Raw genomic sequence first — 56,868 nt, 5'->3', positions numbered from 1 at the left:
GTGGATGGTCGGGATCCTCGCCGGCGGCCGGCCGGTCGTTCGGGGCGCGGTCGCTGAGCACACTGACCTCCGCCCCCTGGCTGCGGCCGAATTCGAAGGCGAGCGCGTTGCCGCCGTTGGTGCGCCCCGAGACCGACACCGCGATGCCGGCGTCGGGCGAGAGCACCGGCAACACGAACCAGGGGCTGGTCATGGCTGCCGTGGCTGCGACACCGGCCGCGCGGCTACCCCACAGGAAAGTCGACGTGCCTCGCCCCGGGGGGTCGGGCGGCGGGGCGCCGGGCACGAAGCCGCCGTGGGCGGTGAATCCGGCGATCGCGCCGCCGGGGTCGGGCGCGGTGTCCAGGATCGCGCCGTCGGGCAACACTTCGATGTCATCGGCCAACCCGCACGACCGGCTGCCGCCGATCCAGTGCGTGTTCATCAGGGCCAGTGAACCGGCCGGACGGCGGATGGGCGCCGCGACAAACGAGCCAACCAGCAGGGCGAGCGCCATACCGACAGCGGTCACGGCGATCATGGCGGGACCCGCGACCACCACCCGCAGGGCACCCGGCCGTCGAGCGGCGATCCCCGCTGCAGCCGACAGCGCCGCGACCAGCCCAAGCCACAACACCGGATGAGCCAGCGGCAGGCCGAGCGGTCGGGGCGCCGTGTCGGCCCACGGGACGTCATAGACCGCAGGCAGCCACCAAGCGTTCGGCCCGGCGAAGGCCAGCGCCGCCGCTCCGGCGGCCAGCGCCGATCCCACAACCCCGGCAAGAACGCCGTAACGATCGGCCGCAGCGACTCGCTGGACGAGCATCACGACGCCCACAGTGAGCAGCGCGGCGAGTAGTCCCGCCGCTGACCCCAGGTGGTAGGACCACTTCGACGGTGACAGCGCCAGCAACGCAAGCGCCGTCGCCACCACCCCCGCCAGCCGAGCACCGGGCCGGCCGATCCGATCGCCGCGGCGCAGCCCCGCCCACAAGGTGATCGGCACCATCGCGACGGACAACAAGACGGGCAGCCGCTTGGCGAAGCTGCCCTGCTGGTCGGACCCCAACAGGTACCGATAGCGCAGTGGCTCCTCGTGCCACCGCAGCGACGGCCCGAAAAAGTTGTGCCAGTCGGTGGCCACCACCACGCCATCCCAGGTTTGATCGGCGAAGACGACGGTAAGAGCCACAGCCGCGACGCAGCACAGCATCGCGACAACCGCCGACAGGTGCATGCGAGCGGATGCCGCGCGCACTGCCGCGATCAGCCGCGGGGCGAACACCATCATCGGGGCCACGACCAGAAGGCCGTTGGCACTGATCGGCACCGTGACTGCGACGACCAGCAGCAGCCAGCCCACACCGGCCGGACTGCGAGCGCGTATTGCCAGCGCAAGAACCGCCGTAACACCCAGCGCCACATACGGTTCCGGACGGGTACCGAGGTTGAACGGCAGCCAGGTCGCCAGCAGGAACAACGCCGCCAAACTGCGGACCCGCATGCTCGCCGCGACCCCGGGCAAAGCCGCGCGTAGTACCCCCCGCGTCAACACAAACCAGGTCGCGATCGCCAATGCGGTGCTGGGGCCCCGCAGCCAAAACGGCGCCACGCTGACCCCAGTCAGCGGTGCCAGCAGCTGCTGGCTCAACGCGAACGGCGCCTCGGCGGCGTTCCACCATCGATAGTAATTACCCGGGTTGCCCGTCTCGGCCTGGTTGCGCGCGATCATGGCGGCCCAGCCGTCGTCGACGGCCAGCGGACCGATCACCGCCCACCCGGCCAGCACCGCCACCACCGCGACGTCGACCCACCACAGTCGATCCCGCTGCCGCAGCCACCGTCGACGCGGCGCGGTGGGTCGCGGCAACAACCACAGCGCCGCGGCAGCCGCGATCAGCTGCACCCCGATCAGGGCGTTCTTCAGTGGACCGGGAGACGTGGTGAAGGAATCACCGACCTCGAGGCGCACCTGCATCCCGGTCGCATCGGCCGCGTCGAGGTCCGTACGGAACCCGAACACCTCAGGAACCGGGTGGCCGGGCAGCTCGATCGTGCGCCCGGAGTCGGCGTCGCGCACCGACATCCCGGCCGGTCCGGCTGCGACGTGCACGTCACATGCGACGTCGTGGCGCGCGACCGGCAAATGCACGCTGCGCCCGTCGGCGGCAACACTGATCCCGGTGCGATCACCGCCGACGGTCAGGCCTGCAGGCCCGGTACCGGTGCTCAGCGCAATGACACGTACGGCAGATGCGGTCGCGGCGCGCAGGGCCGCGCAGGGGATCGTCGCCTGCAGGTGCAGCGGTCGGTAGGGCACCACGATCGCGCTGCTGGAGACGACCGGCTGGCCGGGCACCGGCCAGGTCAGCGTCGTCGTTTGGGCCCGCACCGGACAGAATGGCAGCGCGAGGCCGGCAACGATGCCCACGAGGCCGACAAGCAGAGCCAGCCAGCCGGGAGTCGCCTCGCGTGCACGCTGTGACTCCAAGTCTGCAGTCCCTTCGGGATCGGGCCGACAGGGTTTACACACAAGGGTGTCGGTCCGTCGTGGTGGCTCGCTCGCACACCGCTTCGACGTCACGGTGCGGTCACCATTGAGCATCACGCCCGCCATCGGTCCCCCACCACAACGCCTGCACCCCGGCGCGGCAGCTGATGCAAACCCCTGATGACCTTCTGGCCATCGGCGAGGCAGGACCGCGGCAGTGAATGTTCTGCCGGCCAACAGCAAGACTCGATGAGCGAGCCGCGCGTCGGCCACAGCGGCGCGATACGTTCACCCGGTGATCGGCTCTGGACCTGCCGAAAATCGGTCGGCTAGCCGGCAGGCAGCCGGTCGGGCGACACGATCTGCAAGTTGTCCTGGCCGACGGGGTGGCTGCCGGTGATCAGCACGGTGCCTGAAGATGGATCCACTGCAACAGAATTGGGCTGTTGGACGGTGGGGACGTCAGCGATGATGCGCGGCGTCGCGGCGTCGGTCGTGTCGATCACGCGCATCAGGTTCGATGCGGTCAGGGTGACATAAAGGCGGGCACGGCGCGCATCGTAGGCCAGCCCGTACGGGTTGCCGGGACCCTCGATCCTGGAGACCTGCGAGATCTGCGGCTCGATTCGCTCGATCAGTACCGCACCACCGTCGGTGTCGGCGAGTGCAACCAGATCGGTGGACAACCCCACCACGTGGGTCAGTTTCACACCGGCCGGGCCGTGCGCGGCCAGCCGCTGCGCGGCGCCGTCGTAGACCCATAATCCGTTTCCCCGCACATCGGCGACGGCCGCGTACTTGCCCACGCCCGCAACGCCTCCCGGCTGCACCGGGCCGCCAGGAGCCGAACCGATGACCTGGCCGTCGCGGACGAAAACGACACCGCCGCCGAGTTCGTTGGTGACCACGATGGTTCCATCCGCGGTCTGAGCGGCGTCGTGCGGCTGGTGGCCGACTCCGGTCGTCCTGGCAACAACCGCGCCCTGCGAAAGCGACACCTGCAGCAGCTCGTTGGACCCCTCCATCGGCACCAGGACCGGCCCGTCCGGTCCGGCCAGACTTAGGTGCCGCGCCGCTGCGGTGGTCGAGATCCGTCGACGCACCACACCTGTCGCAGCGGTGAACAACACCACGCCATCGGGATTGCGCACCGCCACGGCCCCGACTCCGGACCGCCCGACCACGATTCCTTCCGGCGCAGCTCCGATCGACACCACCCGGCCCGCGGGCGGAGTGCGCAACTGACCCGCGGTCGCGGGCTCAGCCGGCCGCGCCGCGCCCGATGTCGGAGGCGGACTCGACGTGGACACCGGCGAGCCGGCATCGCGGCCACACCCGACCGTCACACCGACGGCCAGGCCGACGGTCAATGCGATAGATGCTATGTCCAGCGAAACCCGCATTCGTCGAGCCCGCGGCCTCAGTCGGGGTCTGCCACCGCGGTGTGCCGGACCGAGTGCTCGACACCACCGACGATCGCGGGCCTGCCGTCCGGCGGCTGTGTCGAGTCGGCGGCCCCCGCCCGCGGGTGTCGCCGCCGGCACCGCAGCGTGAGCACCGCGACGGCCAGCACGACCAGCACCACGACGGTGTCGGGAACGTGAGCGGCCAGAGCCGCGGCGGCCGTCTCGCCCCGCAGTGCGATCCTGGGATCGACGGCGGGGATGCCGGTGCTGCCACCGAAGAAGACGAATACCGCCCCGGTCGCGACAAACAGCAGCCCACCGATGGCAGACGTGGTGTGCAGGTGCAGCCGACCGACCTGAAATGCCCTCCCACGCAACCATTTCCGATGCCCGAGGTCGAACCGCTGCCACGCCGCAGTCAATAGGAACAGCGGCGCGGTCATACCGGCGGCGTAGACGGCCAGCAGCACGCCACCGCGCACTGGGGCCGCGCCGGCGGCCGCCACCGTGAGTACCGCACCCAGGATTGGGCCGGAACAGAAGCCGGCCAGGCCGTATGCCGCTCCCAGGCCGGCGGTCGATATCCAGGTGCTGCGCTGGGCCATTCGCGCCTGAAGGCGAACCACCGGCGCCAGAGTCCACCCGCCGCCGAGGATCTGAACCAGGCCGAAAACGATGACCACCGTCCCGGCAGCAACGATCAACACCCTCCGATGCTCGGTGAGGATGGCCGCCAGTCCGCCTGTGCCCGCACCCAACGGGACCAGGACCGCGGCCAGGCCGAGATAGAAGACACCGGTGCGCGCCACCATCATCGTCGGACTAGAAAAGGCGTACGCGAAGAACGACGGCAACAGCAGCGCGTTGCACGGGTTGAGCAGCGCCAGCACCCCACCCAGAAACGCAGCCAGGTAGCCGATGTCGAGCACGTCAAGGCGCCTTCACCGCGGCGGCATCGATGACCCGACGAAGCGTGTCCAAGGATTGCGCACCGATGAGCAGCTCGTCGTTGACCAGGAAGGAGGGCACGTGGGTGATGCCGAGCTGCCGTGCGTCGCTGCGGTCGCGCTCGACCGCGTCGGCGATGGCGGGGTCAGCCAAGTCGGCGACGAACCTGTCAACGTCGAGTCCCGCGTTGCGCGCCATCGCCATCAGCGATTGCTCGGTCACCGCCCCGCTGTTTTCCGGGGCCTGGTCGCGGTAAAACGCGTCGTGAAACGCCCAGAACGCCCCTTGGCGCGCTGCTGCGCGCGCGCCGCGCGCGGCCAGCACCGACTCCGGACCCAACTTGGCCAGGTCATGCCATTCGAAGCGCACCTTGCCGGTCTGCACGTAATCGCCGATCAGCACCGGCTGGCTGTCCAGATCGAACGCCCGGCAAAACGGACACTGGAAATCACCCCACTCCGCCACCACGACCGGCGCCGACACCGATCCCCTCGCGAGGGCATCGCCCTCGGACGGCTGATGCGCGCCGCGCCACGTCTGAATCGCCGAGGACGCGGCGGTGGATCGTGACGCACCGTGCTGCGTCTGTGGTTCGGACGAATGGTGGATACCGGCCACAGCAAGCACCACCACAACCGCGACCACACTCAACGCACCCAGCCACCACCGTGCACGCCCGGCCAGCCGGCGCCCAAGGGTGCCCGAGGCTCGCGGGCGTCGCGCAGCGGAAGCGCCCGACGAGTCGTTCATCATCAGATCATCCATGGTTCACCGATCGGTCAAAGTTGGATGTCGGCTGAGGCAGAACGTCTTTCGGGCATCGCGAGCACACTCGTCTTGGAGCAAGCGATGCTGACGCGAGGGTATGCATGTCCGTAACTCCTTGCAGCCGAAGGAATCTGATCAACTCACTGATTCGAAAATCGTGCTGTCTTGAATCGAACCCTACGCGCTCACCACCGGTCGAGACTTGGCGGTCACCGTTCCGTCACAATTGGCGTGATCCAATTGCTTTGCCGCGGTGCGACAATCAGGGCTGCTGCCGAAGGCGCCGGCCCCAGCGCATGCCAACCAACCAACGCATGCCAACCAAGGAGGTTCCCTCATGAATCGAATCGCATTCTCCATCGTCGGCGCCAGCCTGCTGGCCGTGGCCGGTGTTGCCACAGCCGGACCCGCGGGGGCGACGGCCGACGACACCGTCAACTCGTTGAAATCCGAGGGCTACAACGTGCAAATCAACGGGACACCAAGCGCCAACCTCTCGGCGTGCACCGTCACCGGCGTCAAGAAGGACGCTGGGGGCGCCAACCCGACCGCCTACGTCGACATTTCTTGCCCGACCGGCTGCTGACGAGGCCGCCAACCGCACCGGACGCTACGGTGCGACGGTATGCAGCGCCCGGTAGTGTACTGTCCAGTACAGGGTAGGCTGAGATGAACGGATCCACAGGATAATGTCGCTTGCCGTCGAGCAATTATTGGCCGGGTACCGGGCATCGGGCAGAGAGTTCACCGCCGCCGGGGTGCGCTCCTTTGCCCTCGATGCCGGTGCGCCGGACGCCGAGCCGGTGGTGTGCGTGCACGGGGTTCCCGCGTCGAGCTATCTCTACCGCAAGGTCGTAGCGGCCGTGGCGCACCGGGGTCTGCGCGGTATTGCCGTCGACCTGCCCGGGCTGGGTTACGCCGAACGTCCGGCGGACTTCGACTACACCTGGACCGGCCTTGGCCGCTGGTTGCTCGCGGCCGTCGACGCGTTGGAGCTCGAACGTTTCCACCTGGTGGTGCACGACATCGGAGGGCCGATCGGGTTCGAAGTCGCCGCAGCACAGCCTGACCGGATCCGGTCGTTGACCATGCTCAACACCACTGTGGCCGTTGAGAGCTTTCAGCGCCCGTGGATGATGGAGCCGTTTGCACACACGGGCGTGGGCGAGGCGTGGCTGGCGTCGCTGCAGTTGCCCGGTGTGTTCCTGTCGTTGATGCGCTACACGGGTGTCAGCCGCAAGGTTCCGGCGGCCGAAATCGCCGCGTATGTCCCGCTGTTGCTCGGCGACGACGGCGGGCGGGCGTTCCTGAAGATCATGCGAGGCTTCGAGCCGACCGCCGACAAGCAACGGCGCTACGTGTCCGCCGTACGGAACACCCCGTATCCGGTGCAGATCGTCTGGGGCGCCCGAGACCACGCCCTGACATTGCGCCACGACGGCATTCACGCGCAACTGGCATCAGGCATCGACGACCCGATCCTGTTGCCCGCCAAACATTTCCTCCAAGAGGACTACCCAGAACAGATCGCCGACGCCGTCTGCCGTCTCGCTTCGGCCGTTGACGGACAGCGTCGGTAAACCCGACACCGTTGCGAACCTGACAGTCGCCACGAACAGCCGTTACGGCGCCCGCGTCCACTCCTTGTCAAACACACAGGCAGCGACCACGCGGACAGGCGCCTCGCGCCTGAGTCGTAGTTGACCATTCGGTCAACTTGGAGCCGAAACCCTGTTCTGTGTAACGGAAGCCGGGTTGGCCGACACCACACCAACGACAGCAGACTCCCGTTTGGAGGTTAAACTCGTGGCTACCAACAATGTCCTGACCAATCCGGGCATCCACGCGAGGCTCGAAGGCCTCGCGTCTTTCGTCGCCCGCTACGGCCTGGTCGTCGTGATCGCCTGGATCGGTGCGCTGAAGTTCACCGCCTACGAGGCCGAGGGCATCCAGCCACTGGTCGCCAACAGCCCACTGTTGAGCTGGCTCTACAACCTGTTCTCGGTGCAGACCTTCTCCAATCTGCTGGGGGTTTTCGAGATCCTCACCGCGATCCTGCTGGCCGCCAAACCCATCGCGCCCAAACTCTCGGTGCTCGGCAGCGTCCTGGCGACGCTGTTGTTCCTGACGACGATCAGCTTCCTGTTCAGCACCCCCGGCGTCGCCGAAGCGGCCGGCGGCGGATTCCCCGCATTGTCGTCGACCGGTCAGTTCCTGCTCAAGGACGTCGTCCTACTCGGGGTGTCGCTGTGGACCCTGGCCGACACCCTACGTGGGTGACCCCCACGCGATCGACGATGGGCGCCATGGTCGACGCCGACTCGGCACGCCACCACCGAAGTGCGATTCGGCCCTGGGCGGCAAGCATTGTCGTACACCGTCAGGTCATGGTGACGAAACGCCGACAGCCGCGAAATCGCCCATTACCCACCGCAGCCTCGACTGTACTGTTTAGTACACTATCTTTGTCACTTGCGGGCCCGCCACGAACTTTCTGAAAGGCAGTACTTCTCATGAGAAAAGCCAACGTCGTCGGCCCGGGCACTGTGGTGGCACCCCGGGAACTGGTCACCGTATCCGGAGAGACGGTGCGCATCCCGGATCCCGACCGCCTTGTCCATCTGCAGTTGCGTCGCTTCGCGGGCTGCCCGATCTGCAACGTGCACCTTCAGTCGATGGCGCGGCGTTACGACGAGATCGCCGCGGCCGGCATCCGTGAGGTGGTGGTGTTCCACTCCAGCGATGACGAACTGCGCCGCCACGGGGTCGAGCTGCCGTTCGCGGTCATCGGCGATCCGGCCAAGCTGCTCTACGACGAGTTCGGTGTGGGTTCCTCGCGGCGGGCCATCCTCGACCCCCGCGCCCTCGCCCCGGTCGTGGCCCAGCGGATTCGCCAACTCCTCAAGCGGGGCGACCCGACCCCGACACCGGTCTACAACAACGACCCGATCGGAGGCACCCTGGGGCTGCCGGGAGACTTCCTGATCGGCTCGGACGGCAAAGTGGTCGCCGCCAAACGCGGAATCCACGCCTACGACCAGTGGTCGGTCGACGAACTGCTGGCCCACGTGCGGTGACACCGGCCGCGGTCGCGCCGTGCCGGTCGGCCAGGGTTGCTTCTATATCCTTTTCGGGATGTCCGCATTGCGACCGACCGGCACGGCGCGCCCGCTCCCAGCGACCGCGCGCGGTCAGCGTGCGCGCGCACAGATCGTGGACGCCGCGGCCACGTTGATGTATCACAACGGCGTGAGCACCACCAGCCTCGACGACGTGCTGACCGCCGCGGGCGCCGGCAAGGGCCAGATGTATCACTATTTCGACGGCAAGGCCGACCTGGTGGCCGCGGTGATCGAGCGGCAACTGGAGTTGGTGCTCGCCGCGCAGCAACCCGAACTCGACCACACCGACTCCTGGCAGGGCATCGACGCGTGGATGGCCCGCATCGTGCGCGAGCAATCCCGAAGGGGCGGCCCGTTCGGGTGTCCGTTGGGAACGATCGCGGCCGAGTTGAAAAACGATGACACGTTTGGCCCCAGCCTGGATGCCGCGTTCGCTCGGTGGGAAGCCCCCCTGGCGCGCGGGCTGAAGGCGATGAAGGATCGCGGCGACCTGGTGCACACGGCGAAACCGGCGCGCCTGGCCGCCATGGTCATCGCCGCCCTGCAGGGCGGGATGTTGCTCGCCCGTGTGCGCGGAAACGTCACCGTGCTACGCGACACCCTCGACGGCGCGGTCACCGAACTTCACCGCTGGGCGGCTACTTCAGCACCCGCCAAACCCGGATCGGCCCGCCGCAAGCGCCAAACCCGTTGAGCCGTCAGAACTCTCGCTGGCCTGCGCTGAGGTAATCCTCAAGACTTTGACGGATCGCTGCGCGTCCGCGGTGCAGCAGCACCCGTTGATTGCCCGCGGTGATGTCGAGCACCTCGCAGACCTCCGCGGCGTCGAACCCGAGAAGGTCGCGCAGGGTCACCACGGCGCGTTGTCCCTCGGGTAACTTGTCCAGCTCACGCCGGGCAACCTCCAACAACTCGCGATGCAGAACCGAGCCCTCCGGGCTGTCCGGGAACGGCGCCGGCGGCTGTTTCCACGAGCCGGCGCCGGGCTCGCCGGGACGGTGAAAGCGCGCTGGATCCACGGTGGCCGCACCGAAGTCGGTGAGGGTCTCGTTGCGCCGATGATCGCGAACCCCGCGCTGCTTGGCGATGTTTGTCAACACCGCAAAGAGCCACGTCTTGAGCGAGGATCGGCCCTCAAAACCCCTAATGCCCTTCACCACGGCGATCCAAGTCTCTTGCACCACGTCCTCGGCTGTCGGGTGATCGGAGACGTAGGCGCGTGCGACACGCAACAGGGCGGGCGTGTGCTCGTCGACCAGTTGAGCAAAGGCACGCTGATCACCCGCGCGAAGCCCCGTGACCAACGCCTGCTCACCGGCGATCCGGGTTACCATGAGCCCGCCGTCTCGGCGAAGGCGGCCAGCAGCCGGGCGCGGTAGACCGGATCGAGGTGCTCCTCACGGATGCCGCCCAGAGTGCCGACCGTGGCGTGCAACTGGTCCAAATAAGCGGCGCAGCCCTCACATCCGTGCAGATGCGTCTCAAAGCGCGCGCGATCGTCGGCATCGAGCGCGTCCTCCAGATACGCCGTGACCAGCTCGACCATCTCCTCGCACCGCAGCGGGCGCGACCGCATCACCCCGCGCCGCCGCCACCACCACCGCATCCGGCCAGCCTTAGACGTCATTTCTCGCCCTCGACAATCATCGGGTCCCCAGATCCCCGGTCGGCGCGGCGGAATGCCGGGCCGATGAATTCAGCGTGACACGGCCAACGGGTCGTTGCCACCAGCCGTCACACTTTCGTCACGGCGCCACCTTGAGCACCTCGTGGGCGAGGAGCTCGCCGCGATCCTCCTGCAGGAAGTGCGATGCGCCTTCGATGCGCACCTGATCGATGGCGCCGGGGATGAGGTCACAGAACACCTGACCAGCTCGGGGGAAGGGGAAGATGGGGTCCTGGTCGGAGAACGCCACCAGGGCCGGCTTCTGCCACCGCGACAGCTGGTCGATGACCGCCCGCATCTCGTTGGCCCCGACGTCGTCGCCCGTGATGGGGACAAGCAGCGGGAAGCGGGCCGCCCCGGCTTTGGACTCGGGCGTGGGGAAGGGCGCGTCGTAGGCGGCGACGACGTCGTCGGCCAGGTCGGTGGCCGTCGCACCCTGGATCACCATTCCGACCGGGAGGTCGGGGTTCTTCTCGGCGAACTCGCGCCAGGACAGGAACCCTTTGGACACCCGCCCCGTGAACAGCCCGGTGTTGAAGATCGCCAGTGCAGCCACGCGATCGGAGTGCTCGACGGCCCAGCGCAGGCCGATCGGGCCGCCCCAGTCCTGCACCACGGCCGTCGCCTGCTGCACGTCGAGGCGATCGAGCACCGCGCTGACGATCTGCACGTGCCGGTCGAAGGTGTACCAGTTCGGGTCAGTCGGCTTGTCCGAGCGCCCGAAGCCGGCGTAGTCCGGCGCAATGACACGGTGGCCCGCGGCCACCAGCGGGCCGATCATCTTGCGGTACAGGTAAACCCAACTCGGCTCGCCGTGAAAACACACGATCGGCGTGCCCTCGCGCGGGCCCTCGTCGAGGTAATGGATCCGCAGACCGTCAACGTCGACATAGTGCGGCGTGAAGTCATAGCCAGGCAGGTGGGCGAATCGGCCCTCCGGGGTCCGAAAAACTTCAGGCAGGCCAACGCTCATCGGGCAGCTCCAGGTGTGAGGCAGGTGATCGTGATGTAGTGTACCGAACGGTAAAGTCAGACTTTCGGCGGTCGGAGCGGCGATGACACGGACGGATCGGGCCATTCTCATCACGGGCGCGAATTCCGGGATCGGCAAGGAGATCGCACGGCAACTGGCACTGCGCGGCGCATTTTCGACAATCTTCCTCGCGTGTCGCAACCTCACGCGAGCCGCGTCGGCACGATCCGACCTCGAGCGCGCCACGAACACCGCGCTGTTCGAAATCCTGCACATGGACGTCGCCGATCCCGGATCTGTGCAATCGGCCCTCGACACGATCACCAAACCGCTGCACACCGTCGTCTTGAACGCTGGCGGCCTCGGCGGGCCAAAACCATTGGCGCTCAACGACCATGGTGTCACCGAGGTCTTCGCCGCAAACGTGCTGGGGCACGTGATGCTGCTGGAGGCGCTGATCCAGCGTGAAATGTTAACCGCCGCCGCCGTGCTGACCGGCAGCGAGGCTGCCCGTGGTGTTGTTCAATTGCGCATCCCACCCCCAACCTTCGCCCACCATTCCGCCGACGAGTTCGCCGGCGTCATCGACGGATCCTTCTACACCGGCAGGCGCGCCACCGCGATGCTGGCTTACGCCCACGCGAAATATCTTGGTGCACTGTGGATATCGGCCCTGGCACGCCGCCATCCCGACCTTCGTCTGCTCACCGTGAGCCCGGGCAACACCGCAGGCACCAACGCGTTCGAGCACACCAACCCGATAGTGAGGACCGTCATGAGCCGCGTCGTGATGCCCTACATCGCACCGCTGTTCGGCCTTGCGCACAAGCTCGACGTCGGCGCGCGACGTCTGGTTGACGCAATCGTCGATGACTCGTACCGCAGCGGAGTGTTCTACGCCAGTGGCGCCGGGAAGCTCACCGGGCCCGTCGTCGACCAGGCGACGATCCTGGCAGACTTCGCCGACACCACGATCCAAGATCGCGCCGACGAAGCCATCCACCGATTTGTCGCCGCCGCTCGCTGACTACCGATCATCGGTGACAAGCGCCGACGGGTCGGCTGCCACGATCGCCTCCACCTCGATGCGCAGCGCGTCGAGGTGGTCGCGGGCGGCCCCGTCATAGTCGCGTGCGTGGTCATCAAGAACACACACCGTCCCCACCACGTGCCCGCCGGCGTCTCGGACCGGCATCCCGAGGTAATTACTCAAGCCGAACTCGGTCTCATCCTCGTTGCCCGCGAAGGTGTCATCGAGGCGGGAGTCACGCACGAAGATCGCCTCCCCGCCGTCGACCACCCGTTCGCAATACAGCGGCACCCGATCCGGTGCGGCGCCGGCCTTGGAGCCTGCGGCGCCCACCCGATAGAAGGCGGTGCCCGGGCCCGCCGTCGCCGCGACGACCATGGAATCGGGGTCCGAGCGCATGACCAGAACGGACTTGACACCGAGTTCGTCGGCCAGTTCTTCCAGGCGGGGCGCCACCGGGGCAAGAGAAGGTGTGGTCGCCGCTGACGTGGCCGCGCGGCCAAGAACACGGTCGACCGCCGCCAAGATGTCTTCAGGCTCGGTGCGCGTGGCGTAATTAGGATGCACGTCGATCCACCGCAACACCGACTCGGCATCGACGATCGCCACCGTGGGCATCGGCAGCGCAACGGTGCCGTCGGCGTTCACCGCCGCAAGATCAAGCCCCAGCTGCTTCTGCGCGGCCTGCGCTTCGTCGCTGGGCGCGATAACGATGCCCAACGCGGCGGCGATGCGGTTGCCCGGATCGGAGAGCACCGCGAAGCTCAGCTCATTGGCCTGCTGCATCGACACCGAACCATCCGGGCTCTGCGGGCTGATGGCCACCAGACGAACGCCGCGGGCCTCCAGCGCCGGCACCAAATCCTGTTCGTAAACGCGCAGCGCGATGTTGCAATACGGGCACCACGCCCCCCGATAGAAGACCACGACCGTGGGTGCTCCGGCCAGCACGTCGGCCGACGAGACTGACGTCCCGTCCGCCCCAATGAGCTCAGCGATCGGGAATCGCGTCCCAGGCACGGCCACCGACGCCGGCACCCCGGCCGCCTGGAGCTCGCGCTGGTCGGCGGCGAAGACCTCGAGCACCTCAGGCGGAGCCACGCCGGCCAACTGCTCCGCCAATTCTGCGACCTTCTCGCTGAAAGTGGTGAACTTAGAGCTTGTCATAGCACGCCTTCCCCGTCGGTGGTGTCATCGAGCCTGTCGACAGCGATCTCGCCTAGTGTACCAAACAGTACAGACGATGAACTCGCTTGAGCACCAAGCCCTGTCGGGTCCGAACGCACAACTGGCGGGGACTCGAGTTTCGTTGTCCCCCGCGCAGCCATGGGCCATCATCGGCGGCATGCGACGTTCGGGGGCATCGAGTTCGGCGTGGATTTGCACACGATGGCCCTAGCTACGGCCCCGCCGTCGCAGCTCGGCGACCAGAGCGTCGAAGTTCGCCGGGCGCACCTGCACCGCGTCGTCGCGCGCGGCGGCAGTGATCTTGACGGTGCGGCGAATCTGGTCGATGAAGACTCGGCAGGCTTCGCAGCCGCGTCGGTGTTGTTCGAACCGGCGCAGGTCTGTGTTACTCAGTGCGTCATCGAGATACGTCGTGACCAGCTCGATCACGTCGCTGCACGCCAGTTGCAGTTCGTTGGTGATGAATTCGTCAGTCATCGAGATACTCCTCCAGCGCAGCCCGCAGGGCGGCGCGCCCACGATGCAGCAGCACGCGTTGATTGACCGCCGAGATCCCCAACGCGTCGCAGATTTCCTCGCTCGTCCAGCCCTCGACGTCGCGCATCGAGACCACCTCGCGTTGCGCGTCTGGCAGTTTGGCCAAGGCGTGCGAGATCAAGGTGCGCACTTCGCGAGAAAGCAGTCGTTGCTCTGGCAACAGGTCCCACCTTGCGGGCACGTCAGACCAGTGGTGGGCACCCAGTTCGGCGTGAACCATCCGGTTGGGATCTACCGACGGGTACGGATCCGCCTCCGGACCTGCGACGGCAAATGGCACGGTGCGCCCCTGTGTTCGGGCCAGCGTCCGTATTCGGTTGAGCATGATGCGGAACACCCACGTCTTGACCGTCGAACGACCTTCGAAGCTCCCGATCGTGCGAACCACCGACGTCCACGTGTCTTGCACGGCATCTTCTGCAATGGACGCCGACAGGTAGATCCGCGCCATGCGGACCAGGGGTGCATGCATCGTGTCGACCAGTAGGCGGAATGCTTCGGTGTCCCCGGCCCGCAACGCGTCGACGAACTCGTCCTCGCTAGCCCACCGGTCGTCGACGACCGTGCGGATGTGTTCGCCCATTACCCAGCACCGCTCCCCAGCCGAAATTGCGGCCCGTGTAACAGATCAGCTGCACGGGCGTCTAACCAGTGGCCTCATCGATCTGGCATGCGGTGTAAGGCCATCAACCCGAACAATACTGGAGGAGAACCAATGAGCACGCTGTCCCTTGTCACCGACGCCGACGCGACCAACGACCAGGCCGAGGCGTTGGCCTCCGTGCAGCAGGCATTGGGCACGATTCCCAACCTCACCCGCGCGATGGTGCACAGTCCGGCGCTGCTGCGCGGATATCTCGGTTTGGCCGGCGCTCTCGACCGCGGAACGCTGCCGGGCTCCACCCGCGAACGCCTCGCCATCGCCATCGCACAGGCCAATGGGTGCTCGTATTGCCTGTCCGCACACAGCTACCTGGGTGAAAAGGCGGCGGGACTCAGCGCCGATCAAATCGGGTCGGCGCGCAAAGCAGATGCGGACGACCCCAAAACCGCCGCGATCCTTGCATTCGCGGTGGCCGTCAACGAACACCGCGGCCACATCGATGACGCCGATCTGGAAAACGCGCGCCGCGCAGGTCTGACCGACGCCGAGATCGCCGAAGTCATTGGCCACGTGGGCCTTAACGTGCTGACGAACTACTTCAACAACGTCGCGCACACCGAAATCGACTTCCCAATCGTGCAGCCGTGAACCGCACGGCCTGGCGGGTCACGCGACCGCGGCCCGCCAGGCCAGCCGTCACACGACACGTGCGGTGCCGGGGTCATCCTCGAAGACCGCGGCAGGGCGGCCTCTCCGATGTGAAACGGAGAGGCGCCAGAATCCGAGCCCGATACTTGACGGCGACGGCTATCACGCCCACGTCGTCACCCGTCCATCGTGTCGCGGCGAGTGGGCCTGAATACCCGCTCCATGACGGAAGCGACTGCAGCTGAGGCGATTTCCGGTCAACCTGGCGGGCGCCGCTGTGGTCAGCGAGGCCAACACCTTGTCCTGACAGTCGATCACCAGCCGCCGGGGATCACCTTCGGCTGTAGGCTGTTCACCTTCGGTTCGAAGGGCAGCTGCGGGAACAGCGTCTCAGCGACCCGGTAGCACTCCTCGAGGTGCGGATACCCGGAGAGGATGAACGTGTCGATGCCGATGTCGTGGTACTCCATGATCCGGTCACGGACCTCCTCGACACTGCCCACCAGCGCGGTGCCGGCCCCGCCGGTGACCAGACCGACGCCTGCCCAGAGGTTGGGGCTCACCTCGAGGTGCTCCCTCGAGCCACGGTGCAGGGCCACCATGCGGCGTTGGCCTTCCGACTCAGAGCGGGCCAGCGCCGCCTGGGAGGCGGCGACGTCCTCGTCGCGCACGTAGCGGATCAAGTCATCGGCGGCCGCCCACGCTTCTCTGCTCGTTTCCCGCACAATGGTGTGTAGCCGGATGCCGAAGGTGACTCGTCGCCCGGCAGCGTGTGCCTTGGCCCGCATCTCGTCGAGTTTCGGCTGCACCTGCTCCGGTGGTTCGCCCCACGTCAGCACGGTGTCGATCCATTTCGCGGCGAACGCTTGCCCAGCGCCAGAGGAGGCGCCGCACATCAGCGGAGGGTGCGGCTCCTGCAGGGGAAGGTAGTGAAGCTGCCCCCCTTCGATGCGGACATATCGGCCGTTCATGTCCACGGTCTTGCCCTGCAGCAGGTCGGTCCACGCCTGGATGTACTCGTCGGCCTGCTCATAGCGTTGGCCATGCGACAGGAAGACACCGTCGCCGGCCAGTTCGACCGGATCGCCTCCACAGACCACGTTGACGGTGAGCCGACCCCTGCTGTAGCGGTCGAAGGCCGAGGCCATTCGAGCCGTCATCGACGGGGTCGACTGCCCGGGCCTGACAGCGACGATGAATCGCAGGCTCGTGGTCTCGGGTGCCAGAAACGACGCGGTGATCCATGCGTCTTCACACACCGAGCCCGTCGGGACCAGCACTCCGACATAGCCCAGATCGTCTGCGGCCTGCGCGATTTGGGTGATGTAACGCAGGTTAGCCGCCCGCGCCCGGTGCATCGTCGACAGGTGTGGGCCGTCGGTGTGGGTGGGGATGTACCAGTAGATGTCCATTCCTGCCTCCTTGATGCAAAACAGTGAGGATCTGGGCGCGGAGGGCCTGAAGTGCTGGGTCCGCCACGTCCCGCGGGCGGGGCTGGGGGTGCGCCATGTCGGCGATGATCCGTCCGGGTGGACCAGCCATCACAATCACCCGGTCTGCCAGTAGCACGGCCTCGTCGACGTCGTGGGTCACCAGGATCGCGGTGAGCGCCTCGTCGAGGATGATCCGCTCGAGTTCGGTTTGCATTTGACTGCGCAGCAGGCTGTCCAGCGCGCCCAGCGGCTCGTCGAGCAGCAGGATCTCGGGAGTGGTGACCAAGGCGCGGGCCAAGGAGGCTCGCTGCGCCATGCCGCCGGAAAGCTGATTCGGCCACGCCTTGCCGAAACCGGCCAGCCCGACCAGGTCGAGCGCATGGACGACTTGCTTTTCGATTTGGGCGGCCGGTCTCCGGAACGGCAGCGCGTAGGCGACGTTGTCAGACAACGACATCCACGGCATCAGTCGGTGCTCCTGGAAGACCAGGCCCCGGTCCCGGCCGGGTCCCCGAACGAGTCGACCGAAGGCCCGGATTTCGCCAACGAACGTGGTGTCAAGGCCCGCGATCGCGCGCAGCAGCGACGTCTTGCCAGCTCCGCTGCCACCCACGATGCCGACAACCTCTTGACGGCGGACGTCGAAGTTGACCTCGCTCAGCACATCCAGGGGACGCTTGCCGACCGTGACCCGTTTCTCGCGAATTCGTACTTGCAGGGCCGGCACCTCCGCGCCATTCACGTCAGCCACGGTAGGAGCGGTCCCAGCGGGTGAGGTAGCGGCCGAAGCGGGCGAGAAGCCCATCGGTGGCCTTTCCGAGAATGCCGATTGCGAGCATTCCGGCGATCATGGCAGCGGGCCGTGCGAAGTTGCGCGAATCCCAGATGAGCCATCCCAACCCGTTAGCCGACGCGATGACCTCCGCCGCGACCAACAGTGTCCACGACAGCGCCATCGCAACGCGCGCCGATGCGACAATCGACGGAGCCGCCGACGGCAGCAACACCGTCCGCAGCACTGTCCAGCGCGACTTCTCGTAGAGCTGCGCGACCTCCACGAGATCTTGCGAGGCAGAACGAATCCCCGCAGCGGTCGCCAGGATCAGCGTGGTGGCGGACCCGATCGCCACCAAGGTCACCTTTGAGAGCTCTCCGATGCCAAACACGATGACCAGCACCGGAATCCACGCCACCGCCGGGACCGGAATCAACGTCAAGGCGGTGGGCTCCAGGATTTTGGCTGCCAACGGGCTGGTGCCGATCACCGCCCCTGCCAGAATGCCGACCGTGCTGCCGATGGCAAAGCCAATCGCTATGCGGCGCACACTGACCCACGCGTGCTCGATCAGCGTTCCATCCATCGCCAGCCTGACGAACGCTTCGAGTGAGTCGAGCGGTCCAGCAACGAGCGTGTGCGGCAGGACGCCGCTGACCACCGCGACGTGCCATGCCACGACCAGTCCGATCGGTACGGCCAGCGCAAGTACGCAGCTTGTCAGACGATCGAAGAACCGCCGGCGTCGACGGGGCGCATTTGTCGCCACGGGCGCAGTCACCATCATCGTCATCGCGGAGGTCCGACCAGGTCCTTGACATCGACCTTCTGCTGAATGAAGCCAGCATCGGCCAGGAAATCGGCCTTCGCCTGGATGTCGGCAATGACCTCCTGAGTCAGCGTGGCGGTGAAGTCGTGGCGCGGCCAGGCCAATTCGACCACCTCCGGATCGACCCGAACTTCAGTGGCCACAATCGATTTCGCTTCTGCCGGTGATGCGCGGATGAACTCCTTTGCTTTGCCGATGGCAGCGACCAAAGCGGAGTAAACGGCCAGTGCATCTTCGGCCAGCCCGGGCCGTGCAACCGCGATGGACTGGATCGCAGCATCGCCTGCCGGTAGCAGCCTGGCGGTCTTCTGGACAAGCTGCTGCTGCACGAACGGCGGCCACACCGCCCACGCATCCAGGTGACCTGATTCGAACGCCGCCTTCGCGTCCGGCGGGGCCATATCGATCACTTGAATTAACTTGGGATCGACGCCGGCATCCTTGGCGATCTTGATCAAGGCGTAATGCGACGACGTACCCGCTAACACACCGACGCGCGCTCCGCCCAAATCGGCAGCGCTCGCGATCTTGCTGTCGATCGGTACGAGGATGTCCTGGACCAGGCTCGCGCCCAGAGCCACAATCCTGCAATGAACTCCCGCCGCCGCGGCGATTAGAGCCGGCGGCTCGGCCATGAAGACCATGTCGACCCGGTTTGTCGCCAACGCTTCTGTGACGGCTGGCGCCGAGTCGAATTCCACGTAGTCGACTTTCGTGCCGGCGCCGACGGCGGATTCGAACAACCGTTGCTTGCGCGCGATATAGAACGGTGCGTAATCGACTGCGCTGGCGAAAGTCCCAATCCGGACTGTATCCGGGGCACCACCGCCCCCGCCACAGCCACCTACGAAGAGCACGAGTGCCACAACAAATCCAATGCGGCCGACCAACCGGGCTAGCCGGCCGCCGCGAACTCGGAGCGTCGACATTCTGCAGACTCCCTTGCTACCAATCTGTCGCACGATAGATATTCCTGGTTATGGATCCATTACGTAGCTGTAGCGCACTCGTATCGCTGAACCGGATCAACAAGCCCGGCTCCAAGGACTTCAACCCTCCGAGGCAGACGGGTCTGCGCAATCGGGTCTGCGCAATGAACTGCGCCTGCTGGCACCGCATTCCCGTCCCGCACAGCGCTCGATGACCTGATAGACGATCCGGCCACGCGGACGTCGCAGTGCGGTGGGTATCGATGTTCTCCTGCATCGTCAGAGTCCATGCGCCCACCCGACAACAAACCGTGGCGCCCGCACAATAAGTTTGCAGTTCCTGTTGCGAGCGGCCACCGTTATGATCACCGCGAGTCGAAACCCGGCCTCGTCCACCGCCCTGCACTGCCCTAGAAATCTGCGGGGTTCGCCACCACAAGCAACACAGACGCCCCTCCCGCAAGCTTGAACAATGTCTTACCGCGGGCCTACGGAGAAGCGGAAGTAGTCGGGCTGGTATCGACGTTCACCGAGTCGCCCCCAGACACGCCACCACGGCCAGCCCGGCCTGGCTTGCCGGGCGAACGACAGCAACAAAAGCGCCAACACCGAGGACAGCATCGGAATCCCGACCGCCGCCTCCTTCAGCTGAGCGCGAACGTCCGCCGTCCGCTGACCATCATCACAGTGGCTTCGAGTGGGATGCGGTGTGAACAGAACGCCTGTGCCAGTTCGATATCCGAATCGGACGTGCACATCGTGACGGTGACGCCGATGACACGGTGGATACTGGACTTCGCGGCAGCCGCGGTATGGTCTAGCGGCACAAGGAGATTGGTCTCGGAATCGGGATGCCGCGGCGTTGCCCCGTGCAGGGGGGAATAGGCGACCACGTTAAAGTCCTTCGCGCCGCGCTCCTGCAGCTGGCCGTCGCCGTTTGCGAACCCGGACGCTCTGTCGCCGTCTTCGACTGCCGAAAAGCCATGCTGTCTGCAAGATCGGCCTGTCGGCCGCGACCAAACATGCTTACGCCCGCTTGGACACCAGCCCCCTGTGCGACCTCATCCGCTGTTCGTTCAAAAATGTGCACGCCGCCAACTCGCCAGCGCCGACGGCACAATCAGCGCATCGCGCCCGACCGCTAAGGATTTTAGGAGCGCCAGTACTTTCGGCCCCAGCAGTCACCACCACGGCGGCGACACAGCCGTTGGGCGTGAGGACTTCAGACGGAATCGGCGCCGAAACGATGAAATTACACCCTTGGGTTCCGCGGTTTTGCGGCCTTGCCGCTGCAGGACCCGGCCGGGGCGGCGGTCGAGCTGGAACGCTGCGTGCGACAGCTCGGGTTGTCCGGGGCGCTGGTCAATGACTGCATCCACAGACCGGGCGGACACTGCCTGGATGCACCCGAGTACGACGAGGTTTGGGCCGCCTTGGAAGCGCTGGGCGTAGCGCTGTATCTGCACCCGGGCGCCCCGCCGGCCGATCGGTGGCATGCCCTGGACGGTCGGCGCGAACTGTATGGCCCGACGGGGAGTTGGGGCGCCGCGGTCAGCGGCCACGCCCTGCGGATACTCTTCGCCGGAGTTTTCCGACCGCCATCCCTTCGGCCACCCTGATCTTGGGCCACATGGGCGCGTTCTTGCCGTTGCAGCGCAGCAGGCTCGACTCGCGTGTCCGCACCATCCAACCCGGCACACCGCTCAAGCAACCACCATCGGCCTACATCGGCACCAACATCGTGTTCACCACCAGCGGGGTGTTCTCGCCGGCGACCCTGACCGGGGCGGTGCTGGAGGTGGGCGCCGATGCTGTCATGTTTTCCGTGGACTACCCGTATGAGTCCTCGCAAGAGGCCGTCGCCCGGCTGCAGCGAACAACGCTCAGTGCCGGTGACCGGGCAAAGATCGCCCACGCCAACGCCGAACGCATCCTCGCGATCTCAGCCCGTTGAGCCGCACCTATCCATCCAAGACGGTCGCGGCACAACAGCGTCGGGTTGGCCGTGGCGTCGCTGCCGATCCGAACCAGCCTCTCGGGTGGGGCCGCCCTGCCGGCGAGCTGACGTCGACTGAGTCGCAGGCTGCTGGCTGATCAGCGCCGTCGCGCCTATGGGTTGCGCCGGTAAGCACTGACGTGCCCGAGCGCCATGTTCAGGGCGAGTTCGACGGGGCGGGCGCTGCGCATGGTCTGCGCCATCAGCAGACCGCCTTGCAGCGCGCTCATCATTGTCAACGCGAGCTCGGCCGGGTCGGCCTCGGCGGCCAGTTCGCCGTTGTCGCGCATGGCCACAAAGCCCGCGGACAGATACGATTCCCATTCGGCAAAGCACTGCGCGAGCACGTGTCGCGCAGTCTCGGATCGCTCAGCGAGTTCACCGACCAGCGAGCCAAGGGGGCAGCCGCCGACACCCTGCCTCGCGCGGGTCATGGCAACGAGGTGATCACACCAGCGCTGCAGACCCTCCCACGACGAGACCTCGCGAAGGTCGGGCTCCTGGGCGGCGATCACGCGGCCGAGCTGGATGGTGATCACCTCGCGAATGAGCGCGTCCTTGTTGGCGAAGTAGTGATACAGCTGCGACTTGCTGGTGGCGGTGACGGCCATGACATCGTCCAGGCTGGTTCCGGCCACCCCGTGCTCCTGCACCAGCGACGCCGCCGCCGCGACGATGCGGGCTCTAGTCGCCGCGCCGCGAGCCGTCAGCCGCGAACCAGCAGGGCCCTCCGTTGACACCATGACCGCAGCCTACCGACACTGGACTTGCCAGTCCACTCCTATGTCATCATGATGGACCGAGTAGTCCACCCAACCCCTCGGAAGGATGCCGATGTCCCGACTCGATTATGGTCAGCTGTTTCCCCGGATCGAGGTTCCCGCCGTCGGCGGCGCCACGATCTCCCTGCCCGGCGATCTCGCCGGGTCCTACGGCGTCATCTTGATCTACCGCGGGTCGTGGTGCCCATACTGCAATGCCCAGCTGGCCGGGTTCTCCCGCGCGCTCGACACGCTCAGTGAACTCAACGTCAAGGTGATCGCCTTGTCGGTGGATGATGAGCAGACCTCGGCTGCGCTGGTCGCCAAGCACAAGCTGCGTTTCCCGGTTGGCCATAGCGCCGACGCCGACGCGATCGCTGCGGCGACGGGTGCCTACGTCAACGACCATCCCCGTTATCTGCAATCGACGGGCTTCGTGCTGGCACCTGATGGGACGGTGCGGCTCGCGGTGTACTCGAGCGGGGCCATCGGGCGGCTGGTTGCCGACGACGTCATCGGTTTCGTCCGGTACCTGTCCGAGCACCCCGACGCGCGATGAGCAACGCCGCACACCGCTGCAGGCCGCTGCCGTGCCGCCAGACCAGCCCGACGGAACACATGCAGCCGAGCCGCCTGGTGCCCGCCGCCTCTTCCCCGGCCAAGCGGCGCGGGCGGTGAGGATGTCGAGCCCGATCCCGGCCAGCATCCGGGTGCTTATTGACGGACCGAATTACGCGCACCTGTCCACAGTTTCGGCCGGCGGTCATCCCCGCAATTGGGTGGTGTGGGTCGCGCGCGAGGACGACAACGTCCTGATCTGCACCCATGCCAAGGCCCCGAAGGCCAAGGACATGCGCCGCGACCCTCGCGTCGGCCTGTCGATCACCGCGTTCGACAACCCCTACCGGATGGCCGCCCTGCAGGGCAGGGTCATCGCAGTCCGCGACGACGCCGCCTGCCACTACATGGACCCGATCTCAATCAAATACACCGGCGCCGCCTTCCCGAGCCGCGGCCCCGGACGCGTGTGCTTTGTCATCGCGATCGACAACGCCAACCAGCACACGCTGGACTTCACCCACAACCCAACGGAAGCCGGACGAGCACCGCAACCAAAGCAACACATCGGGGCAAGACACATCGAAGTGCGGTGTGGCCCTAGCGGAAAGGGGCCGGGTCCGAACGTGGTCGACGACGACGACGCGGGCGTGGACCCTCCGGCCCCCCAACGAACTCCCCGCCCGGCACACTACGAGCCGACGAGGCGAGTGAACGCCCGCCGGCACCGAATTGATCGTCGACGGTGGGCATCTGCTCGCCCGACCTGACCATCGGCCCATCAGTAGAAGGAGATCATCATGGCCCGCACGGCCCCAGCACGATCCAAGCGCGTCACTGTCGGCGAGCAGTTCCCCACCCTGCTGCTTAGGGGACTCAACGACGAACCCGTACAGATTCCCGACCCCACGGGCGCGCTAACGCACCTGCAGTTCCGGCGTTTCGCAGGCTGCCCGGTATGCAATCTGCACCTGCGCTCGATCAGCGGACGAATCGAGGAGATCAACACCGCAGGCATCCGCGAAGTGGTGGTGTTCCACTCCACCGCCGCCGAGCTGCGCAAATACCAAGACGATATGCCCTTTGCGGTGGTCGGCGACCCCGACAAGGATCTCTACCGCCGATTCGGGGTGGAAGCCTCGACAAAAGCCCTCAGACTCGCGGCCTGGCGCGCGCTGCCCGGCGGATACTGGCACGCCATCAAGACCGCGATCGCCAAACGCCGCTCACCACTGCCCGCCTCACCGACCAACGGCAACCTCGGACTGCCCGCCGATCTGCTCATCGGGCCCGATGGACGAATCCTCGCCGCCAAGTACGGCAGCCACGCCTACGACCAATGGACGGTGGACGAAATACTCGCCACCGCACGCCAACAGTGATCGCCATCAACAACGCCCACCGGGCGCGCAGGACTTCACCCACAACCCCAAGGAAACGCGATGAGCACCCAAGCCGACACTTCGCCACGCTTCAGCGTCACACGCACCACCCCTGCACTGTGGCGGGTCACGTTCGACAACCCGCCCATCAACCTCGTCGACCCGCTGATGGTCGTCGAACTTCACCAACTCCTCACCGAAATCGAACAAGACCACCACGTTGCCGTCATCGTGTTCGAAAGCGCCAACCCCGACTTCTTCCTTAACCACGTTGACGTCGCAGCCGACCCCTCACCACTCACGGCGCTGCCCACCGCGCCCTCGCCGTTTCATCACTGGACCAATCTGCTGATCCGGATCAGCAAATTGCCAGCCGTGACGATCAGCGCCATCCGCGGCCGAGCGCGTGCCGCCGGCAGCGAGCTAGCGCTGGCCACCGACATCCGCTTCGCCAGCCGCGAACGGGCGATCCTCGGACAATTCGAAGTCGGCTTCGCCGCCATCCCAGGCGGTGGTCCATCCAGCCGGCTACCCACGATAGTCGGCCGCGGACGGGCCCTGGAGATCCTCCTCGGCGGCCACGATTTCACCGGTGAGCTGGCCGAGCGCTACGGATACGTCAACAGGGCCATCCCCGATGCCGAATTCGACGCATTCGTCGACGCATTCGCACATCGGGTGTCACGCTTCGACCTGCTCGCCCTCGCCGACATCAAACGGTTCGTGAACAACGCGTCACTACCTGCCGACGCGACCCTGCTCTCCGAAATGGACACACTCATCGGGGCCTTTGCGCGCCCCGCCGCCGCATCGATCATCGCCCAAGCACTCAAAGACGGCTTCCAACAGCCCGGCCCACTCGAGCTCACACTCGGCGACTACATCAACGACGTCCGCGCCGCGCCGGGCACACTGCCAACCCGGTGACCTGTAAGCTCCCAGCGGAGATCGAGCATCGCGGCGGGCAGCTTGGGGCTGAGGGTGAAGTCGAAGTCTTCGAAGGTGTTGTGCTGTTCGAAGCGAGCGCGACCGACTCGCCGTGCCAGGGCCGCGGTCATAGGACTCGGGTGCAAAGGTTTAATCAATAGTGGAGTACGAAAAGGAGCCGTGACGAGGAGCTATGTGACGGCGAGGCCGCCGTCCACGGCGAGAACTTGACCGGTGACCCAGTCCGAACCGGGATCGGTCAGCTTGATGATCCAGGCTGCGACGTCGTCGGGGACGCCGCGCCGCCCCAGCGGAATGGTTGCCGTCTCCAGGGCTTTGACTTCCTTTATCGCGTCCTCGCTGAGTCCCATCCTTTCCTTTAGAAATGCCGTTTCGACAGGCCCCGATGCGATCGCATTCACCCGGATGCCTGTGGAGGCCAGTTCAAGCGCCCAGCAGCGCGTGAGATGCTCGACCGCGGCTTTACTTGCCGCATAGTGAGACAAGCCAGCAGCAGGTTTCGACCCGTATGTACTGGACACATTGATGATGCTGCCGTGTGATCGGGCCAGATGCGGAAGGGCCGCCTTAGCCATGAGAGTAGGGCCGATCACGTTGATTCGGAATGTGTTGAATATTGCTTCGATCGAAACGTCGGCGAGCGCGGCGAGGACGCCCGCTCCGGCGTTGTTCACGATGACGTCTAGGCGCCCCCACCGCGCCATCGCGAAATCGATGGTCCGATAAACGTCGTCAGCATCGCCAGCATCGGCGACGAGCCCCACGATGGCTCGGTCATCGCGTGCGATGTCGTCGAGTCTGTCCTGTCGGCGGCCGGTGATAAGAACGTTGGCCCCCTGGGCGGCGTATAGTTTAGCAGCGGCGAGACCGATGCCCGCGGCGCCACCCGTGATGATCACAGTCTTCTCGGAGAATTTCGGCATAATACTTTCCCATACTTTCGAAAGTGCAAGTCCAACAACAGACCAAGCGCTGACCCCATGGTCGCGACCCGCGCGGTCGACGAGGTGATGAATGATTCAGTGACCGCAACGTTCTCGCCAGGGGTCGGCACATGCCTAACCGACCATCGGTTCCTCCATTCCGCACCGTCGACGGATCACGCATTAAGTCGAGCGTCCATGGCTCGAGATATCTGATCGACATCGAGTTCCCCGGGTTGGGAAGGATCCTGGTGGTTCATGCTCCTCCATGACGATGTTGCGGAGCTCGCTTTCCTTCTTCTTGGTGTGCTCACGCAACGGGAACGCGGTGTTGTCATACAGGCTCATCGAACCGAACAGCGCGCCGTCCTGGAACATGACGCCGAACAGTGTGCGGATGTCGTAGAGCTCCTTGGCCGAGCACTCGATGATGTTGGTGCCGTCGACGATGATCTTGCCGCGCTCGGGGCGCAGCAGACCGATCAAAGACTTCAAGTACACCGATTTACCGGTACCCGAGCCCAGCAGGACGCTGACCTCACCGGCGGGGATCTCCATCGTGACGTCTTCCCAAATTCGCTGGGCCCCAAACGACTTCGTCAACCCCTCAACCGAAACATCAATACCCACCGGACATCCCTTCGTGCATGGCGCCTATCCTCAACCGCCTTACCACCAGTTGCCTTGTGTGCTCACCCGTGAGCCACATCGGCGATGCCGATGGTGTCGCCGATCCGGGGACGACCACCGGCATATGTGGCTCTTCCTGAGTCAGATCCACGTCGTCCTCCAGTTCCGGAACGATTGGTATGAACTGGCACAAGAACGTCGCCGCCAACGAACACGGATTATCGGTGTCGGCGCGTGCCGTAGACGGCGCCGCGCATGTGAGAATCGTGGCGAGCGCACCTGCGGTAGTGGCGGCCGGAGTTCGTCCGCGCCGGAGTACTTGGGCCGCCCGGTTGCGATCGATGGTCATCGGATGGTAGCGGTCATGTCGGGGGCCATGGCTGCCAGCTGGGGAGCCCAGCTGTTCCAGTCGTGTTGCCCACCCTGGGCAATGTCAAAGTGCCCGTTGCGTCCGCCTGCGCTGCGGTAGTGGTTATAAAAGGATCGATTCGAGCCCTGCGCCTGATCGCAATGGCCGATCATCGCCGCCGGATCACTGCATGTCAGAGTGGATGGGCTGTAGACCCACAACCGGGTGTCATTGTCGACAAGCAGCGGTACGTGCACGTCAGGGTCATGCCACTTCCAACGACCTAACTGCGCGGCCCCCCACATGGCCTGGTGTTGGACGTCTCGTCAGGTGATGACGGTGGAGGGGTTTCTCGTCACTTGTGCTGAGGATGTGGTGGGAGAGGGGGCGACCCTCAAACCCGCGTTGGACAAACTCAACGGCGTACTGGCGACGCTGGACAACCGAAAAGCTGAGATCCAGCAGTCGATCAAGGGACTGAACTCCTATGCGATGAGTTTCGGCGAGGTGTTGTCCGGGGGGCCCTTCTTCAAGGCCTACATCGCCAATCTCATTCCAGGCCAATTCATTCAGCCATTTGTCGACTCCGCATTCTCCGACCTCGGGTTGGACCCCAACGTCCTGCTGCCGTCGCAACGCACCGACCCGCAGACGGGTCAGCCGGGAACCCCGGCTCTTCCGGCGCCCTACCCGCGCACCGGGCAGGCTGGCGAACCGCGGATGACGCTGCCCGACGCGATCACCGGAAACCCCGGCGACCAGGCATGTGGTCCGCCCGCAATTGCGCTACCTGGTCCCGGCTGCTATCCCTACCGGGAGCCGTCACCCGCGCCTGCGCCTGGCGGTCCACCTCCCGGTCCACCGGCGAAGCAGGTACCCGATCCCAACGCATCAACGCCGCCGACGCCAAGCCCGGTGTTCGTACCCGCACCCGGCGAACCGACGGCCTCCAGTGAGGCGGGCAATGATCAATAACCGCAGAGTCAAGGCAGCGCTGACGGCGGCGCTGGTCGTCCTCGTCGTGGTCGGGGGATACGTTGTCGTGCAATTCATTCGAGCTTCGAATCGCACGCATGTCGTTGCCTATTTCGACAACAGCAACGGCATCTTCCCCGGTGACGATGTCCGCATCCGTGGTGTCAACGTCGGCAAGATCGACAAGATCGAGCCAGAACCCACCCGGGTGAAAATCAGCTTCTGGCTGGACAGCGAGTACGCGGTTCCCGCCGACGCCAAGGCCGTGATCGTATCGCCGACGTTGGTGACCGCACGTGCCGTCCAACTCACCCCGCCCTACACCGGCGGCGCCACCCTGCAGAACGACGCGGTCATCCCCCAGGAGCGCACCGCGGTTCCGGTGGAATGGGACGACGTCCGCGTTCAGCTTGAACGCCTCACCCAGGCGTTGCAGCCCACCGAGCCTGGCGGCAGCAGCACCTTGGGAGCGTTGGTTCACACCGCCGCGGACAATCTCCGCGGTCAGGGCCCAGCGATCCGGGACGCGGTCATCAAACTGTCCCAGGCACTTTCGGCGCTCGGCGATCACAGCGGCGACATCTTCACCAGCGTCAAGAACATCGCAACGCTGGTGACCGCGCTGAAGGACAGCGCCGGACTGCTCGAGACCCTCAACGGAAACCTCGCTTCGGTCACCGGACTGCTCGCGGACGAGCCCGGCGAGGTCGCCGGCGCCGTCAAAGACCTCAATGATGTGGTCGGCAAGGTCAGCAGTTTCGTTGCAGACAACCGCGAAGCGCTGGGCACCACCTCCGACAAACTCGCATCGGTTTCGACTGCTCTGAACGAGAGCCTGGACGACATCAAACAGCTCCTGCATATCCTGCCGACGACGGCGGCCAACGCCGCCAACCTCTATCAGCCCGCACAAGGCAGCCTCACCGGCATCGCCGCGGTCAACAACTTCGCCGACCCCATCAATTTCCTGTGCGGCGCCATTCAGGCGGCATCACGCCTGGGTGCCGAACAGTCGGCGAAGCTGTGCGTGCAGTACCTGGCGCCGATCGTGAAAAACCGCCAGTACAACTTCCCGCCGCTTGGCTTCAACCCGTTCGTCGGCGCCACGGCACGCCCGAACGAGATCTCCTACAGCGAGGACTGGATGCGCCCGGATTACGTTCCGCCGCAACCGGCTCCAGCTGCGCCGCCCGCCCCACCCGGCCCCCCGTTGGCCGCCGAACAGGCAGCACCCACAGATGCGGCGGCCATAGTCGGCGGGCCGGCGCCGCAGACCACCGACCCGGCAGCCGGGCTGGCGGGAATGATGCTGCCTGCGGGGACGGGGTCATGACGATGCGCAGCTGGCGACGGATACCGGCCGCTGTCCTGACGTGCATCCTGGCGGCCACCGCGGTCGCAGGCTGTGGGTGGCGAGGGCTGAATTCCCTGCCACTCCCCGGAACCGAAGGCGGTGGGCCCGGGGCTTACACCATCCAGGCGCAGATGCCTGATGTGAACAACATCCAGCCCAATTCACGCGTGCGCGTCGGTGACGTCACGGTGGGCACAGTCACCAAAATCGAGCGCCAGGATTGGCACGCGCTGGTGACCATGAAGCTCAACGGCGATGTCACGCTACCCGCCAATTCGACAGTGACACTGGGCCAGACGGCATTGCTGGGATCGCTGCACATCGAGCTGGCGCCGCCGACCGACGAAGCGCCTGAGGGCAGGCTTCATCAGGGCTCGCTGATACCGCTGTCATCGGGAAAGGCCTACCCATCGACCGAGCAGACACTGGCGACCGCCTCGTTGCTGCTCAATGGCGGAGGTATCGCCAAGGTACAGGACATCACCACCGCGCTGAGCACCGCGTTATCCGGGCGGGAGGGAGACCTCCGCAGCCTGATGGATCAGTTGAACACATTCGTCACCCGGGTCAACGATCAAACCGGCGACATCATCGCGGCCAGCGACAGTCTCAACCGCCTGCTGGGCCAATTCGCCGAGCAGAAGCCGGTTCTCGACAAGGGCCTTGACACAATCCCCGACGCCCTGGCGGTGGTCAATCGAGAACGGGAGAATCTCATCGACGCGGTCGACCAGTTGGGCAAATTCAGCGCGCTGGCTGCCGATTCGGTCAACAAGACCAAAGCACCGTTGGTCCAGGAACTCAAAGACCTTGGGCCGGTGCTGGAATCACTGGCCAACGCCGGCCCGGCGCTGACACATGCGTTGGACCTGATACCCACGTTCCCGTTCCCGAAATGCACCTTGACCAAGTGGTTCCGCGGCGACTACGCCAACGTGAGTCTGGTCGTCGACCTGACGCTGAGCCGGATCGACAGCTCCATCTTCACCGGAACCAGATGGGAATGCGATCTGACATGGCTGGAGATGCAGTGGGGCCGAACCATTGGCCAGCTGCCCAGTCCGTGCACCAACAGTGCGCCGCCCAACGGCGCCGGTAACCCCCTACTGGCGCCCTACCGCTACAACCAGGGACCGTAACCGTGTATCTCAGCAAGCTGGTCAGACGCCAACTGTCGGTCTTCTCCGTCGTCGCAGTCGTCGCCGGAGGCACGATGGCCATCGGATACCTCGACCTGCCCAAGGCGCTGTTCGGAATCGGCCACTACCAGGTGACGGTGAACCTGCCATCGTCTGGGGGGCTGTACAAAGACGGCAACGTCACCTACCGCGGGGTTGAAGTCGGCCGCGTTGAGGACGTTCGGCTCAACGGCGGCGGAGTCGACGCGGTGCTGTCATTGAAGTCTGACACCAAGATTCCCGCCAACGTCGACGCCAATGTGCACAGTCAGACAGCTGTCGGCGAGTTGTTCATCGAGCTCGTCCCCCGCTCCGGCGACGGCCCCAAGCTCAAGGACGGTGACGTCATACCTGCCGACCACGCAACGCTGCCCCCCGATATCAACACCCTGCTGGCTCAGACCAACGCCGGACTGCAAGCCATCCCCCACGGCGATCTCAAGACTGTGATCGACGAGTCCTACACGGCGATAGGAGGATTAGGGCCAGAACTGGCGCGCATCGTCAAGGGGGCAACTACCCTTGCCGCCGATGCGCGCGCAAACCTCGACTCGCTGACCACCGTGATCGATCAATCCAAGCCCGTGCTGGACAGTCAGATCAACTCCTCGGACTCGATCCGGGCCTGGGCGGCCAACGTCGCTGAGGTCACCCGCCAACTGCAAGAACAGGATCCCGCGCTGAAAGGCGTGCTGGACAGAGGGCCTGCCGCAACAACCGAAGCACGCCAGCTGATTGACCGGCTCAAACCCACGCTGCCCGTGGTCCTGGCCAACCTCGTCAACCTCGAACAGGTGGCAGTCACCTACCAACCCAGTCTCGAACAGATCCTTGTCCTGTTCCCCAAGGACATCGAAATGCTCCAGGCGGCCCAACTCGCCAACCGCGATACCAAGCAGGACTACAAGGGACTGTTCCTGTCGTTCAACCTCAACGCCAACCTCCCTCCGCCGTGCACCACCGGTTTCCTCCCCGCTCAACAGGTACGCTCGCCCAGCGAAGTGGACTATCCCGAACGGCCGGCGGGCGACATGTACTGCCGGGTGCCGCAAGACTCGGCGTTGGACGTGCGCGGTGCGCGTAACGCCCCATGCATCACACGCCCAGGCAAGCGTGCACCCACCGTCAAGTTGTGCGAGAGCGACGAGGACTATGTGCCTCTCAACGACGGCTACAACTGGAAGGGCGACCCGAATGCCACGCTGTCCGGCCAGTCGGTACCCCAGCAGCCGCCGGGGACGCCGCCACCAGCCGGTCCCCCCGCACCGCCACCCATCGCGGTCGCCCAGTATGACCCCGCAACCGGCACGTACACCGGGCCCGACGGTAAGCAGTACACGCAGACCGATCTCGCTCGGGACGGGCGGCCGCGCGCGTGGCAGGACTTGCTCATCCCACGCGGTGGTGACTGATCGATCCGACGTGGAGCGCAGCGCATGCGAGCTACACCAATGTTCTAGGTAAAAACGTGAGATGTGTTGATGGGCATTAATACCCAATCGGTCGAAGACGCTCTTTGGACGCCGGAGGTGGCTAACCGATTGCAGGTCGAAACCCTGACCGGCACCCCTCGTCTAAACCTACGGCCACATCAATCCCACACGATTCCAGATCGGGTAACCCCTTGAAAAGGACGAGTAAACCATGAGCTATGTCGCCGCGGCCGGCGAATTCAATCGCGACACCAACTACATCAGCAGCCGCATCACCGCTGACGGCCGCGACGGCTATCCCGTCGAACCAGGCCGCTACCGCCTGATCGTCGCGCGGGCCTGTCCGTGGGCCAACCGCACGATCATTGTGCGACGACTGCTCGGCCTGGAAAAGGTTCTGTCTATTGGCTTTTGCGGACCAACGCACGATACACGCAGCTGGACCTTCGACCTCGACCCAGGTGGCCTCGACCCAGTGCTGAAGATCCATTTCTTACGCGACGCATACAACAAGCGCATACCGGACTATCCGAAGGGAGTCACGGTGCCCGCGATCGTGGACGCGCCGACGGGCGCAGTGGTCACCAACGACTTCGCCCAAATGACCGTGGACTTCTCGACGCAGTGGACCCATTTCCATCGCGAGGGCGCCCCCCAGCTCTATCCCGAGCGACGGCGCGACGAGATCGACGACGTCGCTCAGCGCATCTACACCGAGGTCAACGACGGCGTCTACCAATGCGGGTTCGCGAGCTCACAGGATGCATACGACAGAGCCTACGACCGATTATTCAGCGCACTCGATTGGCTTTCTGAGCGCCTACAGACCCAACGCTATCTCGTAGGCGACACCATCACCGAGGCAGACATCCGGCTGTTTACCACACTGGCCCGATTTGACTCCGTATATCACGGCCACTTCAAATGCAATCGGTCGAAACTCACAGAGATGCCGACGCTGTGGGCCTACGCGCGGGATCTGTTCCAGACACCGGGCTTTGGCGACACCATCGACTTCGTGCAGACCAAGCAGCACTACTACATCGTGCACACGGATATCAATCCGACACAAGTCGTGCCGAAGGGTCCTGACCTGTCAAACTGGCTCACGCCGCACGGCCGGGAAGAGTTAGGCGGTAGGCCGTTTGGAGACGGCACACCACCTGAGTCGACTCCCGAGGGGGAACACATGCCCGACGGGCCCGAAGCCCGATAGTGTCAGACGGTCTCGACACACCAGACAGCACGGCGTACCTGCTCCAGCTCACAGACCTCGTCCTCGCACATACAGTCCTCGCGGCCGCGCATTCGAGCTGTCTGAGTCGCGGTCATAGCGCTTCACTGCCACCACACACTCCTCGGGCGTGGTATGCCAGCCACCGTAAAGCGTTAAATCCCAGAGCCCACCCGCGAATGGGATGCTCTTGATCCGAATGGGATGCTCTTGATGTTGTCGGCGTTCCAGTCCTTGGCTACCTCATCGGCCCTGACCAGTCGGGTGACACCGGGCTCCACCGAGAAGTTGACGATGTCGGCGGGCTTGCGGTCGACAACGGCGCGCGGCTGATCACCCGAGGCGCCGTAGTAGAACGTGGTCACGGCCACTCCCCTGCCCTCCGGCGTGGCGGCGAAGGCGTGGATGGTCTTGCTCCAGCCGGGCTTCGGCGCGGCGTGGGCACCACGCGTAGCGTCGTCTCACCGGTCGGCCGCTTGTCGCCACCGGCGACATCACCTGGCGGCCCCCCGCCGTATCCCGCGAGCAGGGTTGCGGTAACGGCCAATGCGGCTGCGCTGCCCCATGACTTGCTGATGTGCCTCATGAACCGCTCGATGTGGTTTAACGGCAGCGGCCGCCCGCCGCGTCGCGTGCCCGACAGCAGCAAGGTTATTCGGGGTAGGGCAGTGATTCGGCGGCACGTTCGATCTGCAGCAGGCTGCGGCTGGTTGTCATGCGAGTCGATTCCTCACTGCTGAGCGCGCGCACGGTTTCGATCTGCACCTGCACGACCACTCCCTCCTCGGCGGCCAGCCGCGCGGCGGCGGCGAGGGTGTCGGGGTCGCTGACGTTGACCGCCAGAGGGGTTTTGGTGCCTGACGGGGTGAGGTATAGGCTGCCGAGGCTGCGGCGGAAACCGTCGATGGTGCCGATCGCCCATCCGCGTTCGCTGTCGTAGTTGTAGTTTTTCAGTTCGCTGCCAAGCAGCGCGGCTCCGGCCTGGGTGAAGGCGACTTCGGTAGATCCGAGGCCGCGCTGGCGTATCTGTCCGGCGATGTCCCATCCAGCTGTTCTCATTGCGGATGTGGAGCGCAGCAGGCCTCGTCGCGCTTTGATCGGTAGGTCACGCACGTCGCTGCCGACTCCGGCGGCACTGGAGCTAGCGTTGGTGAACAGCCGGGCGATTGTGCGCAGCGCCTCCGAATCGGGGCTTGAGGCGAATTGGCTTGTGCCGCCGAGTGGTACATGCTTCGCATCTCCGTCAAGTGGGGCGTCGGCGCGCAGCACAACCCGCACCGAGCCGGGACCGAGCCCGTGTATGAGAAGGTTTCGATTCAGCGCGTTCAGTTGAAGTCTCTCTCGAACGATCGCTTTGGTGGCGTCGTTGACTCCGGCGACGAAGGTTGCGAGTTTGTCCGCGCGGGTGGCATGGCCCCGCACCCCGGCGCCCTCCAAGTGCAGGTCGAGCTCGACTTGTTCAGGCGCGGTTTCTTCGGCCCAGACGCGTTCTGCGGCCGGATCACCTTGTACCGTGCCCGAATACAGCTGGCCGAGTGCGAAATCCGCGGTGTCGGGGAAATGCTCGTATTCATAGCGGATGGCGGCTCGAAGCAGGTCGTCGTCGCTGAGGCCGGAGAGGTGGCCGAGACCGGTCATTGATCGATCACCTCCACGAAGCCCTTTGTCGCACTGTCGATTATCTCACCATCGGGGCCGATCACCCGTGACCACCACCGGCGTTGCCGCTCAACGGCATATGGGTTGTCGCGGTTCACCACCAGGGCGTCGGTGAGCCCGCCCATGCAATGCAGCTTGTCTGTCTGCACAACCAGGTCACTGTGCCCGAGGGTGCCGGTGACCGAGCCGAGAGTCCACAGCGGCAGTGCGGCATCACCGTGTACCTGCTCCAACGCGTGAGCTGGCACCAGACAGGCGAAATCGCCGTCGCCGGGCGTGTCGTCTTTATAGGTGCAGAAGCCGCCGCTGAGCCAAATCGTGATCTCGTGACGATAGAACAACTGTCTGACAAGGGTGATGTGAATCCGGATCGCATCCAGAATCAAGCCACGCCGCTCGCGCGTGTGATCGGCAGCGTCATCGACGAATCGAGAGCGTACCTCGTCCAACGTCGCCCGATGGATGCCCGGCGGTAGTGTTCCGTGCTCGCCCATGCAGCGCGGAAGCATGTCTACCCCCCGTCGACGTCGATCCGCTCCTTCGTCCTGGTGCGAATGTACGCAGGCCAGGGGTCCCCGGCCGCGGCGGCCTCGTCCAGTTCGGCGTCGGTCATCTCCTCCGGCGGCTTGCCGTGCCAGGACGGAGGCATCGCGCTGGTGTTGCTCAAAATGTCCAGCGTCTCGTCGATGCAGCGCATCGCATCCTGTGCGGCGGCCACGAGTTGGCCCGTCGCGGGCTGAGCAACGTCGACCGCGCTCAACGCGGCCCCAAGCCGTTGCCGCGCATCGACGAGGTTGGTCAGGTCGCTGCGGGTCGCCACCGCGCCGGTGTCGTCGGCGATGAATGCCCGAATCAGCTCGTCGATCGCCTTGCACTGGCGGGTGTTCATGCGCTGGGCCTCAGACGGCGGCTCATACCCCACCGCACCCGGCGCCCTCACCCCAGCCGCCGCGAACGCGGTATTCTCCGACACGTCGGCCAGGTAGGCGATCGCCCGAATCGACGCATCCGAGGGCCGGGTGGCATACGTGCCCTGCCGCAGCCGGTTCAGCGTCGCGTGCGAAATGTCATGCCCGCCGTGTTGCGCCAGCTCGGCTAGCCTGCGCCCGGACGCCCCACCGTAACGTTGCGCGGCGACGTCGATCAAATCGATCAGCGATCTGCTGGTCTTACCCATAGTCAGCCCACCGCCCATTAGCTCGGTCTGTTGACGCGTCTGTATGTTCGCGCGACACCTAGTGTTCTGCCACTTGTAACGTGAGTCAAGCGCAACACACCGCATCGGCGGGCCTGCAATCGAACTACAACCCTGTAACCTGCCTCACGTGTCAGACGCCACTCGCCTTTCGGGTGGTCGCTCGGTGCTTGGAGCGGGGGCGGCTTTGCACGTCGTCACGTTCGGGCCACAGCCGTCGGCCCAGGGCCTGTTCCAGGCGGGCCAGGGAGCCGATGTCGCAGAGCACGGTGCCGGCCAGGATCCGTCCGATGGTGGTGTGGGCCACTCCGCTGGTCGCCGCGAGTGCTCGCTGGCCGGTGGCGGTCTCGGTCATGGCTGCGCGCAATGCACGCGCGAGCTGCTGCGCGGCAGGTGCCGACGGTGGCGCGTCGGGGTCCAGGTCGGCGTCCGGCCAGAACCCCCGCAAGACGTATGCGCTCGGTGGGCGGTCACCATTGCTGCGCGACACAGGCCCACGATATCCCGCCCCACCGTCGCCGCAGGCCGACGTGTCGGACCCCTCTGCTCCAATGGTGCATACACGCACCACTTGGGAAGGGGTCACCATGATGATCCAGCTGTCATCAACGGCGGCGCCGCATGCTGAGGCCCGGGGTGCAGCTGCTGCTGCCGCTGCAGTGGGGGCCGGCCATGGCTGACGGGAGCCTGGCCGCGGCGGTGCAGGCGGTGACCGGTGCGTGGATCGCCGATGGGGTGCTGGCCGCGCAGACGCTGGACAAGTTCGGTCTGCTGATCCGCCGATTCAGCCGATTCGCCGCAGTGCACGACGTCACCACCCTCGCCGCAGTCGATCACGCGCTGGTCGCGAAATTCGTTGCGGCCAAAGGCCGTACCCGCCACGGTGTCGTATCGGACGCGGCGGTGGCGACCATGCACAACCGCCGTGCGGCGCTGCGCGCGTTCTTTCGCACCGCGCGCCGGCTGCGGCTGACGCTGGACGACCCGACTATCGACATCGCCGTCCCCGCCCGACAGTCGTCCTGCCAGCGCCCACTGTCCGAGGATGAGGCCGCGCTGGTGCGGTTGTTTTCCGAACGCACCGCCCCGACTCGGCACGCCGCGACCGCGGCGTTGCTACTCGCCGGCGCGCACACCTCCGAGCTGGGACACATCACCGCCGCCGATCTGGATCCACAGGCCGCAACCGTGTGGATGCACGGCTCGAGCAAGTATCGCCCCCGCACACTGACGCTGGACCGCTGGTCGATGCGAGTGCTTTCCGAGCGCGCCGCCCACCTCACCCGCCCGCTACCCAGCCCCAAACCCTCGCCGGTGTTGTGCACCGGCGCCGGCGGAAGCGACGCACATAAGCAGGCCCGGGTGTGCGTGACCGTGCGCGAAATCCTCTCCCGCGCCGAGCTATCCGACGACTCCGGGGTGCGGCCGGCATCGCTGACCGCCTTCGCGGCGCGCCGCGAGTTCGACCGCACCGGCCGCATCGAAGACGCCGCGCGTCTCATCGGCTCACCCTCGCTGGACACCACCGCCGCCCTCATCGGCTACCACTGGCATGACCGGGCGGGCCCGTTATGAACCCCAAAGACCGGTCCCGTAAAAAGGCCGGCGCCTACGGCGCCGAACGCATCAAGCAACGCGAGCTGCGCCGGGTCGAAACGCCAATGGATCTCACGCTGCTGGAGATCGACACCATCGAGGCGATCGCCTCCCACGAGGTCATCTATCAACTCGCCGCGGTCCTGCCCGTCCACGAGCCGGGAACCCCGGGCCGGCGTCCGCACTACCCCCCATGGGTGCACGTGCTGCACAAGGCCCTAGCCGGGGTGCTGGGCTCGCACAGCAAGGCCGCCCGCGCGATGGCCCACCCCACCTACTGGCGCACCATCCGCCACCGGGCCGCCAAACATCAGCCACCAAGGGCGCCGCGGCGCCCACCACAGCGCTGGCACCACAACTACGCCCAACGGCTACTCGACGAGTACACCGACAAGCTGCTTGACACGTTTCGCCTGCTCGCGCGGCGGCTCGCGCGCGAACTCGGTTGTCTCGACCCAGACGCTGGGGTGTCCCACACCAGCCCGGCGCGCGGGCAGTACGTCGTCGGCGATGGCACCGTTGTCGCCGCACCAGTGCGCAAGGCCACCGCCGACCACTGGGCCGAACAAGGCGGACGCCACGTGCACGCCGGCATCGAAGCCCAAAACGGCGACAGCGACACCGAATTCCGCTACGGCACCAAGTTCGCCATGCTCAGTACCCGCCCCGACACCATCCGCAACAACAGGGTCATCCTCGACGTCGACGCCGTGCCAGCGGGCAAGGGCTACGGCGGTGAAGCTCGTGTCGCTCTCGACATGATCGACCGCGTCGTCGCCGACGCCGACGTACGGTGTGACGGCGTCTGCTACGACGGAGCGTTCCGCGGCAAGCACATCGACCGCGCCATGAAGCTCGGGTTGACCGTGCTCTCACCGATGCACGACAGCACCCGCGTACCCACCGCATTCGCCCGACTCGAGTGCTCGTGCGGCGACGTTCATGACCTGTGGACCGAAGATGGACGGATCTGCGAACGCCAGATCCTCGACGCCGGCGACAGACACATGCAGCCCTGCCCGGTGGCCAAGATCTACCCGCGCGGCAACGCCGACGACAGCCACCGCTGGTACATCGAGTTCGCCACCCCATCCTGCGGCACGGTGCATCGTACGCGTATCGACACCACCGACGCCGACCGCAGCTGCGGCTACAACCGCGCCGAGCACCTACGCCAGCACGTCAAGACCGACGACCGCGGCAGCGTCTACGACCGTTGCTATGGCTGGCGCGAAGACAGCGAAAGCCTCAACAACACCCTCGACCGCACCCTCTATGGCGGGCGGATGATCGCTTTTGCTGCGGTTCGCCAGTTGACCGTGATGCTCGGATTCGCTTTGGGCCGAAACGCAATAGCGGCTTACCTGCACCGCCGACGACACCCCGAAGAGCGAACCGCCTAACGCCGCCACCACGACAGCGAGGCTCACTCAGGCCGGCCACGGACGCCAGCGCGTCGCGTGGCTATCGTCGCGCCCGCTACACTCACACCCGCTACTCCCCGACGACCAGCTAATTCGCCGGGAACAACACCAGGACGCCACGAACACCGCCGAAAACCACCCCGCGCTCCCACCGGCTAGGTTTTAGTCAGGTATCCAAAGACGTCCCCCGCCCTCGTAGCTCAGGGGATAGAGCACGGCTCTCCTAAAGCCGGTGTCGCAGGTTCGAATCCTGCCGGGGGCACCAAAGTACTCATATTCAAACCTGCGTCACTGGACGCGCGCGAAACCGCGGCTTGTCAGTGTCATTGTGATGATTCTCTTTACAAAGGAGGATCCGGGATGTCGACCACGATCACGGCGGCCGTCGTTGGTGCGGTCGCTGTGTCAACCCTCGTAACCGGCGTTCAGCTTCTGACTTCGACGGAGCATCGCCATAACTACGTCCTGACGCTGCGTGCGGTGCGTTGGTGGATGGTGCCGGCCGGGTTTCGCAAATGTGTTGGTTGTGCTGCTGACCATTTTCGGCCTTACCAGTCTGGCGCCCTGGTCGTGGATCGGGTGGTGGAAGCTTGTCGGAGGAACGACGTCGAACGTGTGGCTGGGCCAGACCGGTCAAACCGGGCTGTGGTGGCAAATCGCAGCGTTCGCAATTCCGCTCTGCCTACTGTTCGTGGTTCCGATGCTTGCGCATGCTGAGGAAGCGACCTTTCGGCTGGGAAGCGAAAAGCGGAGCATTCCCGCCAGGCTCCGCCGCCAATTACTCTTCGGCTTCATGCATTGCGCGCTAGCTGGCGTACCACTGGCAGCGGGGCCCGCTCTCATGCTCAGCGGGTTCTATTTTGAGCGGGTCTACCTGAAAGCGTTGCAGCGGCTAAAACCGGAAATCGAAGCAGCGAAGCACATTCCGGAATTTGTCCGAACCCCCTACCCCGAGTATCCATCCGGACCAGGTTACGACGCCGCCGCCTGGGACAAACGCAGGCGGGAAGCCGAAGCGGTCGCGGAATCGAACCATCATCGACTCGATGAATGGCTCCAGGAACGCCCCGGGCGCGCCCAGGAGGCGGCCCGACGTGTCGAAGAACTGAAGGAACGGGCCCTCGTCAAAGCGGCAGCAGCACACGCTGTGTCCAACACGGTGGTGATTGCAGCGCTGCTGGCATTCCTGGTGGTTGGGCAACTTTGGCCTTGACAGTCGGCATTCACTGGCGCAATTCAGCGACGTCGACGCGGAGCAGAACGGACTGTCAAGCTGCGGGACCGGCGGAGCATCAGCGCCAAGCGGAGCCTGTTCGGCCGTGCTAGCGGGGTCACCAGAGAGTATCTGGGCAAAGGACTGCTGCGGCTTCGGCGATAGATTGCCCACCTGCCACCACACCGCCGGGGGCACGGCCGCCACCTCAGCGGAAGCGGACGTGCACCGTCGCCAGACCGAAGATCTTGCGGCCACCCGACTTCGCGCCGACGATGACGAGGCCGCTGCGGGTTTCCGGATCCAACGACTTGATCCGGCCGCTGTACTCGATGTCCGCACCCTCGGCGGCCGACACGACCACGGGTTGGGACAGCCGCGCCCCGTACCGGGTCACCGCGCCGGGATCGCCAGTCCATGTGGAGGCAAACGCGGCACCCAAACCTATCGTGAGCATTCCGTGGGCAATCACGTCGGGCTGTCCCGCCATTTTGGCGAGGTTCTCGTCCCAGTGCAGCGGGTTGGCGTCGCAGGCCACCCCGGCGTAGTTGACCAGGTCGCCGCGGGACAGTCGGGCGTGGTGCACCGGTAACTCGTCGCCGACTTTCACGTCATCGAAGGACGGCGTCCCCGGGGTGCGGGCGGTGCCTCCCTCGGAGATCCGAACGTCGTCCGCCGGGCGCACCGTCTTCTGGTAGCCCGCATCGGAGTATTCGATTCCGGCGAGGTTGACGTCGTGCATCATCACTTGCTGCGCGGTCCCCCTGATCGCCGGATCGACATCCTCGGCGGTGACGCCGACGACGGTGGTGTGCAGGGTGTGCACCCGCTCGCCGGCGGTGTCGGTGAAGGTGTTGGTCACGGTGATCAGGTCTCGGCCGGCGAACCTGCGCACCGATGACAATTCAACGTCAATGTGCAGTTCGTCGCCGGCCACGATCGGCCGATGCTGCTCGAAGACCTCTTCGGTCTGCAGGTACATCTCGTAACCAATGACCACCGATTCGAAGAGGCGCCGGTTTGCCGCCATGGCCGGGGCCGACGTGAACGTCAGCGGCGCCACCACGTCCGGATATCCCAACTCCGCGGCAGCGGCCACATCCCAGTGCGCAGGGTGATAGTCCTGCACGGCACGCGCGAATTCGCGCAGCTTCTCGCGGCCGACCTGGTAGACGTCTTCCATCGCGTAGTAATGGCCGACCCGCGATTCGAGCGTCGACGAGTCTGCTGCCGTCATCAGTTTTCCCCACCTGTTCTATTCGGTTGTCCCCTGAGGCCAACCAAAGAACACTAGCGTGCGGACACCATGGCAACACCCACCGATACTCCTCGCCGATAAATCTGCACCGGACATCCCGAAATCGCATCGCCAAATAGACTGGACGCCTTGGCCATCCGTCAACTCTCCGATTGCGTCAAACTAAATCTCTTCTAGCACCGGGATATTCATTACGGGTCGGCGGCGGCGATCACGCCCCGGTGACCGCCGCGTGCCGCTGCGCCCAATCCGGTCGACGGCCGAGATGGCGCAGAATGCGGTCGAAATCGTCGCCGCCGGACGCCTCCAGAGCGGGCCCGAACGGCGCACCCTGGCCGCTGCGGAATTCGCCGTCAGGCACGGCCAGCACAAGGGGCAGCGCGGCGGCAATGACGTCGGCGGGTAGCTCGTAGCGCAGGCCCAGCGATGCGGCGACATCCCAGCCGTGGACGACGTAGTCCACGAAATGAAAGCCCATCGCCATCGCGCCGGGTACCGCAGCGCCCTCGCCGAACTCGGGCAGCCTGAAAACCGCCTCGGGCCTGCCATCTGCGGCGAAGGCGTCGATCACGTCGAGGGCGGCGTCGGCATAGACGCGCGCGTGATCGGCCCTCACCGCCTCGACGACGGCATCCGCATTCCAGTTCTCGAGATCCGCACCGGCGCCTCGTGCCGCCGCGGCGAATCCGCGATGTTGGACGGTCATATGGGCGAGAAGGTCCAGCAGCGTCCAATCTCCACAGGGCGTCGGCTTGGCGAAGTCGGCACCAGCGACGGCGTTGACGACGTCGATTGAGTGCAACACCGCGATGCGATGCAGCGGCCGGATGTCAGATGAATTAGTAAGCATGGGTATATGATATGCATGCGCTTACAATAGCGCAATGCCTATCATGGCGCGGTGGCTGCGAAATCGCCGGACCGGCGCCCTGACCTGGCCGCGATGCTGGCGCCGCTGCTGCGCGAGCTGGTCGCGGCAGAGGAGCTGGTCCTTGCGGCGCACGGCGTGACGATGTGGGGCTACGGCGTCTTACTGGCGCTAGATCGGTCGTCGATGCGTACCCAAGCCGCGCTGGCCGCGGCGATCGGCGCCGATAAGACCCGGATTATTCGCACCCTCGATGACCTGCAGGACGACGGCTACATCGAACGACGGCCCGACCCGGACGATCGCAGAGTGCGGTTGCTCGCCATCACCGAAGCCGGTCGGCGCGTCAAAGACGCCGTGCAGAGCGAAATCCAGCGCGGCGAAGAGCGCTGGCTCGGCGAACTCAGCGCCGACGAGCGAAGGATCTTCCTGCGGTCCCTCGAGCGGCTGACTCCCCGCAATTGGGGATGACGCGGGGACGCGAAATATTTGCCCACCGGAAAGCGCAGGCGAGTAGGGGTTTCACACCCCAGCGAAGCGCTCATATGCGTTGTGCCGCAACGGAATTGCGATCGTGGTGCGAGTCTGCACTCGCACCACGCGAAGGATTGGTCTTCACTGATGCACGGCGCGCATCAATTCCGGGCAGTGACGGACCCGATTGCCTCCGGCGCGCTTGGCCTCGTACATCGCGGCGTCGGCGCTGCCGATCAAATCATCGATCACTTGCATGTCGGCAATCACCGGAAGCTCAGCAAGTGCGATCGCGGAAGTCCCGATGCTGGCGGTGATCGAGAACGGAAGGTCGGCGACCGCTTGGCGGAGCCGTTCGGTCATGGTGGCGTGCTGCGGTGTGGTGGCGGTGTCGACAACGACGAATTCCTCGCCGCCGACCCGAGCAATCACCGCTGCGGGCCGGCAGTTTTGTTCGAGCGCCGAGCCGACCGCGACCAACGCCTGGTCGCCGACCGCATGCCCCTGGGTGTCGTTGATCTGCTTGAAGTTGTCCAAGTCGATGACCACCGTCACCAGATAGCTGCCCGGCGTCCGGCCGTGCAATGCCATCAGCTCCGACACCGCGTTGTAGAACGAACGCCGGTTGTGCAGGCCGGTGAGTGAATCGCGGTCGGTGCTGCGCAGGTCGTTGCGCAGGGTATGCATCAGCGACAGAATGCCAAAGGGCACACCGAGATTGAGCACCGCGACGGAAATCAGTCCGGCGCTGATCAGGGCTACGTCGCCGTCGGCGGTGATAAATCGATGCGCCAAGATCGCCGCGCAAATCACGGCCACGACGAAGTTGGTGAGCACCAGACGAAGCGAGTGGAAGTACGCGATGAAGCCACCGAGAATGGCGAAAACCGTGCATCCCATCAGCCCGGTATAAGGATTGGACAAGCACAGAGATGCGACGGCAATGGCCGCCATTGCCGAAAACGCGAACAGGATCGATTGACGTCGGGTAGGCCAATGGAACAACCACAGGGTCGCGCCGACCACCCCCAGCACCGATATCGTGACCGAAATCGCCCGCAAAATCGGCTGGGTGGGTCCGGTGGGGCTCCACAGCATGATCATCGGCAGCGCGCTCTGCGCGGCGATAACGAGGAAATTTGATCTTTGCCAGACCTTCTGCAGATCGCGGTTTTTCAAATAGGCGCTGAGCAGGTCATAGTGATCAGATTGCTGCATTACCGACCTGCTCATCCGAATCGGGTGATGCAACATCGCGCGCCGGAATTGCCACGTGAAGAATTAAATACCTAAGACATTGTTGCCGCATTTCGGAAAACCGCATTCATCACTCAAGTGGCGCCACCTAGCGGAGTAGCCGGTAGGTGCGCTAGCAAGTAAACCGGGGACCGCGTCGCGGTCTACCCTACGAGGAGGTACGAGGCTTACCACCCGTTGGGGTAGCAAGTATGGGGAAAAGGGGTAGTGACGCGATGAAACGCGGTGGTCGGAGTTAGCGTTGAATTCATGACCGTTGGACGTTCGCGCAGGTAGCCCCGTGACAACACCTGGCCCAATAATGACCGAAGCCCTCGATGAGGCGGTCACGGGTACGGGACTGCTGTCGGCATATCAGCAGGTCGTGACGCTGCCGAGCGAAACAGTCGTGGGCTACGAAGCGTTGGCGCGCTGGCCAGAGCTGAACAATCCATCGCCCATCGATGTGTTCGCCCGCGCCGAACAGACCGGCCGTTTGAATACGTTGGACGACGCCTGCATTCGTGCCGCTGCCCGAGGCGCGTTGCAGGGCACGTCGACTCCCGGAATGCTGCTGCTGATCAATTGCGAACCCGCAACGACGCACGTCGACCTGGCGCAAGATGACGACATTATGCACGCCGCCGCGCGCTTCCGCCTCACGTTCGAGGTCACCGAGCGCGGATTGTTGACCAATCCGCGTGCACTGCTGCGCAAGGTCGCGGCGCTGCGTTCGCTGGGATTTGCGATCGCGCTCGACGACATCGGCTCACACCCCGATTCGCTGGTGTTGCTCGACGTGCTGACGCCCGAAATCTTGAAGCTCGACATGGGCTTGATACATCACCAGCCGGATCGAATGCAGGCGCGCACCGTCGCGGCCATCACCGCGCACCACGAGCGGACCGGTGCCGTGATCTGCGCGGAAGGTATCGAAACCGAGGACCATCTGGAACAGGCATTGGCGTATGGCGCCACGCTCGGTCAGGGTATGCGGTTCGGCGGCCCTGCAGAGCTTCCGAGCACGCCACGGGCGTTCTCGTGGCCGGCACGAAAGATGCAGCCAGCACCGACGAAGGTCGACCCGGCGAAACTTGGCCTGGCAGAATCCATTCCGACGACGCGGATCGTCCGCAAGGACACCGTCACCGAACTCGCCCGACACCTCGGCCGAATAGCCGTCACCGCCGAAACCGCGCCGATGATTCTCTTCACGCTGAAAGACACCCGCGACATTCATCAGATGTCACAACAAAACCTCTCGAAACTCGCCGAAAGATCGCCGCTGGTGGCGGTTTTCGGCCAGCATCTGCCCGAAGAGCTGGGACCGCGAGTCCGGCAGGTGCGGCTCGACCCGGACGATCCGTTGACGCAAGAGTCCGCCGTCTTGGTGCTCGGGCCCGACACTGCTGCGGCGCTGATCGCACGCGAACGCGCCTTCGCCGGATGCGGGCCGGACTCAGATGAAGATCGCCGTTACGAGATGTCGATCACCTTCGACCGGGCCCGCGTCACGGCGGCAGCGCGAAGCCTGCTCGACCGGCTCGAGTGATCCGATCAGGGCAGGATTTGGCGTCGACGCGCCTCCGCGATTGATTCGCCGCGTCGCGCGACACCGAGCTTGACGTAGAGGCCCTTGAGGTACCACTTGACGGTGTTGATCGTGACGCCGAGATTGCGGGCGATCTGCTTGTTTGTCATGCCGCGTTCCAGCAGGCGCAGGATTTCCACTTCACGGCCGCTGAGCCCTTCCTCGGGCAAGGAGTTGCGTTCCCCGGGAAGGCCGATCATCCGAATCGCCGCCTTGTGGGCGTCGGAGTGGGCGGTGGTCAGCAGCAATGACAGGTATTCGGCCGGCACCTCCGGCAGTTCGGCGTCCCGCCGACCGGTCCGGTTGGCTTCCCGAAGGCCGACAATGACATTCAGCAACTCGGGCCCGGCGTCAACGACCGTACGAAGTAGACCCGCGTCCGCACCGGCAATCAGGGCGGGCACCAGCTCCTCGGTAGCGGCGCACGCATCGCCCGCCAGAGCCAGTGCCCTGGAAAGGGCCACGGTGCTGGCAACTTCGGCGTAGCGCGCGCCCGCGTCACGGTTGTCCTGCCGGATCGTAGACAGCAGATCGATCGCGGCGTCGTGATTGCCGTGTGCGCTGAGAATCTGCGCCCGCATCACCAGCCGGTAGTGCCGCACGGCCATGGCGATGCTGTTCGCACCCGACGGCAATTCGGTGTCCTGGCGGTCGAGGACGTCCTGCGCCCGGTCGATGTCGCCCGCTGCCACATGCAGGCTCAGGCGCGCGCAGTCGAGGGCGGCAGATAATCTTGGCAGCGAGAGTAGTTGTGCCGCTTGATATCCCTCGTCGAGTAAGGAATAAGCGTCGTCGATGTCGCCACGCAGCACCTTGATGCGCGCCAGGGTGCTATAAGTCGCGATCATGAAGTCGGGGACGCCGCTTTCCGCCCCGAGCTCGTGACATTCCTCCAAAAGCGTTTCGGCCGCGTCGATTTCGCCGCGCTCGTAACACAGCCGACCTACCAATGCGCCCGCCAGCCGCGCCGCGTGGGAATGCTCGCCGGCCATGCTCCGCGCCAGATCACGAGCCTCGACGTAGCACTGTTCGGCGGTGTCCAGATCGAGCTGGGCGAACGCTGCCAGCCCGGCGAAGCATCGTCCGTACACGCCGGCAAAGGGGCCGCTGGCCATTTCGTGAAATGGGTTGGCCCACCGTTGGCGCGAGAGCGCCCTGTCGTAGGCGAAGGTATGGATGTCGACGAAAGTGCAGATGTTCGACGAGACCGCCACCAAGAACGGCCGGCAGGTCGGCTTGTCCACGATGCAGGGCGCAACCAGAGCCGCGGCGCGGTCGATGCGGTCGCGGTAGACGTCGGTACACGCCTGCACGACGTCGGCCTCGCCGAGGATCTCGGCGGCCGCCGCATCGGTTGCCCCATCCAGGGCGGCGCGGACGTGATCCAGTGCGATCTGCGCGTCCTCGGCCCGCTGCAGCAGACAATTCGCCCACGCGACCGCGATCTGCAGTGTCGGCCTGGTCGACACCAGGTCCTTCGGCAGCCTGTTCACCAGCCCGAGCAGGCTGGCCATCCGGCTGTGCTCGACGAGGTACATGGCCTGCTGTTCCACCAGATCGACGGCCTCGGTCTGGTCGCCCGCGGCCAGCGTGTGCGTGACCGCCTCACTGAGCAGTCCCTGCTCGGAGAACCAGGCCGACCCGGTCCGGTGCAGGTCCACGATCCGGTCGGCATGATCGCGCTGCAGACGCTGGCGCAGGTATCCGCCGAAGAGGTGGTGGTAGCGAAACCACTCGCGGTTGTCGTCGAGTGGCATCAGGAACATGTCGCGGCGTTCGAGCTCTTCGAGGATGGCCTGTCCGCGAGGCTGGCCGCTGACGGCCGCCGCGAGGCCGCCGCACAGTCGATCGCAGATCGAGGTGGTCAGCAGAAAGTCGAGCAGTTCGCTGGGCAGAGCGTCCAGCACATTCTCGGCCAGATAGTCGCCGATCGAGTGGTGGCGGCCGGAGAAGCCGCTGATCAGCGCCGAGGCATCCTTGGTGTTGCGCAGCGACAGGGTGGCCAGTTGCAGTGCGGCGATCCAGCCGTCGGTGCTGGACCACAGCCGCAGCACGTCGTCGCCGTCGAGCTCCAGCTCGTTGAGTTCGAGCAGGAATGCCGCGGATTCGCGTTGGTCGAAACGCAAATGCGTCGCGTCGATTTCGCTCACCTGGTCGCGCACCTTGAGCTTGCCGATCGCCGGGGTGCGGGTTCGGCTGGTCACGATCAGGTGCAGGTTGTCCGGGCCGACGTCGAGCAGGAATTCCAGCGCCGCGATCGTCTCGGGGTTGTCGATCAGATGCCAGTCGTCGAGCACAATCGCCACGGGCAGACGGTATTCCGCGACCTGGTTGACCAGCTCGGCCAGCACGTAACGCTGCGCGTCGCGCGACTGCTGTTCGAGGAGATCGGCCAGTTCGGCGCCGACCGTGGGCTCGACGCGACGCGCCGCCTCGATGAGGCAGCGCAGGAAGGAAAAGACGTCGTTGTCGTCGCGGTCGAGACTGATCCATGCCGTCGGAACGCCTTCGACACGCAATTCGCGCTGCCATTGCATCGCCAGGGTGGTCTTGCCGAATCCGGCCGGTGCGTGGATCAAGGCCAAGCGCTTGCTGCGGTTGGCGCGCAGCAGGTCGATCAGGCGGTCGCGGGCGACGAGCTTGCCGAAGTAGGTGGGCGGTTGGATCCTGGTGGCGACGATCCGTGCGGAGCGCGTGTTGGTCTGCATCGAATACGCCTCCCCTCGAGGGCCTGCCCACAATGCAGCGCGGCAGCTTATCCGATCCCCCACCACATACTTATCCCAACTGCCCTCCCTTTGCCAGACCTGGGACTTTCGGATCGGGTGATACCGCGGTCGCGCGCGGACAGCCGCAGGCTCCTACCACGGTCGCAGATCAAGATCGAACCTGAGCACGATGCGTGTGAATGGCCGAAATTCGTAGCGTCGACACATGACACAACACGAAGAGCGATCCGATGGCTGACGTCGGCGCTGTGTGGAGGCGTCCGGCATCCGTCGAACGCGCATTGGTGACCGGCTGGTTTGCCGGGGTGGTTCTCCCTGCGAATTCAGCCCAGGTTGGCGTCGGGTCTTTCCCGTTGCCGCGCAACAGTATTGGCCGCCTACTCGCGGACTTGGCGGTAGGAGCCCGCGAGGCTGTCCGCAGTGCATTTCGGACCCGGGCGCCGCGCATGCAACCCCAGCAGCGCTACCACCACCCGCGCCGCGAAGCTTTCATCGAGGACGCGGCGATGTCTCGCGAGATGTACCGACTGTGACAGGTTGGGACGTACTACCGGGGTAGGACATCGATGCCTGCCCCGGGGTGATGCCAACGACCCTCGCGCCCTTTACGATCAGGCCATGCCGGACGCGCTGAAGCGCCGCGTACAAACCTGGGCGCGACGGAAAGAACAGTTGCTGCCCTACGGCTTCAGCATGACCGTCGTCGCCGGTTTCGACGCGATGATGGTCGTGGTGGGCAGCATCGCGGCCCTGCAGCGTCCCGCTTCTGAGTGGCCGATCGTGGTGATCGCGATGGTGATCGCGTTCAGCCCCGAGATCGTGTTCTTCTCTTTCGATCTCAGCGGCATCGTCAACAGGCACGAGGGCCCCACGCTGTGGGCGGCGTTCATGGTGGGGACCGCGATCCTGCTGTTCGCCACTCCCACAGCGATTACCGGTGATTTCGCTCCGCTGATGCTGACCCTGACCGTCGGCATGGTCAGCGCCATCACCTCGGTACGGGGCGGCGCGCTGGCCGCTGCTTCCGCGGCCGCCCTGCTGGGGTGCGCGGCAGCCATGCACCGCCTGAACACCCCGGCGCTGTATCTGGCTTTCGTCGCAATCGGCTGGCTCGTCGGCTATCTGATGCGCACCCAGCAAGACCTCCTGACCAAACAGGGCCAGATGCAGGACCAGCTGGCTCAGCACGCCGCAGCCGACGAACGCCGGCGCATCGCCCGGGAAGTGCACGACGTCATCGCACATTCGCTCAGCGTCACGCTGCTGCACTTGACGGGAGCGCGCCACGCGCTCGAGCACGACGGCGTCGACGAGGACTCCGTTCGCGCTCTGCAGCGCGCCGAACACCTGGGGCGACAGGCGATGGCGGACATCCGACGTACCGTCGGATTACTCGATGCCGAAACCATGGGACTCACCCCGGAACCGGTCATCACCGATATCCCTACCCTGGTCGAGGATTTCAGCCGCGCCGGGCTGAATGTCAGCTTGGGAGTCAGCGGATCACTCGACGACATCTCGGCGGCCGCGGGACTCGCGTTGTACCGGATCGCCCAGGAGTCGCTGGCCAACGTCGCCAAGCATGCGCCCGACGCGGCGACAAGGATCACGCTGACCGTATCGCGCACCGCGGCGACCCTGAACGTCATCAACGAGCTCCCCGCCGCAGCCGCCGAACGGCCCGTCGAGCCAGGGCGCGGATTGCATGGGATGACGCAGCGCATCGAACAATTGGGCGGCACAATCAATTTCGGCCCCAGCCGATATGGGTGGTCGGTGCATGCCAGCGTGCCGTCGGGCGCCCACGAATCCGACCCACCGACGCGGATACCGGCATCGTGAACGACGACAAAGCCCTGGTGAATGCCCTGATCGTCGACGATCAGGAGTTGGTCCGCTCGGGCCTGTCGTTGATCCTGCGCGCCAAGCACGGCATCGTCGTGGTCGGCGAATGTTCGGACGGCGACCAGGTTCCCGACGCGGTGGCGCTCCATCGACCCGATGTCGTGGTGATGGATCTGCGCATGAAACGCGTCGACGGGATCGAGGCGACCCGGCGTCTGACCGAGTCCGGCGGCCCACCGGTGCTCGCGCTGACCACGTTCAACGACGACGAGCTGCTATCCGGTGTATTGCGCGCCGGGGCAGCGGGTTTCGTGCTGAAGGAGTCACCGGCCGAGGAACTCATCCGCGCCGTTCGGGCCGTCGGCAACGGCCACAGTTACCTCGATCCGGCCATCACCGGACGGGTACTGACCACCTATCGCGCGACTGCCGCACCATCGGCGGTCCCGGCCGTATCGATCGACGAGCTCACGCCTCGCGAGCGCGATGTACTCACACTGATTGCCAAGGGGCACACCAACGCCGAGATCGCCGACGCGCTATTCATCTCGGGCCTCACGGTCAAGACGCACATCGGTCGCATCTTCACCAAGCTCGGGTTGCGCGACCGCGCCGCCGCGATCGTCTTCGCCTACGAACACCGCATCATCGCCCCGTCCTGACGGGATGACCTACGGCAGCACCGTGTGCATCAACATCACGTCGTACGCGGACCACAGCGACAGGTTGAAGTACAGGTCCCGACCCGACGACCAAGGGTGGATCATCGGCGCGTAGATGCCACCGGGCATCTGGAACGACGACACGAGCGGCTGCTCCCCACTCCACGGTCCCGTCGGCGTCGGCGCGGTCCGTGCCACGACGTCGTTACTGCCGCCGTTGGTGTACAGCACCAGGTATTGCTTCAGGTAGCTGTTGTACTGGGCCGACATCTCGCCGACCGGCCCGGGCCAAAGAGGTGTCGCCGCACCGGGATTGGCCGCGACCCAGTGTCCGCCGTTGTCGCCGTTCCAGTATTGGTACTTGCTCAGGTCCGGCAGCTGAGCCGGGGGAACACGCGACAGGTATGCCGCACCACCTCGTCCCGACGGCGTGCCGAAGTTGTAGATGTAGCCGTCCTGCCCCTTCATGAACGCGCCCATTTGGAAGTTCTCGTTGCCGGGGGTGTACCCGGCGCCGGGCACGGTGTCGGGCGAAGACGTGCGGATCGAGCCGGGGAAGATCCCCCAGTTCTGGCCGTTGTCGTTGGATCTCGCGATGGCCGAATAGTTCGTTGACCATTCGCCGTCGCGACCCCACTGCCGAATCGACATGTAGCTCATGTACTGCGTGCGGCCTAGCGACATGGCCGACGTCGGAATGATGCCCGTTTCGTGGCTCGCCTTATGGATGGTGTTGACGACCTGCTTGGAAAGGCCGTTGGACCAGACCGGGGAGCCGGAGTAGTTGTTGTTGGGCACACCGTCGGCGATGTGGATTCCCTGCGACAGATCGTGGTCGCCACTGCGGAACAGCACGTTGTACCGCCATTGCTGCCCGCGAACCTTGCAGTAGCCGAAGGTGTCACCGAAGGCCATCAAGGCCTGGCGGTTGGCGGGATCGCCGTTGTCCCAGATGATCCCGAGGTCCGTCCCGGAAATGCCGAAACGTTGCAAGGTCTTGTTCGGTCCGTTGGGCCCGGTCACCCAGTCGACCAGCGACGTCGGCGCTCCGGCGATCTGAGCCGGCGGCGCTGCCGCGTCGGGCGCCGGCTGCGGTGCTGCGGCCGGCGGAGCCGGGGGGGCCGCGTTCGGCCGTAACGGCGCCGCATTCGGTGACTGCGGCAGCCCGGGCACCGGCGGGTTCGGCGCCGGCGGCGGCACCACCCCCGCCTGCGGAACCATCGGTGCCGAGTATCGCTGGCCGCCGCCGGTGGTCGGCTTGAGGAAGGAGGAGATCAGCGGGCCCAACTTGGGCAGCGGCGCCTGGTCATTCGTGTGCGAGGGCCGTCGCCCGGTCGGCGGCTGGACGACCGGCTGAGGCGCGGGTATCGGCGCCTGCGCGGGGGGCTCGATGTTCGCGTCGGGCGCACCGCATGGTGTGGCGTTTGCTGACGGCGCGGGGCCTGCCGCGACGATGTAAGCGATAGCGGCCACCGGCACCAGCGCTAGCGACATGGTCCGAAGAATCCCCGACAAAGTCATACCTTTCCAGGAGCGAGACGCCACATTGACGTACGCAGTTGGCTCATGTGACGATAGTGATTTAAGGGGCTCGTGTGACCAGTGATCAGCTAATAGGTATGCATCCGTGACCGTGTCGAAACCCGGCTTTCAAGCCATTCCCAGGCGGATTTGCTAGGCGCCCGTTCTCCTCCCGCAGGGCAGCCACGCCACAGAATCCTGAGGGCGCGCGGAACAAATGCCATGGACAACCTGCGTTGCCAGGCCAGTCCGGGTACGCTCCCATGCGCAGCAAACCCGTCGTCGCGGGTGGGCAGTCCGCCAAGGAGGGCGAGCGGTGAGCACAGGTAACGGGTTGCAGCCCAAACGATTCGGAACCGGACGCGCTTACCTTAGCCGAGTGGTCGCGGCGTCCATGGCCGGCACCGTCGTCGAATGGTACGAATTCTTCCTCTACGGCACCGCGGCCACCCTGGTGTTCGGCAAAGTCTTCTTCGCGAAGGGCGGCAACGACCTTGACGCCATCCTGGCCGCCTTTGTGACCTACGCCGTCGGGTTTGCGGCGCGCCCCCTGGGCGGCATCGTCTTCGGCCAACTCGGGGATCGGTACGGACGCAAGAAGCTGCTGCAGCTGAGCCTGGTGCTGGTCGGTGCCTCCACCTTCCTGATGGGTTGCCTGCCCACCTTCGCTCAGATCGGATACTGGGCCCCGGCGCTGTTGGTGACGCTGCGGTTCATCCAGGGCTTCGCCGTCGGCGGTGAGTGGGGTGGCGCGGTTCTGCTTGTCGCCGAGCACAGCCCGAACGCCAGCCGCGGCTTCTGGGCGAGTTGGCCGCAGGCCGGGGTGCCGGGCGGCAATATGCTGGCCACCGCGGTGCTGCTGGTTCTCACCTCGACCCTGTCGGACGCGGAGTTCCTCAGCTGGGGCTGGCGGGTGGCCTTCTGGCTATCCGCGGTCGTCGTCTTGATCGGCTACTACATCCGCACCAAGGTCACCGACGCCCCGATCTTCCTCGAGGCGCAGCGCGAGGCGGAGCGCGCCAAATCGACTCGGGCCGGCGTCCTCGAGGTGATAAAGCGTTACCCGCGTGGCATTTTCACCGCAATGGGACTACGGGTGGGCGAAAACATCATGTACTACCTGGTGGTCACCTTCTCCATCACGTATCTCAAGGTGCATGTGCACGCGAACACCAAAACGATCTTGTGGTGGCTGTTGGTCGCGCACGCCGCGCATTTCGCGGTCATTCCCTTTTTCGGGCACCTCAGCGATCGATTCGGTAGGCGCCCAGTCTATTTCGCCGGTGCTGTCGCGACCGCCACCTGGGGCTTCTTCGCCTTCCCGATGATGAACAGCGGCCACAACGCGGTCATCATGTCCGCGGTCGTCATCGGTCTGGTGTTCCACGGGGTGATGTATGCGGTTCAGCCGTCAGCCATGGCCGAGATGTTCCCGACCCGGATGCGGTATTCGGGCGTGTCGCTGGGATACCAGGTGACGTCCATCGTGGCCGGGTCACTCGCGCCGATCATTGCGGTTCGACTGCTCGAGATCTACAACTCGGCAGTGCCCATCGCCTGGTATCTGGCGGGCGCCGCCGCGGTGAGCGCCGTGGCCGCCGTCGCCGCCCGCGAGACGAAGGGCATCGACCTTGCCGAGGTGGATCGCGCCGACGCTCAGGCTCCGGCGGGTCGGTCTGCTCGGCCTCCGGAGGGGCCCGAACCGACCGAGCTTGTCGGGGGCACCGTCTAGGGCGCAATGCGCCGGTGAGCAGGGGATATCCTCGTTCACATAGGTCAGACGCGGCTCAGCCAACCTCGGTGCGAGCTTTTTGCCATGTTTGCCCCGGCCCGGGGATGGTAATGCCCCAACAGGGTGTGCGCGTCGGCCGGCCTACGCGCCCATCTAGGTCCCGTCGGTTCAGCCCGAGAGCCGACGGGTCCGCCATTTCCGGGGCAAATCCTCTGAACATCTGGTGTTGATCGCCAAACCCCGGCCCCGCCCGCACCCAACCAATTACCCTCCAGCTACCGAGTGTCCTCGCGGACGATCGGGAGTCTCTATCACAAATAAGGCCACTTGAAGGTTTGCCGGGCGGACAGCTGATCGAGTGCAAGGGCCGGATCGTGGCAGCTAAGGAGCCTGCTGCGGTGGATTTCGGCGTGTTGCCACCCGACGTCAATTCGGGTCGAATGTATGCAGGTCCGGGCTCGGATTCGATGCTCGCCGCGGCGGCCGCGTGGGATGATTTGGCCGCCGAACTGAGTACGGCCGCGACTTCGTACGGGCAGGTGATCTCAGCGCTGACCGTCGAGCCATGGGTGGGTCCCGCGTCATCGGCGATGGCAGCCGCGGCCGCTCCATATGTGAGCTGGCTGGCTGCTGCGGCGGCGCTCGCGCGGCAAACGGCTGCACAGGCCAGGACAGCCGCGGCGGCGTTTGAATCGGCGTTTGCGATGACGGTGCCGCCGACGCTCGTCGCAACGAACCGCAGCCAGTTGACGTTGCTCGTCGCGACGAACATTCTGGGGCAGAACACCGCAGCGATCGAGGCCATTCAGGCCGAGTATGCGGAGATGTGGGCACAGGATGCCGCTGCGATGTACGGATATGCGGGGGTGTCGGCTGCCGCGTCGGAGTTGACGCCGTTTCCCCCACCGACGCAAAACACCGAGCCGGGTGGACCAGCGGCCCAAGCTGCGGCAGTCGCCCGGGCGGCAGGCGAAGCGACCGACACCCAAGCAGAAACGGTCGCGGAGATGTTCCCAGGTTCGGTGCTAAACGGTTCATCTGCGATGTCCACGCCGTCAGATCCGCTGGCCTCCGGGCTAACGAGCCTCGCGCCGAACGTCAACCTGCCACTGTCCGCCTCCGCCCTTCAAATCTCCACCCCAATAGGTGATTTGGATGCGGTCGCCCTTTACATTGCCGCCGCCGCCACCGGCAGCCTCGCCTTGGCGATAACCAACACCACGCGACCGTGGCAGTCTCCCGGCAGCTGCAATGGCACCGGCAACGGCACTTCTGATGGTGGCGGCGTGAGCCCGACTCAGGGCAATACGGTGAATTCGACGGAAGCGCTGGGGGCGGTGGGCCCGGGGGGAACAACCGGACCCGTGTACGCAGGCGTCGGCCACGCGAGCATGGTGGGCGCGTTGTCGGTGCCGCACGGCTGGACCACCGCCGCTCCGGAGATACAGCTTGCCGTAGAAGCACTGCCCAGCGTCAGCCCCGTCACGGACTCGACGTCATTCGACGGCAACGCGGCAAGCCTGCTCAGCGGGATGGCGCTGGCGAATTGGGCCGCACGCGCAACGGGCAGCAGTACCGGCAACCGCAAGAACACCGACGCCCCCGCACAGCCGGAACGCAAACCCACGGTGGTGGTGATACAGAAACCGCCAGCGCCCTGAACCCGGCCGATCTGAAGCTGTTGCAGCTGAATTGCAAAGTCGTGCAACCCGTCCCGCCAGTCATAGTGTCGCCGATCGGGCACCACGCGCCCCGGCACAGCGAAATTATTCATGGGCGTCACGCTGGTCGTAGTAGCGTACAGCTATGGACGACGGTGTCTGGATTCTCGGCGGTTACCAGAGCGATTTCGCTCGCAACCTCACGAAGGAGAACCGCGACTACGCGGCGTTGACCGAAGAGGTGGTCGACGGCACCCTCACCGCGGCCAAGATGGACGCCGCGGACATCGGCGTAGTCCACGTCGCGAATGCCTTCGGCGAGATGTTCGCCAGCCAGGGCCACCTCGGCGCGATGCCGGCGACGGTGTGTGACGGGCTCTGGGACACCCCGGCGTCGCGGCACGAGGCCGCCTGCGCATCCGGCAGTGTCGCGGCGCTGTCAGCGATCGCCGACCTGCGCTCCGGCGCCTACGACACCGCGCTGGTGGTCGGGATCGAGTTGGAGAAACCCGTGCCCGGCGACATCGCCGCCGTGTATCTGGGTGCCGCCGCGTGGACCGGACACGAGGGAGCCGACGCGCGCTACCTGTGGCCGTCGATGTTCGCACGGGTCGCCGACGAGTACGACCGGCGCTACGGCTTGGACGACAACCATCTGCGGGCCATCGCGCAGCTCAACTTCGCCAACGCGCGGCGCAACCCCAACGCTCAGACCCGCGAATGGAGCATCCCCGACCCGATCACCGCCGACGACACGACCAACCCGGTCACCGAAGGTCGACTGCGCCGCTACGACTGCAGCCAAATGACCGACGGCGGTGCGGGATTGGTCTTGGTCAACGACTCCTATCTGCGCGACCATCCCGACGCGCGCCCCATCGGCCGCATCGAGGGCTGGGGGCATCGCACCGTTGGGCTGGGGCTGCAGCAGAAACTCGACCGGGCCGCCCGTCAAGACAATGGGGACCCCTACGTGCTCCCGCACGTGCGCTCGGCGGTGCTCGACGCGTTGCGCCGCGCACAGGTTGCCCTCGACGACATCGACGGGTTCGAGGTGCACGACTGCTTCACGCCCAGCGAGTATCTGGCCATCGACCACATCGGGCTGACCGGACCGGGCGAAGCGTGGAAGGCCATCGAAAACGGGGAGATCGAGA

53 protein-coding genes, 1 tRNA gene and 6 pseudogenes (2 of these 60 running past the window's edge) are annotated in these 56,868 nt (G+C 65.5%); 29 read left to right on the top strand and 31 right to left on the bottom strand.

The window, feature by feature from the left end; translation table 11 throughout:
* From SKC41_RS12470 to SKC41_RS12455, 4 genes are all read right to left on the bottom strand, one after another.
* A protein-coding gene (locus SKC41_RS12470; protein WP_023363415.1) for an arabinosyltransferase domain-containing protein crosses the window boundary here: on the bottom strand, positions 1–2,470 show its 5' portion. The gene continues 506 nt to the left of window position 1, outside the view; 2,470 of the gene's 2,976 nt are visible here — the first part of the coding sequence; the start codon lies at positions 2,468–2,470; its stop codon lies beyond the left edge, outside the window.
* A gap of 329 nt (positions 2,471–2,799) precedes the next feature.
* Positions 2,800–3,840 (bottom strand): hypothetical protein, encoded by a 1,041-nt coding sequence (locus SKC41_RS12465; protein ID WP_225337107.1) that lies wholly within the window; start codon positions 3,838–3,840, stop codon positions 2,800–2,802.
* 50 nt (positions 3,841–3,890) lie between these two features.
* Positions 3,891–4,805, bottom strand: coding sequence for a cytochrome c biogenesis CcdA family protein (locus SKC41_RS12460; protein WP_023363419.1), 915 nt, complete (start codon positions 4,803–4,805; stop codon positions 3,891–3,893).
* 1 nt (position 4,806) lies between these two features.
* Positions 4,807–5,589 (bottom strand): DsbA family protein, encoded by a 783-nt coding sequence (locus SKC41_RS12455; protein WP_023363421.1) that lies wholly within the window; start codon positions 5,587–5,589, stop codon positions 4,807–4,809.
* Between the two features lie 340 nt (positions 5,590–5,929).
* Here SKC41_RS12455 and SKC41_RS12450 point away from each other — a divergent pair, with 340 nt between their 5' ends.
* The 5 genes from SKC41_RS12450 to SKC41_RS12430 all read left to right on the top strand — a co-directional run bounded on the left by SKC41_RS12450 (position 5,930) and on the right by SKC41_RS12430 (position 9,408).
* Complete coding sequence (locus tag SKC41_RS12450) at positions 5,930–6,178, top strand: hypothetical protein (RefSeq protein WP_023363423.1); 249 nt, start codon at positions 5,930–5,932, stop codon at positions 6,176–6,178.
* A gap of 103 nt (positions 6,179–6,281) precedes the next feature.
* Entirely contained in the window at positions 6,282–7,172 is an 891-nt protein-coding gene (locus SKC41_RS12445; RefSeq protein ID WP_023363425.1) for an alpha/beta fold hydrolase, read from the top strand.
* Between the two features lie 226 nt (positions 7,173–7,398).
* Complete coding sequence (locus SKC41_RS12440) at positions 7,399–7,872, top strand: YkgB family protein (protein WP_023363427.1); 474 nt, start codon at positions 7,399–7,401, stop codon at positions 7,870–7,872.
* Positions 7,873–8,105: 233 nt separating this feature from the next.
* Positions 8,106–8,669, top strand: a complete 564-nt coding sequence (locus SKC41_RS12435) for a peroxiredoxin-like family protein (RefSeq protein WP_023363428.1) — start codon at positions 8,106–8,108, stop codon at positions 8,667–8,669.
* 58 nt (positions 8,670–8,727) lie between these two features.
* The gene (locus SKC41_RS12430; RefSeq protein ID WP_046188119.1) at positions 8,728–9,408 is read left to right on the top strand and encodes a TetR/AcrR family transcriptional regulator; all 681 of its coding nucleotides are present in this window, start codon (positions 8,728–8,730) and stop codon (positions 9,406–9,408) included.
* Between the two features lie 4 nt (positions 9,409–9,412).
* On the opposite strand, the gene SKC41_RS12425 is transcribed toward SKC41_RS12430, so the two are convergent.
* The 3 genes from SKC41_RS12425 to SKC41_RS12415 all read right to left on the bottom strand — a co-directional run bounded on the left by SKC41_RS12425 (position 9,413) and on the right by SKC41_RS12415 (position 11,353).
* A complete protein-coding gene (locus SKC41_RS12425) occupies positions 9,413–10,048 on the bottom strand; it encodes an RNA polymerase sigma factor (protein ID WP_023363431.1) in 636 nt (211 codons plus the stop codon).
* Positions 10,042–10,341: an anti-sigma factor family protein gene (locus SKC41_RS12420; RefSeq protein WP_306341108.1), complete on the bottom strand. Its 300-nt coding sequence runs from the start codon at positions 10,339–10,341 to the stop codon at positions 10,042–10,044. Before SKC41_RS12420 ends, SKC41_RS12425 begins: the two co-directional genes overlap by 7 nt.
* A 118-nt stretch (positions 10,342–10,459) precedes the next feature.
* Complete coding sequence (locus SKC41_RS12415) at positions 10,460–11,353, bottom strand: haloalkane dehalogenase (protein ID WP_033718784.1); 894 nt, start codon at positions 11,351–11,353, stop codon at positions 10,460–10,462.
* 82 nt (positions 11,354–11,435) lie between these two features.
* Here SKC41_RS12415 and SKC41_RS12410 point away from each other — a divergent pair, with 82 nt between their 5' ends.
* The gene (locus SKC41_RS12410; RefSeq protein ID WP_023363435.1) at positions 11,436–12,380 is read left to right on the top strand and encodes an SDR family NAD(P)-dependent oxidoreductase; all 945 of its coding nucleotides are present in this window, start codon (positions 11,436–11,438) and stop codon (positions 12,378–12,380) included.
* Here SKC41_RS12410 and SKC41_RS12405 read toward each other — a convergent pair whose 3' ends face one another.
* From SKC41_RS12405 to SKC41_RS12395, 3 genes are all read right to left on the bottom strand, one after another.
* Positions 12,381–13,550, bottom strand: a complete 1,170-nt coding sequence (locus tag SKC41_RS12405; protein ID WP_023363437.1) for a redoxin family protein — start codon at positions 13,548–13,550, stop codon at positions 12,381–12,383.
* Positions 13,551–13,778: 228 nt separating this feature from the next.
* On the bottom strand, positions 13,779–14,048 hold the full coding sequence (locus SKC41_RS12400; protein ID WP_023363439.1) for an anti-sigma factor family protein: 270 nt from the start codon (positions 14,046–14,048) through the stop codon (positions 13,779–13,781).
* Positions 14,041–14,691: an RNA polymerase sigma factor gene (locus tag SKC41_RS12395; RefSeq protein ID WP_023363441.1), complete on the bottom strand. Its 651-nt coding sequence runs from the start codon at positions 14,689–14,691 to the stop codon at positions 14,041–14,043. Before SKC41_RS12395 ends, SKC41_RS12400 begins: the two co-directional genes overlap by 8 nt.
* A gap of 132 nt (positions 14,692–14,823) precedes the next feature.
* Here SKC41_RS12395 and SKC41_RS12390 point away from each other — a divergent pair, with 132 nt between their 5' ends.
* A complete protein-coding gene (locus tag SKC41_RS12390; protein WP_023363443.1) occupies positions 14,824–15,360 on the top strand; it encodes a carboxymuconolactone decarboxylase family protein in 537 nt (178 codons plus the stop codon).
* Between the two features lie 314 nt (positions 15,361–15,674).
* Here SKC41_RS12390 and ssuD read toward each other — a convergent pair whose 3' ends face one another.
* From ssuD to SKC41_RS12365, 5 genes are all read right to left on the bottom strand, one after another.
* On the bottom strand, positions 15,675–16,772 hold the full coding sequence (ssuD, locus tag SKC41_RS12385) for an FMNH2-dependent alkanesulfonate monooxygenase (protein ID WP_023363445.1): 1,098 nt from the start codon (positions 16,770–16,772) through the stop codon (positions 15,675–15,677).
* Positions 16,696–17,535: an ABC transporter ATP-binding protein gene (locus SKC41_RS12380; RefSeq protein WP_063840604.1), complete on the bottom strand. Its 840-nt coding sequence runs from the start codon at positions 17,533–17,535 to the stop codon at positions 16,696–16,698. The genes ssuD and SKC41_RS12380 overlap by 77 nt, the downstream gene beginning before the upstream one ends.
* 1 nt (position 17,536) lies before the next feature.
* Positions 17,537–18,361, bottom strand: coding sequence for an ABC transporter permease (locus SKC41_RS12375; RefSeq protein ID WP_023363448.1), 825 nt, complete (start codon positions 18,359–18,361; stop codon positions 17,537–17,539).
* A complete protein-coding gene (locus SKC41_RS12370) occupies positions 18,358–19,326 on the bottom strand; it encodes an ABC transporter substrate-binding protein (RefSeq protein WP_023363450.1) in 969 nt (322 codons plus the stop codon). The genes SKC41_RS12375 and SKC41_RS12370 overlap by 4 nt, the downstream gene beginning before the upstream one ends.
* Before the next feature lie 644 nt (positions 19,327–19,970).
* Positions 19,971–20,219 (bottom strand): hypothetical protein, encoded by a 249-nt coding sequence (locus tag SKC41_RS12365; RefSeq protein WP_023363451.1) that lies wholly within the window; start codon positions 20,217–20,219, stop codon positions 19,971–19,973.
* A 378-nt stretch (positions 20,220–20,597) separates the two neighbouring features.
* On the opposite strand from SKC41_RS12365, the pseudogene SKC41_RS12360 reads away from it, so the two are divergent.
* Positions 20,598–20,945: pseudogene (locus SKC41_RS12360) on the top strand (amidohydrolase family protein); the annotation flags it as partial.
* Positions 20,946–20,956: 11 nt separating this feature from the next.
* Complete coding sequence (locus SKC41_RS12355; protein ID WP_023363454.1) at positions 20,957–21,280, top strand: amidohydrolase family protein; 324 nt, start codon at positions 20,957–20,959, stop codon at positions 21,278–21,280.
* A 155-nt stretch (positions 21,281–21,435) separates the two neighbouring features.
* Here the strand turns inward: SKC41_RS12355 and SKC41_RS12350 are convergent, their stop codons facing one another.
* The gene (locus tag SKC41_RS12350) at positions 21,436–22,065 is read right to left on the bottom strand and encodes a TetR/AcrR family transcriptional regulator (protein ID WP_023363456.1); all 630 of its coding nucleotides are present in this window, start codon (positions 22,063–22,065) and stop codon (positions 21,436–21,438) included.
* A gap of 91 nt (positions 22,066–22,156) precedes the next feature.
* Here SKC41_RS12350 and SKC41_RS12345 point away from each other — a divergent pair, with 91 nt between their 5' ends.
* The 4 genes from SKC41_RS12345 (at position 22,157) to SKC41_RS12330 (ending at position 24,950) form a co-directional block, all read left to right on the top strand.
* A complete protein-coding gene (locus tag SKC41_RS12345) occupies positions 22,157–22,642 on the top strand; it encodes a peroxiredoxin family protein (RefSeq protein WP_033718792.1) in 486 nt (161 codons plus the stop codon).
* 121 nt (positions 22,643–22,763) lie between these two features.
* Positions 22,764–23,411, top strand: a complete 648-nt coding sequence (locus SKC41_RS12340) for a pyridoxamine 5'-phosphate oxidase family protein (protein WP_330977872.1) — start codon at positions 22,764–22,766, stop codon at positions 23,409–23,411.
* Positions 23,412–23,441: 30 nt separating this feature from the next.
* The gene (locus tag SKC41_RS12335; protein ID WP_023363462.1) at positions 23,442–24,023 is read left to right on the top strand and encodes a peroxiredoxin-like family protein; all 582 of its coding nucleotides are present in this window, start codon (positions 23,442–23,444) and stop codon (positions 24,021–24,023) included.
* Between the two features lie 60 nt (positions 24,024–24,083).
* Positions 24,084–24,950 (top strand): enoyl-CoA hydratase/isomerase family protein, encoded by an 867-nt coding sequence (locus SKC41_RS12330; protein ID WP_023363464.1) that lies wholly within the window; start codon positions 24,084–24,086, stop codon positions 24,948–24,950.
* Here SKC41_RS12330 and SKC41_RS31875 read toward each other — a convergent pair.
* From SKC41_RS31875 to SKC41_RS12315, 4 genes and pseudogenes are all read right to left on the bottom strand, one after another.
* Positions 24,941–25,078, bottom strand: a pseudogene (locus tag SKC41_RS31875) (ATP-binding protein); the annotation flags it as partial. The gene SKC41_RS12330 and the pseudogene SKC41_RS31875 overlap by 10 nt on opposite strands.
* A gap of 63 nt (positions 25,079–25,141) precedes the next feature.
* Complete coding sequence (locus tag SKC41_RS12325; protein WP_023363468.1) at positions 25,142–25,894, bottom strand: SDR family NAD(P)-dependent oxidoreductase; 753 nt, start codon at positions 25,892–25,894, stop codon at positions 25,142–25,144.
* A 246-nt stretch (positions 25,895–26,140) separates the two neighbouring features.
* Positions 26,141–26,524: pseudogene (locus SKC41_RS12320) on the bottom strand (ATP-binding cassette domain-containing protein); the annotation flags it as partial.
* Between the two features lie 345 nt (positions 26,525–26,869).
* Positions 26,870–27,193, bottom strand: a pseudogene (locus SKC41_RS12315) (alpha/beta hydrolase-fold protein); the annotation flags it as partial.
* 70 nt (positions 27,194–27,263) lie between these two features.
* On the opposite strand from SKC41_RS12315, the pseudogene SKC41_RS12310 reads away from it, so the two are divergent.
* The 5 genes and pseudogenes from SKC41_RS12310 to SKC41_RS12290 form a co-directional block, all read left to right on the top strand.
* Positions 27,264–27,848 (top strand): annotated as a pseudogene (locus tag SKC41_RS12310) (mammalian cell entry protein); the annotation flags it as partial.
* The gene (locus tag SKC41_RS12305) at positions 27,838–29,181 is read left to right on the top strand and encodes an MCE family protein (RefSeq protein ID WP_023363473.1); all 1,344 of its coding nucleotides are present in this window, start codon (positions 27,838–27,840) and stop codon (positions 29,179–29,181) included. The pseudogene SKC41_RS12310 and the gene SKC41_RS12305, both read left to right, overlap by 11 nt.
* Positions 29,182–29,183: 2 nt before the next feature.
* A complete protein-coding gene (locus SKC41_RS12300; RefSeq protein WP_330978858.1) occupies positions 29,184–30,341 on the top strand; it encodes a virulence factor Mce family protein in 1,158 nt (385 codons plus the stop codon).
* Positions 30,342–30,343: 2 nt separating this feature from the next.
* Entirely contained in the window at positions 30,344–31,792 is a 1,449-nt protein-coding gene (locus SKC41_RS12295) for an MCE family protein (RefSeq protein WP_023363477.1), read from the top strand.
* 232 nt (positions 31,793–32,024) lie between these two features.
* Positions 32,025–33,029 (top strand): glutathione S-transferase family protein, encoded by a 1,005-nt coding sequence (locus SKC41_RS12290; RefSeq protein WP_023363479.1) that lies wholly within the window; start codon positions 32,025–32,027, stop codon positions 33,027–33,029.
* Between the two features lie 48 nt (positions 33,030–33,077).
* On the opposite strand, the gene SKC41_RS31870 is transcribed toward SKC41_RS12290, so the two are convergent.
* The 6 genes and pseudogenes from SKC41_RS31870 to SKC41_RS12265 form a co-directional block, all read right to left on the bottom strand.
* Positions 33,078–33,233 (bottom strand): deazapurine DNA modification protein DpdA family protein, encoded by a 156-nt coding sequence (locus SKC41_RS31870; RefSeq protein ID WP_418887908.1) that lies wholly within the window; start codon positions 33,231–33,233, stop codon positions 33,078–33,080.
* Positions 33,230–33,633: pseudogene (locus tag SKC41_RS12285) on the bottom strand (sulfate ABC transporter substrate-binding protein); the annotation flags it as partial. The gene SKC41_RS31870 and the pseudogene SKC41_RS12285, both read right to left, overlap by 4 nt.
* A gap of 65 nt (positions 33,634–33,698) precedes the next feature.
* A complete protein-coding gene (locus SKC41_RS12280) occupies positions 33,699–34,685 on the bottom strand; it encodes a hypothetical protein (RefSeq protein ID WP_023363483.1) in 987 nt (328 codons plus the stop codon).
* Positions 34,682–35,200 carry a DUF6932 family protein gene (locus SKC41_RS12275; protein ID WP_023363485.1) on the bottom strand — a complete coding sequence of 173 codons (519 nt, stop codon included), beginning with the start codon at positions 35,198–35,200 and terminating at the stop codon, positions 34,682–34,684. Before SKC41_RS12275 ends, SKC41_RS12280 begins: the two co-directional genes overlap by 4 nt.
* 17 nt (positions 35,201–35,217) lie before the next feature.
* Positions 35,218–35,883, bottom strand: a complete 666-nt coding sequence (locus tag SKC41_RS12270; RefSeq protein ID WP_023363487.1) for a hypothetical protein — start codon at positions 35,881–35,883, stop codon at positions 35,218–35,220.
* A 151-nt stretch (positions 35,884–36,034) separates the two neighbouring features.
* Positions 36,035–36,391, bottom strand: coding sequence for a helix-turn-helix domain-containing protein (locus tag SKC41_RS12265; protein ID WP_023363488.1), 357 nt, complete (start codon positions 36,389–36,391; stop codon positions 36,035–36,037).
* A 131-nt stretch (positions 36,392–36,522) separates the two neighbouring features.
* Here SKC41_RS12265 and SKC41_RS12260 point away from each other — a divergent pair, with 131 nt between their 5' ends.
* The 4 genes from SKC41_RS12260 to SKC41_RS12245 all read left to right on the top strand — a co-directional run bounded on the left by SKC41_RS12260 (position 36,523) and on the right by SKC41_RS12245 (position 40,134).
* Complete coding sequence (locus tag SKC41_RS12260; RefSeq protein ID WP_225332378.1) at positions 36,523–37,476, top strand: site-specific integrase; 954 nt, start codon at positions 36,523–36,525, stop codon at positions 37,474–37,476.
* Positions 37,473–38,900, top strand: a complete 1,428-nt coding sequence (locus SKC41_RS12255) for a hypothetical protein (protein ID WP_023363492.1) — start codon at positions 37,473–37,475, stop codon at positions 38,898–38,900. Before SKC41_RS12260 ends, SKC41_RS12255 begins: the two co-directional genes overlap by 4 nt.
* A 210-nt stretch (positions 38,901–39,110) precedes the next feature.
* Positions 39,111–39,186: transfer RNA gene (locus SKC41_RS12250), tRNA-Arg, on the top strand.
* A gap of 261 nt (positions 39,187–39,447) precedes the next feature.
* Positions 39,448–40,134: a hypothetical protein gene (locus SKC41_RS12245; protein WP_330977871.1), complete on the top strand. Its 687-nt coding sequence runs from the start codon at positions 39,448–39,450 to the stop codon at positions 40,132–40,134.
* A gap of 208 nt (positions 40,135–40,342) precedes the next feature.
* Here SKC41_RS12245 and SKC41_RS12240 read toward each other — a convergent pair whose 3' ends face one another.
* Both SKC41_RS12240 and SKC41_RS12235 read right to left on the bottom strand, forming a co-directional pair.
* On the bottom strand, positions 40,343–41,371 hold the full coding sequence (locus SKC41_RS12240; protein WP_330977870.1) for a fused (3R)-hydroxyacyl-ACP dehydratase subunits HadA/HadB: 1,029 nt from the start codon (positions 41,369–41,371) through the stop codon (positions 40,343–40,345).
* Positions 41,372–41,603: 232 nt separating this feature from the next.
* Positions 41,604–42,242 carry a TIGR03086 family metal-binding protein gene (locus SKC41_RS12235; protein WP_330977869.1) on the bottom strand — a complete coding sequence of 213 codons (639 nt, stop codon included), beginning with the start codon at positions 42,240–42,242 and terminating at the stop codon, positions 41,604–41,606.
* A gap of 93 nt (positions 42,243–42,335) precedes the next feature.
* Between SKC41_RS12235 and SKC41_RS12230 the strand changes: the two genes are divergently transcribed.
* Positions 42,336–42,731 carry a MarR family winged helix-turn-helix transcriptional regulator gene (locus SKC41_RS12230; RefSeq protein ID WP_330978857.1) on the top strand — a complete coding sequence of 132 codons (396 nt, stop codon included), beginning with the start codon at positions 42,336–42,338 and terminating at the stop codon, positions 42,729–42,731.
* 144 nt (positions 42,732–42,875) lie between these two features.
* On the opposite strand, the gene SKC41_RS12225 is transcribed toward SKC41_RS12230, so the two are convergent.
* Positions 42,876–43,952 (bottom strand): GGDEF domain-containing protein, encoded by a 1,077-nt coding sequence (locus tag SKC41_RS12225; RefSeq protein ID WP_330977868.1) that lies wholly within the window; start codon positions 43,950–43,952, stop codon positions 42,876–42,878.
* A gap of 340 nt (positions 43,953–44,292) precedes the next feature.
* Between SKC41_RS12225 and SKC41_RS12220 the strand changes: the two genes are divergently transcribed.
* The gene (locus SKC41_RS12220) at positions 44,293–45,522 is read left to right on the top strand and encodes a sensor domain-containing phosphodiesterase (RefSeq protein ID WP_330977867.1); all 1,230 of its coding nucleotides are present in this window, start codon (positions 44,293–44,295) and stop codon (positions 45,520–45,522) included.
* A 5-nt stretch (positions 45,523–45,527) separates the two neighbouring features.
* Here the strand turns inward: SKC41_RS12220 and SKC41_RS12215 are convergent, their stop codons facing one another.
* Positions 45,528–48,269 carry a LuxR C-terminal-related transcriptional regulator gene (locus tag SKC41_RS12215; protein ID WP_330977866.1) on the bottom strand — a complete coding sequence of 914 codons (2,742 nt, stop codon included), beginning with the start codon at positions 48,267–48,269 and terminating at the stop codon, positions 45,528–45,530.
* A 639-nt stretch (positions 48,270–48,908) separates the two neighbouring features.
* Here SKC41_RS12215 and SKC41_RS12210 point away from each other — a divergent pair.
* Both SKC41_RS12210 and SKC41_RS12205 read left to right on the top strand, forming a co-directional pair.
* Positions 48,909–50,132, top strand: coding sequence for a sensor histidine kinase (locus SKC41_RS12210; protein ID WP_330977865.1), 1,224 nt, complete (start codon positions 48,909–48,911; stop codon positions 50,130–50,132).
* The gene (locus tag SKC41_RS12205; protein WP_330977864.1) at positions 50,129–50,797 is read left to right on the top strand and encodes a response regulator transcription factor; all 669 of its coding nucleotides are present in this window, start codon (positions 50,129–50,131) and stop codon (positions 50,795–50,797) included. Before SKC41_RS12210 ends, SKC41_RS12205 begins: the two co-directional genes overlap by 4 nt.
* 9 nt (positions 50,798–50,806) lie before the next feature.
* Here SKC41_RS12205 and SKC41_RS12200 read toward each other — a convergent pair whose 3' ends face one another.
* Positions 50,807–52,291, bottom strand: coding sequence for a DUF4185 domain-containing protein (locus SKC41_RS12200; protein WP_442931595.1), 1,485 nt, complete (start codon positions 52,289–52,291; stop codon positions 50,807–50,809).
* 343 nt (positions 52,292–52,634) lie between these two features.
* On the opposite strand from SKC41_RS12200, the gene SKC41_RS12195 reads away from it, so the two are divergent.
* The 3 genes from SKC41_RS12195 to SKC41_RS12185 form a co-directional block, all read left to right on the top strand.
* A complete protein-coding gene (locus SKC41_RS12195) occupies positions 52,635–54,050 on the top strand; it encodes an MFS transporter (protein ID WP_330977862.1) in 1,416 nt (471 codons plus the stop codon).
* A gap of 398 nt (positions 54,051–54,448) precedes the next feature.
* Positions 54,449–55,711, top strand: a complete 1,263-nt coding sequence (locus SKC41_RS12190) for a PPE family protein (protein ID WP_330978856.1) — start codon at positions 54,449–54,451, stop codon at positions 55,709–55,711.
* A gap of 145 nt (positions 55,712–55,856) precedes the next feature.
* Positions 55,857–56,868 carry the 5' portion of an acetyl-CoA acetyltransferase gene (locus SKC41_RS12185; RefSeq protein WP_330977861.1) on the top strand. The gene runs 221 nt beyond the window's last position, so 1,012 of the gene's 1,233 nt are visible here — the first part of the coding sequence; the start codon lies at positions 55,857–55,859; its stop codon lies beyond the right edge, outside the window.

The sequence above is a fragment of the Mycobacterium sp. 050128 genome (assembly GCF_036409155.1).
GTDB lineage: Bacteria > Actinomycetota > Actinomycetes > Mycobacteriales > Mycobacteriaceae > Mycobacterium.
The sequence above is the reverse complement of the archived record's forward strand: the minus strand, read 5'-3'. Positions and strand labels throughout refer to the sequence as shown.

Bases quoted from the DNA above. Each gene is read 5' to 3' on its own strand.
- SKC41_RS12235 (WP_330977869.1), bottom strand. From the start codon at position 42,242: ATGCTTACTAATTCATCTGACATCCGGCCGCTGCATCGCATCGCGGTG.
- SKC41_RS12305 (WP_023363473.1), top strand. From the start codon at position 27,838: ATGATCAATAACCGCAGAGTCAAGGCAGCGCTGACGGCGGCGCTGGTC.
- SKC41_RS12405 (WP_023363437.1), bottom strand. From the start codon at position 13,550: ATGACAAGCTCTAAGTTCACCACTTTCAGCGAGAAGGTCGCAGAATTG.
- SKC41_RS12415 (WP_033718784.1), bottom strand. From the start codon at position 11,353: ATGAGCGTTGGCCTGCCTGAAGTTTTTCGGACCCCGGAGGGCCGATTC.
- SKC41_RS12370 (WP_023363450.1), bottom strand. From the start codon at position 19,326: ATGTCGACGCTCCGAGTTCGCGGCGGCCGGCTAGCCCGGTTGGTCGGC.
- SKC41_RS12355 (WP_023363454.1), top strand. From the start codon at position 20,957: ATGGGCGCGTTCTTGCCGTTGCAGCGCAGCAGGCTCGACTCGCGTGTC.
- SKC41_RS12330 (WP_023363464.1), top strand. From the start codon at position 24,084: ATGAGCACCCAAGCCGACACTTCGCCACGCTTCAGCGTCACACGCACC.
- SKC41_RS12260 (WP_225332378.1), top strand. From the start codon at position 36,523: ATGCTGAGGCCCGGGGTGCAGCTGCTGCTGCCGCTGCAGTGGGGGCCG.
- ssuD (WP_023363445.1), bottom strand. From the start codon at position 16,772: ATGGACATCTACTGGTACATCCCCACCCACACCGACGGCCCACACCTG.
- SKC41_RS12215 (WP_330977866.1), bottom strand. From the start codon at position 48,269: ATGCAGACCAACACGCGCTCCGCACGGATCGTCGCCACCAGGATCCAA.
- SKC41_RS12340 (WP_330977872.1), top strand. From the start codon at position 22,764: ATGTCGAGCCCGATCCCGGCCAGCATCCGGGTGCTTATTGACGGACCG.
- SKC41_RS12270 (WP_023363487.1), bottom strand. From the start codon at position 35,883: ATGGGTAAGACCAGCAGATCGCTGATCGATTTGATCGACGTCGCCGCG.
- SKC41_RS12230 (WP_330978857.1), top strand. From the start codon at position 42,336: ATGCTGGCGCCGCTGCTGCGCGAGCTGGTCGCGGCAGAGGAGCTGGTC.
- SKC41_RS12390 (WP_023363443.1), top strand. From the start codon at position 14,824: ATGAGCACGCTGTCCCTTGTCACCGACGCCGACGCGACCAACGACCAG.
- SKC41_RS12375 (WP_023363448.1), bottom strand. From the start codon at position 18,361: ATGACGATGATGGTGACTGCGCCCGTGGCGACAAATGCGCCCCGTCGA.
- SKC41_RS12410 (WP_023363435.1), top strand. From the start codon at position 11,436: ATGACACGGACGGATCGGGCCATTCTCATCACGGGCGCGAATTCCGGG.
- SKC41_RS12395 (WP_023363441.1), bottom strand. From the start codon at position 14,691: ATGGGCGAACACATCCGCACGGTCGTCGACGACCGGTGGGCTAGCGAG.
- SKC41_RS12445 (WP_023363425.1), top strand. From the start codon at position 6,282: ATGTCGCTTGCCGTCGAGCAATTATTGGCCGGGTACCGGGCATCGGGC.
- SKC41_RS12200 (WP_442931595.1), bottom strand. From the start codon at position 52,291: ATGTCGCTAGCGCTGGTGCCGGTGGCCGCTATCGCTTACATCGTCGCG.
- SKC41_RS12455 (WP_023363421.1), bottom strand. From the start codon at position 5,589: ATGGATGATCTGATGATGAACGACTCGTCGGGCGCTTCCGCTGCGCGA.
- SKC41_RS12345 (WP_033718792.1), top strand. From the start codon at position 22,157: ATGTCCCGACTCGATTATGGTCAGCTGTTTCCCCGGATCGAGGTTCCC.
- SKC41_RS12300 (WP_330978858.1), top strand. From the start codon at position 29,184: ATGCGCAGCTGGCGACGGATACCGGCCGCTGTCCTGACGTGCATCCTG.
- SKC41_RS12240 (WP_330977870.1), bottom strand. From the start codon at position 41,371: ATGACGGCAGCAGACTCGTCGACGCTCGAATCGCGGGTCGGCCATTAC.
- SKC41_RS12450 (WP_023363423.1), top strand. From the start codon at position 5,930: ATGAATCGAATCGCATTCTCCATCGTCGGCGCCAGCCTGCTGGCCGTG.
- SKC41_RS12280 (WP_023363483.1), bottom strand. From the start codon at position 34,685: ATGACCGGTCTCGGCCACCTCTCCGGCCTCAGCGACGACGACCTGCTT.
- SKC41_RS12425 (WP_023363431.1), bottom strand. From the start codon at position 10,048: ATGGTAACCCGGATCGCCGGTGAGCAGGCGTTGGTCACGGGGCTTCGC.
- SKC41_RS12275 (WP_023363485.1), bottom strand. From the start codon at position 35,200: ATGGGCGAGCACGGAACACTACCGCCGGGCATCCATCGGGCGACGTTG.
- SKC41_RS12220 (WP_330977867.1), top strand. From the start codon at position 44,293: ATGACCGAAGCCCTCGATGAGGCGGTCACGGGTACGGGACTGCTGTCG.
- SKC41_RS12420 (WP_306341108.1), bottom strand. From the start codon at position 10,341: ATGACGTCTAAGGCTGGCCGGATGCGGTGGTGGTGGCGGCGGCGCGGG.
- SKC41_RS12435 (WP_023363428.1), top strand. From the start codon at position 8,106: ATGAGAAAAGCCAACGTCGTCGGCCCGGGCACTGTGGTGGCACCCCGG.
- SKC41_RS12350 (WP_023363456.1), bottom strand. From the start codon at position 22,065: ATGGTGTCAACGGAGGGCCCTGCTGGTTCGCGGCTGACGGCTCGCGGC.
- SKC41_RS12325 (WP_023363468.1), bottom strand. From the start codon at position 25,894: ATGCCGAAATTCTCCGAGAAGACTGTGATCATCACGGGTGGCGCCGCG.
- SKC41_RS12335 (WP_023363462.1), top strand. From the start codon at position 23,442: ATGGCCCGCACGGCCCCAGCACGATCCAAGCGCGTCACTGTCGGCGAG.
- SKC41_RS12255 (WP_023363492.1), top strand. From the start codon at position 37,473: ATGAACCCCAAAGACCGGTCCCGTAAAAAGGCCGGCGCCTACGGCGCC.
- SKC41_RS12430 (WP_046188119.1), top strand. From the start codon at position 8,728: ATGTCCGCATTGCGACCGACCGGCACGGCGCGCCCGCTCCCAGCGACC.
- SKC41_RS12290 (WP_023363479.1), top strand. From the start codon at position 32,025: ATGAGCTATGTCGCCGCGGCCGGCGAATTCAATCGCGACACCAACTAC.
- SKC41_RS12225 (WP_330977868.1), bottom strand. From the start codon at position 43,952: ATGCAGCAATCTGATCACTATGACCTGCTCAGCGCCTATTTGAAAAAC.
- SKC41_RS12210 (WP_330977865.1), top strand. From the start codon at position 48,909: ATGCCGGACGCGCTGAAGCGCCGCGTACAAACCTGGGCGCGACGGAAA.
- SKC41_RS12400 (WP_023363439.1), bottom strand. From the start codon at position 14,048: ATGACTGACGAATTCATCACCAACGAACTGCAACTGGCGTGCAGCGAC.